Source organism: Streptomyces sp. NBC_00572 (assembly GCF_026341815.1).
Taxonomy (GTDB): domain Bacteria; phylum Actinomycetota; class Actinomycetes; order Streptomycetales; family Streptomycetaceae; genus Streptomyces.
The window spans coordinates 1,028,195-1,084,883 of the sequence record NZ_JAPENX010000001.1; the positions used below are offsets into that span (position 1 = coordinate 1,028,195).

General features: G+C 72.1%; 50 protein-coding genes (2 of these 50 cut by a window edge). 26 read left to right on the forward strand and 24 right to left on the reverse strand.

What is annotated here, in order from left to right; genetic code table 11:
* The 5 genes in view from OG514_RS04720 to OG514_RS04740 are tightly spaced (at most 47 nt apart) and all read right to left on the reverse strand, a layout consistent with a single transcriptional unit that may run on beyond the window.
* Positions 1-688 carry the 5' portion of a LacI family DNA-binding transcriptional regulator gene (locus OG514_RS04720; RefSeq protein WP_266891138.1) on the reverse strand. It extends 410 nt beyond the left edge of the window, so 688 of the gene's 1,098 nt are visible here — the first part of the coding sequence; its start codon is at positions 686-688; its stop codon lies off the left edge, out of view.
* A complete protein-coding gene (locus OG514_RS04725) occupies positions 676-2,343 on the reverse strand; it encodes a glycoside hydrolase family 13 protein (RefSeq protein ID WP_266891140.1) in 1,668 nt (555 codons plus the stop codon). The genes OG514_RS04720 and OG514_RS04725 overlap by 13 nt, the downstream gene beginning before the upstream one ends.
* A 47-nt stretch (positions 2,344-2,390) precedes the next feature.
* The gene (locus OG514_RS04730) at positions 2,391-3,266 is read right to left on the reverse strand and encodes a sugar ABC transporter permease (RefSeq protein ID WP_266900745.1); all 876 of its coding nucleotides are present in this window, start codon (positions 3,264-3,266) and stop codon (positions 2,391-2,393) included.
* A 26-nt stretch (positions 3,267-3,292) separates the two neighbouring features.
* On the reverse strand, positions 3,293-4,306 hold the full coding sequence (locus OG514_RS04735; RefSeq protein WP_266891142.1) for a carbohydrate ABC transporter permease: 1,014 nt from the start codon (positions 4,304-4,306) through the stop codon (positions 3,293-3,295).
* A gap of 19 nt (positions 4,307-4,325) precedes the next feature.
* Positions 4,326-5,600: an extracellular solute-binding protein gene (locus OG514_RS04740; RefSeq protein ID WP_266891144.1), complete on the reverse strand. Its 1,275-nt coding sequence runs from the start codon at positions 5,598-5,600 to the stop codon at positions 4,326-4,328.
* A gap of 358 nt (positions 5,601-5,958) precedes the next feature.
* Here OG514_RS04740 and OG514_RS04745 point away from each other — a divergent pair, with 358 nt between their 5' ends.
* Together OG514_RS04745 and OG514_RS04750 are read left to right on the forward strand one after the other, a co-directional pair.
* Entirely contained in the window at positions 5,959-6,987 is a 1,029-nt protein-coding gene (locus OG514_RS04745) for a LacI family DNA-binding transcriptional regulator (RefSeq protein WP_266891146.1), read from the forward strand.
* A 121-nt stretch (positions 6,988-7,108) separates the two neighbouring features.
* Positions 7,109-8,038, forward strand: a complete 930-nt coding sequence (locus tag OG514_RS04750) for a phosphatase PAP2 family protein (RefSeq protein WP_266891148.1) — start codon at positions 7,109-7,111, stop codon at positions 8,036-8,038.
* Here the strand turns inward: OG514_RS04750 and OG514_RS04755 are convergent.
* Complete coding sequence (locus OG514_RS04755) at positions 8,022-9,599, reverse strand: amidohydrolase (RefSeq protein WP_266891149.1); 1,578 nt, start codon at positions 9,597-9,599, stop codon at positions 8,022-8,024. The two genes, OG514_RS04750 and OG514_RS04755, sit on opposite strands and share 17 nt — an antisense overlap.
* Complete coding sequence (locus OG514_RS04760) at positions 9,500-11,146, reverse strand: amino acid permease (protein ID WP_266891151.1); 1,647 nt, start codon at positions 11,144-11,146, stop codon at positions 9,500-9,502. The genes OG514_RS04755 and OG514_RS04760 overlap by 100 nt, the downstream gene beginning before the upstream one ends.
* 100 nt (positions 11,147-11,246) lie before the next feature.
* On the opposite strand from OG514_RS04760, the gene OG514_RS04765 reads away from it, so the two are divergent.
* A complete protein-coding gene (locus OG514_RS04765) occupies positions 11,247-11,858 on the forward strand; it encodes a TetR/AcrR family transcriptional regulator (RefSeq protein WP_266891153.1) in 612 nt (203 codons plus the stop codon).
* A gap of 26 nt (positions 11,859-11,884) precedes the next feature.
* Here the strand turns inward: OG514_RS04765 and OG514_RS04770 are convergent, their stop codons facing one another.
* The gene (locus OG514_RS04770; protein ID WP_266891155.1) at positions 11,885-14,872 is read right to left on the reverse strand and encodes a bifunctional [glutamine synthetase] adenylyltransferase/[glutamine synthetase]-adenylyl-L-tyrosine phosphorylase; all 2,988 of its coding nucleotides are present in this window, start codon (positions 14,870-14,872) and stop codon (positions 11,885-11,887) included.
* Positions 14,873-15,138: 266 nt separating this feature from the next.
* Between OG514_RS04770 and OG514_RS04775 the strand changes: the two genes are divergently transcribed.
* The 3 genes from OG514_RS04775 to OG514_RS04785 all read left to right on the forward strand — a co-directional run bounded on the left by OG514_RS04775 (position 15,139) and on the right by OG514_RS04785 (position 18,332).
* Positions 15,139-17,298, forward strand: coding sequence for a PIG-L family deacetylase (locus tag OG514_RS04775; protein WP_266891157.1), 2,160 nt, complete (start codon positions 15,139-15,141; stop codon positions 17,296-17,298).
* Positions 17,299-17,367: 69 nt separating this feature from the next.
* Positions 17,368-17,886, forward strand: a complete 519-nt coding sequence (locus tag OG514_RS04780) for a pyridoxamine 5'-phosphate oxidase family protein (protein ID WP_266891159.1) — start codon at positions 17,368-17,370, stop codon at positions 17,884-17,886.
* 14 nt (positions 17,887-17,900) lie between these two features.
* Positions 17,901-18,332 (forward strand): VOC family protein, encoded by a 432-nt coding sequence (locus OG514_RS04785; RefSeq protein ID WP_266891161.1) that lies wholly within the window; start codon positions 17,901-17,903, stop codon positions 18,330-18,332.
* Here OG514_RS04785 and OG514_RS04790 read toward each other — a convergent pair.
* The 3 genes from OG514_RS04790 to OG514_RS04800 all read right to left on the reverse strand — a co-directional run bounded on the left by OG514_RS04790 (position 18,259) and on the right by OG514_RS04800 (position 21,284).
* Entirely contained in the window at positions 18,259-18,948 is a 690-nt protein-coding gene (locus OG514_RS04790) for a histone deacetylase (RefSeq protein WP_266891163.1), read from the reverse strand. The two genes, OG514_RS04785 and OG514_RS04790, sit on opposite strands and share 74 nt — an antisense overlap.
* A 34-nt stretch (positions 18,949-18,982) precedes the next feature.
* Positions 18,983-19,477 (reverse strand): GNAT family N-acetyltransferase, encoded by a 495-nt coding sequence (locus OG514_RS04795; RefSeq protein ID WP_266891165.1) that lies wholly within the window; start codon positions 19,475-19,477, stop codon positions 18,983-18,985.
* Between the two features lie 445 nt (positions 19,478-19,922).
* Positions 19,923-21,284, reverse strand: a complete 1,362-nt coding sequence (locus OG514_RS04800) for a glutamine synthetase family protein (protein WP_015033133.1) — start codon at positions 21,282-21,284, stop codon at positions 19,923-19,925.
* Between the two features lie 249 nt (positions 21,285-21,533).
* Between OG514_RS04800 and OG514_RS04805 the strand changes: the two genes are divergently transcribed.
* From OG514_RS04805 to OG514_RS04820, 4 genes are all read left to right on the forward strand, one after another.
* On the forward strand, positions 21,534-21,929 hold the full coding sequence (locus OG514_RS04805) for a hypothetical protein (protein ID WP_266891171.1): 396 nt from the start codon (positions 21,534-21,536) through the stop codon (positions 21,927-21,929).
* Positions 21,930-22,004: 75 nt separating this feature from the next.
* Positions 22,005-22,652, forward strand: coding sequence for a DUF3105 domain-containing protein (locus tag OG514_RS04810; RefSeq protein WP_266891173.1), 648 nt, complete (start codon positions 22,005-22,007; stop codon positions 22,650-22,652).
* Positions 22,649-23,311, forward strand: coding sequence for a DUF305 domain-containing protein (locus tag OG514_RS04815; protein ID WP_266891175.1), 663 nt, complete (start codon positions 22,649-22,651; stop codon positions 23,309-23,311). Before OG514_RS04810 ends, OG514_RS04815 begins: the two co-directional genes overlap by 4 nt.
* Before the next feature lie 154 nt (positions 23,312-23,465).
* Positions 23,466-23,885: a CBS domain-containing protein gene (locus OG514_RS04820; RefSeq protein ID WP_266891177.1), complete on the forward strand. Its 420-nt coding sequence runs from the start codon at positions 23,466-23,468 to the stop codon at positions 23,883-23,885.
* 47 nt (positions 23,886-23,932) lie between these two features.
* Here the strand turns inward: OG514_RS04820 and OG514_RS04825 are convergent, their stop codons facing one another.
* A complete protein-coding gene (locus tag OG514_RS04825) occupies positions 23,933-24,763 on the reverse strand; it encodes an alpha/beta fold hydrolase (protein WP_266891179.1) in 831 nt (276 codons plus the stop codon).
* Positions 24,760-25,593, reverse strand: a complete 834-nt coding sequence (locus OG514_RS04830; RefSeq protein WP_266891181.1) for a DUF998 domain-containing protein — start codon at positions 25,591-25,593, stop codon at positions 24,760-24,762. The genes OG514_RS04825 and OG514_RS04830 overlap by 4 nt, the downstream gene beginning before the upstream one ends.
* A gap of 229 nt (positions 25,594-25,822) precedes the next feature.
* On the opposite strand from OG514_RS04830, the gene OG514_RS04835 reads away from it, so the two are divergent.
* Positions 25,823-27,583 (forward strand): NAD+ synthase, encoded by a 1,761-nt coding sequence (locus tag OG514_RS04835; protein ID WP_266891183.1) that lies wholly within the window; start codon positions 25,823-25,825, stop codon positions 27,581-27,583.
* Here the strand turns inward: OG514_RS04835 and OG514_RS04840 are convergent.
* From OG514_RS04840 to OG514_RS04855, 4 genes are all read right to left on the reverse strand, one after another.
* Entirely contained in the window at positions 27,549-28,796 is a 1,248-nt protein-coding gene (locus tag OG514_RS04840; RefSeq protein WP_266891185.1) for an MFS transporter, read from the reverse strand. The genes OG514_RS04835 and OG514_RS04840 overlap by 35 nt on opposite strands.
* Positions 28,797-28,889: 93 nt before the next feature.
* Entirely contained in the window at positions 28,890-29,912 is a 1,023-nt protein-coding gene (locus tag OG514_RS04845; RefSeq protein ID WP_266891187.1) for an endonuclease/exonuclease/phosphatase family protein, read from the reverse strand.
* Between the two features lie 203 nt (positions 29,913-30,115).
* Positions 30,116-30,775, reverse strand: a complete 660-nt coding sequence (locus tag OG514_RS04850; protein WP_266891189.1) for a TetR/AcrR family transcriptional regulator — start codon at positions 30,773-30,775, stop codon at positions 30,116-30,118.
* A 59-nt stretch (positions 30,776-30,834) separates the two neighbouring features.
* Positions 30,835-32,535: an MFS transporter gene (locus OG514_RS04855; protein WP_266891191.1), complete on the reverse strand. Its 1,701-nt coding sequence runs from the start codon at positions 32,533-32,535 to the stop codon at positions 30,835-30,837.
* Between the two features lie 216 nt (positions 32,536-32,751).
* Here OG514_RS04855 and panB point away from each other — a divergent pair, with 216 nt between their 5' ends.
* From panB to OG514_RS04870, 3 genes are all read left to right on the forward strand, one after another.
* Positions 32,752-33,615 carry a 3-methyl-2-oxobutanoate hydroxymethyltransferase gene (panB, locus tag OG514_RS04860; protein ID WP_030314175.1) on the forward strand — a complete coding sequence of 288 codons (864 nt, stop codon included), beginning with the start codon at positions 32,752-32,754 and terminating at the stop codon, positions 33,613-33,615.
* 119 nt (positions 33,616-33,734) lie between these two features.
* Positions 33,735-34,727, forward strand: coding sequence for an ATP-binding cassette domain-containing protein (locus tag OG514_RS04865; RefSeq protein ID WP_266891196.1), 993 nt, complete (start codon positions 33,735-33,737; stop codon positions 34,725-34,727).
* The gene (locus OG514_RS04870; RefSeq protein WP_266891198.1) at positions 34,724-35,578 is read left to right on the forward strand and encodes an ABC transporter permease; all 855 of its coding nucleotides are present in this window, start codon (positions 34,724-34,726) and stop codon (positions 35,576-35,578) included. The genes OG514_RS04865 and OG514_RS04870 overlap by 4 nt, the downstream gene beginning before the upstream one ends.
* A 39-nt stretch (positions 35,579-35,617) precedes the next feature.
* Here OG514_RS04870 and OG514_RS04875 read toward each other — a convergent pair whose 3' ends face one another.
* Positions 35,618-38,959 (reverse strand): BTAD domain-containing putative transcriptional regulator, encoded by a 3,342-nt coding sequence (locus tag OG514_RS04875; RefSeq protein ID WP_266891200.1) that lies wholly within the window; start codon positions 38,957-38,959, stop codon positions 35,618-35,620.
* Between the two features lie 146 nt (positions 38,960-39,105).
* Between OG514_RS04875 and OG514_RS04880 the strand changes: the two genes are divergently transcribed.
* Positions 39,106-39,900, forward strand: coding sequence for a site-2 protease family protein (locus tag OG514_RS04880; protein ID WP_266891202.1), 795 nt, complete (start codon positions 39,106-39,108; stop codon positions 39,898-39,900).
* Positions 39,901-39,905: 5 nt separating this feature from the next.
* On the opposite strand, the gene OG514_RS04885 is transcribed toward OG514_RS04880, so the two are convergent.
* Together OG514_RS04885 and npdG are read right to left on the reverse strand one after the other, a co-directional pair.
* Positions 39,906-40,100 (reverse strand): hypothetical protein, encoded by a 195-nt coding sequence (locus OG514_RS04885; RefSeq protein WP_266891204.1) that lies wholly within the window; start codon positions 40,098-40,100, stop codon positions 39,906-39,908.
* A 125-nt stretch (positions 40,101-40,225) separates the two neighbouring features.
* The gene (gene npdG, locus OG514_RS04890; RefSeq protein WP_266891206.1) at positions 40,226-40,939 is read right to left on the reverse strand and encodes an NADPH-dependent F420 reductase; all 714 of its coding nucleotides are present in this window, start codon (positions 40,937-40,939) and stop codon (positions 40,226-40,228) included.
* A gap of 107 nt (positions 40,940-41,046) precedes the next feature.
* Here npdG and OG514_RS04895 point away from each other — a divergent pair, with 107 nt between their 5' ends.
* A complete protein-coding gene (locus tag OG514_RS04895; protein WP_266891208.1) occupies positions 41,047-41,649 on the forward strand; it encodes a hypothetical protein in 603 nt (200 codons plus the stop codon).
* A 148-nt stretch (positions 41,650-41,797) separates the two neighbouring features.
* Entirely contained in the window at positions 41,798-43,102 is a 1,305-nt protein-coding gene (locus OG514_RS04900; RefSeq protein ID WP_266891210.1) for an MFS transporter, read from the forward strand.
* Positions 43,103-43,209: 107 nt separating this feature from the next.
* Here the strand turns inward: OG514_RS04900 and OG514_RS04905 are convergent, their stop codons facing one another.
* A complete protein-coding gene (locus tag OG514_RS04905; protein ID WP_266891212.1) occupies positions 43,210-43,449 on the reverse strand; it encodes a hypothetical protein in 240 nt (79 codons plus the stop codon).
* Between the two features lie 61 nt (positions 43,450-43,510).
* On the opposite strand from OG514_RS04905, the gene map reads away from it, so the two are divergent.
* Both map and OG514_RS04915 read left to right on the forward strand, forming a co-directional pair.
* Complete coding sequence (gene map, locus OG514_RS04910; RefSeq protein WP_266891214.1) at positions 43,511-44,368, forward strand: type I methionyl aminopeptidase; 858 nt, start codon at positions 43,511-43,513, stop codon at positions 44,366-44,368.
* A 153-nt stretch (positions 44,369-44,521) separates the two neighbouring features.
* Positions 44,522-45,172, forward strand: coding sequence for a heme oxygenase (biliverdin-producing) (locus tag OG514_RS04915; protein ID WP_266891216.1), 651 nt, complete (start codon positions 44,522-44,524; stop codon positions 45,170-45,172).
* 56 nt (positions 45,173-45,228) lie between these two features.
* Here OG514_RS04915 and OG514_RS04920 read toward each other — a convergent pair whose 3' ends face one another.
* From OG514_RS04920 to OG514_RS04930, 3 genes are all read right to left on the reverse strand, one after another.
* Positions 45,229-45,909 (reverse strand): PhzF family phenazine biosynthesis protein, encoded by a 681-nt coding sequence (locus OG514_RS04920; RefSeq protein ID WP_266891218.1) that lies wholly within the window; start codon positions 45,907-45,909, stop codon positions 45,229-45,231.
* Between the two features lie 107 nt (positions 45,910-46,016).
* The gene (locus tag OG514_RS04925) at positions 46,017-47,681 is read right to left on the reverse strand and encodes an HtaA domain-containing protein (RefSeq protein ID WP_266891220.1); all 1,665 of its coding nucleotides are present in this window, start codon (positions 47,679-47,681) and stop codon (positions 46,017-46,019) included.
* 69 nt (positions 47,682-47,750) lie between these two features.
* Positions 47,751-49,202 (reverse strand): HtaA domain-containing protein, encoded by a 1,452-nt coding sequence (locus OG514_RS04930; protein ID WP_266891222.1) that lies wholly within the window; start codon positions 49,200-49,202, stop codon positions 47,751-47,753.
* A 192-nt stretch (positions 49,203-49,394) separates the two neighbouring features.
* Here OG514_RS04930 and OG514_RS04935 point away from each other — a divergent pair, with 192 nt between their 5' ends.
* The 7 genes from OG514_RS04935 to OG514_RS04965 all read left to right on the forward strand — a co-directional run.
* Positions 49,395-50,348, forward strand: a complete 954-nt coding sequence (locus tag OG514_RS04935) for a hemin ABC transporter substrate-binding protein (RefSeq protein WP_266900746.1) — start codon at positions 49,395-49,397, stop codon at positions 50,346-50,348.
* Positions 50,345-51,442, forward strand: coding sequence for an iron ABC transporter permease (locus OG514_RS04940; protein ID WP_266891224.1), 1,098 nt, complete (start codon positions 50,345-50,347; stop codon positions 51,440-51,442). Before OG514_RS04935 ends, OG514_RS04940 begins: the two co-directional genes overlap by 4 nt.
* Positions 51,439-52,299, forward strand: a complete 861-nt coding sequence (locus tag OG514_RS04945) for a heme ABC transporter ATP-binding protein (protein ID WP_266891226.1) — start codon at positions 51,439-51,441, stop codon at positions 52,297-52,299. Before OG514_RS04940 ends, OG514_RS04945 begins: the two co-directional genes overlap by 4 nt.
* A 195-nt stretch (positions 52,300-52,494) precedes the next feature.
* A complete protein-coding gene (gene efeO / locus OG514_RS04950) occupies positions 52,495-53,649 on the forward strand; it encodes an iron uptake system protein EfeO (protein WP_266891228.1) in 1,155 nt (384 codons plus the stop codon).
* A 27-nt stretch (positions 53,650-53,676) separates the two neighbouring features.
* Complete coding sequence (gene efeB, locus OG514_RS04955) at positions 53,677-54,960, forward strand: iron uptake transporter deferrochelatase/peroxidase subunit (RefSeq protein ID WP_266891230.1); 1,284 nt, start codon at positions 53,677-53,679, stop codon at positions 54,958-54,960.
* Between the two features lie 30 nt (positions 54,961-54,990).
* Positions 54,991-55,872 (forward strand): iron uptake transporter permease EfeU, encoded by an 882-nt coding sequence (gene efeU, locus OG514_RS04960; protein ID WP_266891232.1) that lies wholly within the window; start codon positions 54,991-54,993, stop codon positions 55,870-55,872.
* Positions 55,829-56,689, forward strand: the 5' portion of a protein-coding gene (locus OG514_RS04965) for a hypothetical protein (RefSeq protein WP_266891234.1). 198 nt of this gene lie beyond the right edge of the window; the window shows 861 of its 1,059 coding nt (coding positions 1-861); its start codon is at positions 55,829-55,831; its stop codon lies off the right edge, out of view. The genes efeU and OG514_RS04965 overlap by 44 nt, the downstream gene beginning before the upstream one ends.

Here is a 56,689-nt window from a genome sequence, read left to right on the forward strand (position 1 = left end):
CGTCGGCGCGTTCGACACCGAGGAGCTCGTACAGCTCGGCGGTGAAGCCCTCGGCCTTGCGGCGCGAGGGCACGTAGCGGGTGGGGCCGATGGCGAGGCCGATCCGCTCGTGGCCCAGCTCGACCAGGTGCCGTACGGCCATGCGGGCCGCCGCCCGGTCGTCCGGGGAGACGAAGTTGGCGTCGATGTTCTCGTTGTAGCCGTTGATGAGGACGTACGGCACGCCCCGGGCGGTCAGCCGGGCGTACCGCGCCGGGTCGGCGGAGGCGTCCGCGTGCAGCCCGGAGAGGAAGACGATGCCGGCCACCCCGCGCTCCACCAGCTGTTCGACGAGTTCGTCCTCGGTGGCGCCGCCGGGCATCTGGGTGCAGAGGACCGGGGTGTAGCCGTGCCCGGCGAGGACCTGTTCGACGACCTGCGCGAACGCCGGGAAGATCGGGTTGGTCAGCTCGGGGACGACGAGGCCGACGAGGCCCGCGCTGCGCCGTTTCAGCCGTACGGGACGCTCGTAGCCGAGCACGTCGAGCGCCGCGAGCACCTTGTGCCGGGTCGCGCCGGCCACCCCCGCCTTGCCGTTGAGGACCCGGCTGACGGTGGCCTCGCTGACCCCGGACTGGGCCGCGATGTCCGCGAGCCGCGGGGCGCCGTTCCCGGCGCCCCGCGGCAGGGGGATCGTCACACCGCCCACCAGGCGGTCGAGTCGGCGGGCAGGACCGCCTCGTCGTCGACGACGGTGATCTCCTCGTTCGAGAGAAGGAACCGGCCGGGCAGCGGGACGGAGATGGCCCGGCCGGTGGTGTTGGCGATGCAGGCGAAGCCGTCACGGCGGAAGGAGAGCACACCCTCGGGTGCCTCCAGCCACTCGACGGCCTCGCCCGCACCGAGTCCGGGCTGCGCCCGCCGCACGGCGAGGGCGCTGCGGTACAGCTCCAGGGTGGAGCCGGGGTCGCCGGTCTGCGCCTCGACGCTCAGACCGGCCCAGGTCGTGGGCTGCGGCAGCCAGGAGCCGCCGTCGCCGAAGCCGTACGAGCTGCCCTCGACGGTCCACGGGATCGGCACCCGGCAGCCGTCGCGGAAGCCGTCCTGGCCGGACGCCCGCCAGAACGACGGGTCCTGACGGACCTCGTCGGGCAGGTCGGTGACGTCGGGCAGGCCGAGCTCCTCGCCCTGGTAGACGTACGCCGAGCCGGGCAGCGCCAGCATCAGCAGGGTGGCGGCGCGGGCCCTGCGGAGGCCGAGTTCACGGTCGCCGGCCTCGCGCAGCTGGGTGCCGAGGCCCGCCGGGTTGGCGAAGCGGGTGGCGTGCCGGGTGACGTCGTGGTTGGAGAGCACCCAGGTGGTGGGGGCGCCGACCGGGCGCATCGCTTCGAGCGAGTCGTCGATGACGCGGCGCAGTTCGGCGGCGTCCCAGTGGGTGCCCAGGTACTGGAAGTTGAAGGCCTGGTGCATCTCGTCGGGGCGCACGTAGTTCGCGGTGCGGTCGACGGTGGGGGTCCAGGCCTCGGCGACGAGGACGCGCTCGCCGTCGTACTCGGAGAGGACCTTCCGCCAGGAGCGGTAGATCTCGTGGACGCCGTCCTGGTCGAAGAAGGGCATGACGTCGTTGCCGAGCAGCTTCAGCTGGTCGTGGGCGCCGAGGTCGGGCAGGCCCTCGGCCTTGACCAGTCCGTGGGCGACGTCGACGCGGAAGCCGTCGACGCCCATGTCGAGCCAGAAGCGGAGGATCGAGCGGAACTCGTCGCGTACGGCGGGGTGTTCCCAGTTGAAGTCGGGCTGCTCGGGGGCGAAGAGGTGGAGGTACCAGTCGCCGGGGGTGCCGTCCGGGTCCTCGGTGCGGGTCCAGGCGGGGCCGCCGAAGATGGACTCCCAGTCGTTGGGCGGCAGTTCGCCGTTCTCGCCCTTGCCGGGACGGAAGTGGTAGCGCTCGCGCAGGACCGACCCGGGGCCCTCGCGCAGCGCGCGCTGGAACCACTCGTGCTGGTCGGAGGAGTGGTTGGGGACCAGGTCGACGATGATGCGCAGGCCCAGCGCGTGGGCTTCGCGGATCACGGCGTCGGCGTCGAGGAGCGAGCCGAACATGGGGTCGATGGCCCGGTAGTCGGCGACGTCGTAGCCGGCGTCGGCCTGCGGCGAGGCGTAGAAGGGGGAGAGCCAGACGGCGTCGACGCCGAGTTCCTTGAGGTACGGCAGCCGGCTGCGGATGCCCTCCAGGTCGCCCATGCCGTCGCCGTTGCCGTCGGCGAAGCTGCGCGGGTAGACCTGGTAGATCACCGCGTCTCTCCACCAGCCCGTGTGCGTGCCGGTGGTCGGGGCGTCGGCCGGGGTGGCGAGATGCTGGGTCATGTCTTCCCTGGGAGGTAAGGAGAGGCGTACAAGAACGGTGATCGGGCTCAGCCCTTGACGGCGCCGGCGGACATGCCGGTCACGAGGTGCCGCTGGGCGAAGAGGAACACCAGTGCCGCGGGGATGGCGATCAGGACGGAGGCCGCGGACATCGGGCCCCACTGGGCGCCGTACTGGTTGACGAACTTCTGGAGTCCGCCGGCGAGCGTGAGGTTCTCGTCGCCGACCATGAAGGCGGAGGCGTAGGCGACCTCGCCCCAGGCGGTGATGAACGAGTAGAACGCGGTGACCGCGATGCCCGGCTTGGCGAGCGGCAGGATCAGCCGCCAGAACGTGCCGAACGGGGTGAGGCCGTCGACATAGCCGGACTCGTCGATCTCGCGCGGGATGGTGTCGAAGAAGCCCTTCATCATCCAGGCGCAGAACGGGACGGCGATGGTCAGGTACGTGATGACCAGGCCGGCCGGCTGGTTGAGCAGGCCCATCGACGCCATGATGTTGTAGATCGGCACGATCAGGACGGCGACCGGGAACATCTGGGTGATGAGCAGCGTCCACATCAGGCCGCGCTTGCCGGGGAAGCGGAAGCGGCTGACGGCGTAGCCGGTGGTGGCGGCGATGAAGACGCCGACGACGGTGGTGAGACCGGCGACGAGCAGCGAGTTGGCGAACCAGGTGAGGAACGGGGTGTCCTTCAGCAGGTTCGTGTAGTTCTCGATCGTCGTCTCTTTGACGAAGTCCGTGGTGGTCGCGTACTTCGCGGGCTTGAGCGAGGTCAGCAGGACCCACAGCACCGGGAAGACGGCGATCACGGAGGCCACGATCAGCGTGACGTGCAGCCCGACGGAGGCGAGCGGCGAACGCCGGTTGCGGATCGGGGTGTTCACGGCCCGGTGGGCGTTCACGGCCCGATGGGTGTTCACGGTACGGGGGGTGGGCGTCGTGGTGGTCACCAGACTTCTCCCTGCTTGCGGAGGACGCGCCGGTAGAACGCGGCGAAGACCATCAGGAGGATCAGGATGAGGACGCCCCACGTGGACGACTGGGCGAAGTCGCGCGGGCTGATCTCGAAGGAGAACTTGTACGCCTGGGTGACGAGGATCTGGGTGGCCTCGCCGGGCCCGCCCCGGGTGAGCAGGAAGATCACCGGGAACATGTTGAAGGTCCAGATGGTGCTCAGCAGGATCACCGTGGTGCTGACGGACCGCAGTCCGGGCATGGTGATGTGCCGGAAGCGCTGCCAGGCGCCGGCGCCGTCCATCTCGGCGGCCTCGTACAGCTCGCCGGGGATGGACTGGAGCCCGCCGAGGAGGGCGACCATCATGAACGGGATGCCGAGCCAGACGTTGACGGCGATGACCGAGAACTTGGCCCAGGTGGGGTCGTTCAGCCACGGGATGCCGTCCATGCCGACGCCCGAGAGGATCTGGTTGAGCATGCCGCGGCGCTCGTCGTAGAGGAAGCGCCAGGCGAAGACGGAGACGAAGCCGGGGACCGCCCAGGGCAGGACCAGCAGCATCCGGTAGAAGGAGCGGCCGGCGATCTTGCGGTTGAGGATGTTGGCGAGGGCGAGGCCGAGGCCGAAGGTGACGGCCACGCAGGAGACGGTCCACAGGACCGTCCACCCCAGGGTGGCGAGGAACTGGCTGCCGGTCACCGCGTCGACGTAGTTGTCCAGGCCGACGAACTCGTACGTCGCCGGGATCTCGTTGACGCCGATGCTGCGGGCGACGTTGCGCTCGGTGGCATCGGTGAACGACAGGTAGATGCCGCGGACCAGCGGGTAGCCGATGATCACGCCGAGGACGACGACCACCGGGGCGACCATGGCCCAGGCGTACCAGTGGGTGGAGAGGGATCGACGCACGGCGCCGCCGTTGTGACCAGTACCGCGGCTCCGGCCGCGGGTGACAGTGTCACCCGCGGCCTTCGCCACCGACTGGCTGGGAGTGTCCACAGCCATCAGTCGGCCTGCCTTCCTTCTACTTCCAGTCCTTCAGGAGCTTGCGGTAGGACTCGCCGATCGCCTTGGCGCCGGCGTCCGGGCTGGTCTGGCCGGTGAGCACCTTGGTGTACTCGACCTTGACCGGCTCGAAGAGGCTGCCGCCCTCGGGGATCCAGGGGCGCTCGACCGCCTTCTCGACGACGGGCTTGAAGAAGCCGATCATCTCGTTGGTGGCGACGTCCGGCTTGGTGTAGACGGACTGACGCGTCGGCAGGAGGCTGAGCTCCTTCGCGATCGTCGTCTGGCTCTCGACCGAGGTCATGTACTCGGCGAAGGCGTAGGACGCGTCGAGGTTCTTGGAGCCCGCGTAGACGGCGAGGTTGTGACCGCCCTGCGGGGCGCCCTGGCCGGCGGAACCGGCCGGGACCGGGGCGATGCCCAGGTTCGCCTTGTCGGCGAACTCCTTGCCGGCGAAGGTGTCGGCGACGGCCCACGGGCCGTTGATCATCATCGCGACCTTGCCGTCCTTGAAGGACGCCTGCATGTTGTCCCAGCCGTTGGTGGCGTCGGTGATCGCCGCCTTGGAGTCGACCAGGTCCTTCACCGTGGCGAGGGCCTTCACACCGGCGGGGTCGTCGATGGTGATCGACTTCTTCTCGGCGTCGACGAGGTTGCCGCCCTCGCCGTACAGGAAGGAGAGGAACCAGTACGGGTCGTCGCCGCGCAGGTACAGGCCGGTCTTGCCGGTCTTCTGCTTGATCTTGGCGGAGACGGTCTTGAGCTCGGCGATGGTCTTGGGGACCTCGACGCCGGCCTCCTTGAAGATCTTCTTGTTGTAGAAGATGCCCATGGAGTCGATGACCTGCGGGACCGCGTAGGTCTTGCCCTTGTACTGGGTGGAGGCGGAGGCCTGCTTCAGGAAGTCGTCCGCGCCCTTGAGGGCCGGGGTGCCGTCGAGCGGGGCGAGGTAGCCGAGGTCGGCGAACTCGGGGGTCCAGGCGACCTCGGAGCGGATGACGTCGGGGGCGCCGGAGCCGGACTGCGCGGCGTTCTTGAACTTGTTCTGCGCCTCACCGAACGGCACGTTCACGTACTTGACGGTGACCTTCGGGTGCTTCTTCTTGAAGTCCTCGGCGACCTTCTTGAAGACCTTGTCCTCGGAACCGACCGTGGAGGTGTCCCACCAGGTCACGGTGCCGGAGAGCTCACCCGAGCTCTTCGAGCCGCCGTCCGAACCGCCGTCACTACCGCACGCCGCCAGGGTCACGCCCAGGGCCGCGACCAGCGCGGTGGCCGCTATGCCACGCCGCATGTGAACTCCTTCGAAGATCCCGGGGGGACGAGGGGCTGGAACCTTCCTCATGCGACCGCTCCCTCGCGGCGCTCCGGGTTGCCAGGAACGTAACAGGGATGAAAACGAGCCGAAAGACCTTGCGGGAACTTTCTGCAAGGACCGGGGATCGTTACATCCACGTGTCCCTAAGGTTGCCGTCGAATCGCTTGACACCAGCTGACACACGCCCCTCACGCGCCGTACGGGCCCGCGCGCACGCCCCGATCACGCCACGCGCGCCCCGCAAAACCTGCAAGACCTTGCGGAGTGGCTTGCATCACCCGTACCTGACCCGTGCGGTGGGCAATACGCCCCGTGACCGGTACAGTCCATCCCCATGACCGCGCGGCTCTCCGACATCGCAGCCCAGGCGGGGGTCAGTGAGGCCACAGTCAGCCGCGTGCTCAACGGCAAGCCCGGTGTGGCCGGGGCCACCCGTGAATCCGTCCTTGCCGCGCTCGACGTGCTCGGCTACGAGCGGCCCGTACGACTGCGCCAGCGCAGCGCGGGACTCGTCGGCCTCATCACCCCCGAACTGGACAACCCGATCTTCCCCGCGCTCGCGCAGGTCATCGGACAGGCCCTGACCCGACAGGGGTACACCCCGGTACTCGCCACCCAGACCCCCGGCGGGTCCACCGAGGACGAGCTCACCGACATGCTGGTGGAGCGGGGCGTCGCCGGCATCATCTTCGTCTCCGGACTGCACGCCGACACCACCGCCGACATGACGCGCTACGACCAGCTGCGCGGCAAGGGTGTCCCGTACGTCCTCCTCAACGGTTTCTCCCCCAAGGTCCAGGCACCCTTCGTCTCCCCCGACGACCGGGCCGCCATGCGGCTCGCGGTGACGCACCTGGCCGCGCTGGGGCACACCAGGATCGGGCTGGCCGTCGGACCGAAGCGGTTCGTGCCGGTGCTCCGCAAGATAGAGGGCTTCCAGAAGGGCATGGAGGAGCGGCTCGGCCTCGGCTTCGAGGAGTCCGAGGCGCTGATCCAGCACTCCCTCTACACCCTGGAGGGCGGCCAGGCCGCCGCCGGGGCGCTGATCTCCCGCGGCTGCACCGCGGTGGTCTGCGCGAGCGACATGATGGCGCTCGGCGCGATCCGGGCCGCACGGCAGCAGGGACTCGACGTCCCCCGGGACGTCTCCGTCGTCGGTTTCGACGACTCTCCCCTCATAGCGTTCACCGATCCGCCGCTGACCACCATCCGGCAGCCCGTGCAGGCGATGGGGCAGGCGGCGGTCCGCGCCCTGCTCGAAGAGGTCGGGGGCACTCCCGCCCCGCACTCCGAGTTCGTCTTCATGCCCGAGCTGGTCGTCCGCGGTTCGACCGCCTCCGCTCCGTCCGCCGTACGAACCTGACCCCGCGCCGACCCCTGGGGCAACCCCCGTACGACCTCATTCCTGAGGTGGACCGGGTGCGCCCCGAACCCGTCCGAGGGATGATCGGTCGGGGGGAAGGGATCTGGCAGACTCTCCTCCTATGGGTGAAACGACCGTGAACAGTTTGGACAACCGGACGACCCCGTCGTCACCCACCATCGTGGCCGACGGCAGGTTCGCGCGCCTGCGTGCGCGCACGCCGCGGCGTCCCACGATCTGGTTCGAGATACTTCTCATCGCGGTGAGCTACTGGACGTACTCGCTCATCCGCAACGCGGTGCCGGAGCAGAAGACCCAGGCGCTCAAGAACGCCGACTGGATCTGGCGCGCGGAGGAGTCCCTCGGCCTGGCCTTCGAGCACGCCGTCAACCATGCCGTGAACTCGGTGACATGGCTGATCGTGTCGATGAACTACTACTACGCGACGTTGCACTTCGTCGTGACCATCGGTGTGCTCGTGTGGCTCTACCGATGGCACCCGGGCCGTTACGCGGCGTTCCGTACCGTTCTGTTCGCCACCACCGGTGTCGCCCTGGTCGGTTACTACCTGTACCCGCTCGCGCCGCCCCGGCTGATGAACGGCCAGGACTTCGTCGACACGGTGCTGGTCCACCACACCTGGGGCTCGATGGCCTCGGGCAACCTCAAGCACGTGTCGAACCAGTACGCGGCGATGCCGTCGATGCACATCGGCTGGTCCCTCTGGTGCGGTGTGACGATCTTCCTGCTCGCCAAGGCGCCCTGGGCGAAGATCCTGGGCCTGCTCTACCCGACGGCGACCCTCGTCGTGATCGTCGCCACCGCGAACCACTTCTGGCTGGACGCGGTCGGCGGCATGATCTGCCTCGCCTTCGGCTTCGCCGTCTCCTACTTCTGGTACGGCTCCCGCCCGCACCGCCTGCCCAAGCTGGTCGAGCCGATGCCCGGCGCGGTGACGCGGAGCGGTCCGCCCCCGAAGGCGGAGGCGGACCGTGAGGACGCCGTCGCGGAGAAGAGCGACTCCGGGCGGTCGGTCAGTTCCGGTAGGTGATCCGGCCGCCGGCGACGGTGAGGCGGATCGGGGCGTTCTCCGTCTCGTCCGCCGGGGCCTCCACCGGGTCCACCGTGAAGGCCGTGAGGTCGGCGCGGTAGCCGGGGGCGATCCGGCCCGCGAGCGCCTCCTCCCCCGCCGCGACCGCCGCGTGCGTGGTCATCCCCTCCAGGGCCATCAGGCCGGTGAGCCCGTGCCGGGCCGAGGCCGCGCCGCGCGGCGCCTGCGCGGTGGCGAGGACCTGGCGGGCGTCGTGGTGGGCGATGGGCCAGTCCGAGCCGAGTGCCAGGTGCGCCCCGGCGTCCCGCAGGTCACGCATGCGCCAGGCGCGGGCCGCCCGCTCCTCGCCGAGCCGCTTGGACCACTCGTCGGTGTGGTCGGCGCGGGTGTACGCGGTGTGCGGGGGCTGCATCGAGGCGACCACGCCGAGTGCGGCGAAGCGCCCCAGCTGGTCGTCGGGGACCGTCTCGATGTGCTCGACGCGATGGCGGGGACCGCCCGTACCCAGGGCTTCCACGGTGTCGAGGACGTGCCGTACGGCGGCGTCGCCGATGGCGTGGGTGGCGGTGCCGACCCCCGCGCGGTGGAGGTGGCGTACGGCGGCCGAGTACGCGGCCGGATCGGGCCAGAAGGCATCGGTGCCGCGGCCGTGGCAGTCGGCGTGTTCCAGCCAGGCGGTGCCGCCCTCGACGGTGCCGTCCATGAAGAACTTCACGCCGCCGATCGCCCACATCCGCCCGGCCCGCCCCTGGAGCCGTACGAGCCCGTCCAGCTCCTCCTCGGTGGCGCCCGGCATGCACCAGGGCGCGAGGCGGAGGCGCAGGGGCAGCTCGCCGTCCTCCTCCAGGGCGGCCAGGAGACCCGGTACGTCGGGTCCGCCGAGGTCCATGACGTGGGCGGAGGCGAGGCCGGTGGCGGCCATGCCGGTGAGCAGGTCGACGAGCCGGTCGCGGCGCTCCGCGTACGGCTGGGTGGGCAGGACCGGGGTCATCAGGTCCATGGCCGCGTGCTCGACGAGATGCCCGGTGGGGCGCCCGTCGGCGTCGCAGACGATCTCGGAGAGCTGGGCGAAGGCGCGGGGCCCTTCGATGCCCGCGGCCTTGAGGGCCGCCGCGCTGGCCAGGGCCGAGTGTCCGTCGTAGAGGCGCAGGTGGGCGGGGGCGCCGCCGAGGACGTCTTCGATCAGGTCGCGGTGGACGGGGCGGCCGCCGAAGACGTTGTGGTCGAGGCCGAAGCCGATGATCCAGCCGTCGTGGCGCTCGGCGTCGCGGAGGGCGGCCCGTAGTCCGTCCAGGTCCCTGACACCGGACAGGTCGGTGCCGGTGAACATCTCCAGGCCCCAGACGGGGTGGCTGTGGGCGTCGGTGAGGCCGGGGGTGAGGGTGGCGCCGCCGAGGTCGACGACCTGGGTGCCGGGGCCGCGCCAGGCGCGGGCGTCGGTGGCGTCGCCGAGGGCGGTGATCAGTCCGTCGCGGACGGCGACAGCGGTGTGGCCGCTCGGTTCGGGGGTACGGACGCGGGCGTCGACGAGGAGGAGGTCGGGGGCGGGGGCTGCGGACACGAGGGGTCGGCTCCTTCGGCGTGCGGCGCGGGGTGCAGGTCGGGGTGCAGGTCGGCGGGCAGGTCGGCGTGCGGCTCTGTGGGCAGGCCGGGGTGCGGCTCGGGGTGCGGGGCGGTGGGCGGTTCTTCGGCGAAGTGGGCGTAGACCTCGGGGCGCGTGCGGCGCAGCCGGTACGCGAGGAGGAGCCCCAGGACGAGGACGGTGGGGACGACCGCGACGAGGACCGTGTTGACGGTCGGGGAGGCGCCGGTGAAGAGCGCGACCTTGGAGGCGACCAGCCAGATCGCCACGGCGAGCAGGGCGGCGGCGGTGACGGGGGCGACGAGGGTGCGCAGGGCGCCCTCCTCGTGCGGGACGCGCCGGAAGTAGCGCACGACGGCGAGGGCGGCGAGCAGCATCAGCGCCATGAGCCCGAGCATCCCGGGGGTGTTCACCCAGAGGAGCAGCTGGGTGTACGGGTCGGCGCCGGCGGCCGCGAAGCCGAGGACGACGGCCGCGCCGAGCACGGTCTGGGCGAGGCCCGCGACGTACGGGGAGCGGTGGCGGGGGTGGATCCGGCCGAGGGCGGCGGGCAGGACGCCCTCCTCGGCGAGGGCGAGGCAGTAGCGGTTGATCGCGTTGTGGAAGGCGAGCAGCGAGGCGATGATGCTGGTCACGATGAACACGTGCATCAGGTCGGCGGCCCAGGGGCCCACGTAGGTGGTGATGGCGGCGAAGAACAGTCCGCCGGTGTCGCCCGCGGCGGCCGCGACGACCTGGTCGTCGCCGAAGGCCTGGATCACGGTCCAGACGACGAAGGCGTAGAACAGGCCGAGGAAGCCGACCGCGATGTAGGTGGCGCGGGGGATGGTGCGGGCGGGGTCGCGGGCCTCGCGGCGGTAGATCACGGTGGATTCGAAGCCGGTGAAGGCCGAGAAGGCGAAGGCCAGGACGGCCGCCGTGCCGGGTACGAGGACGTTGCCGGGGGCGAAGGAGGCGAGGGAGAGCCCCTTCGCGCCGCCCTTGAGGAGCACGCCGCCGGCGAGGAGGACGAGTATGCCGGTCTCGGCGACGAGCAGGACGCCGAGGACCTTGGCGCCGAAGTCGATGGAGCGGTAGCCGCCGTACCAGATGAGCAGCAGGCCGGCGAGGGCGATCGGGAGCCAGGGCAGGTCGACGCCCCACAGGGCGTGGGAGGTGTCGGCGGTGGCGGAGCCGAGGAGTCCGTAGACGCCGATCTCCATGCCGTTGTAGCCGACCATGGCGACCAGGGCGGCGGCGATGCCGAGCGGTTTGCCGAGCCCTTGGGCGATGTACGCGTAGAAGGCGCCGCCGCTGCGGACGTGGCGGCTCATGGTGGTGAAGCCGACGGCGAAGATCGCCAGGGTGATGCCGGCGAGGAGGTAGCCGGCCGGGGCGCCGATGCCGCCGAGGACGAGGGCGATGGGGGCGACACCGGCCATCACGGTGAGCGGTGCGGCGGCGGAGACGACGAAGAAGGAGATGTCCGCGGTGGTGAGGGTGCCGGCGCGCAGGCCTGGTGGCTTGTCGGTGGTGCTGGAGGACATGCGGGGAGAAGCCCTTCTCGTAAACCTAAAGGCTTTCGGTTGGCGCAATGTAGCCTCGTGTCCAACGATTCGGGAAGACCTGAACAGCGGGAGAACGTCCATGGGCCGGCCCCACAAGCCCCTCCTCGACCGTGCGCGCATCACCACCACGGCGCTCGAACTCGTCGACGAGCAGGGCGACTTCAGCGTCCCGCAGATCGCGCGACGGCTCGGGGTGCAGACGGCCTCGGTGTATCACCATGTGGACGGCAGGGACGGCATCGTGGAGCTGCTGCGAGAGCGGGTCTGCGCCGCCATCGACGGCGGCACGCTCGACGGGCAGCCCTGGGACACGGCCTTCGCCGCCTGGGCGCGCTCCTACCGGGCCGCCTTCGCCGCCCATCCGAAGGCGATCCCGCTGCTCACCGGCTCGCCGGTACGCGCCCCGAGGGTCCTTGAGCAGTACGAGCAGGCGGTCGCCCTCCTCCTCGACGCGGGCTTCGCCCTCCCGGACGTCATGCCGGTGATCATCGCCCTGGAGAACCTGGTCCTGGGCTCGGCCCTCGACATGGCCGCCCCGGAGGCGATGTGGGAGCTGGCCGACGACACGTCGACCCCACGCCTCGCCCGGGCCCTGGCCGCCTTCCCCGAGGGAGGCCGCACCGACACCGCCTTCGAACTGGCCCTGGCCGGCTATCTGGCCCACATACGGGGCCTGCCGGACGAGGAGTAGGCGCCGGACCGTCAGGGGTGTGGGGCCTACGCCCCGTAGAACAGCTCCTCGACGACGGCCCTGGCCCGGCGGGTGATCCGCCGGTAGTCGTCGACCATCTCGCCGACATGGCCGGACTCGTACCCCAAGTACCGTCCCACCGCCGCGAGTTCGCGCGGGTCCGAGGGGAAGGTGTCGCCGGGCCGGCCGCGGACCAGCATCACCGCGTTGCGGACGCGGGTGGCGAGGACCCACGCCTCGTCCAGGGTCTGCGCCTCCTCCGTCGGGATGAGGCCGGCCGCGTGGGCCGCGCCGAGCGCCTCGCGGGTACGGGTCGTCCGCAGCCCCGGCTCCACCCAGCCGTGCCGCATCTGGATCAGCTGGACCGTCCACTCCACGTCGCTCAGCCCGCCGCGCCCCAGCTTGGCGTGGAGCGTCGGGTCGGCGCCGCGCGGCAGCCGCTCGGACTCCATCCGGGCCTTGAGGCGGCGGATCTCACGGACCGCGTCCTCGCCGAGGCCCTCGGCGGGATAGCGCAGCGGGTCGACGAGTTCGATGAAGCGGTCCGCCAACTCGCGGTCGCCCGCCATGGGTTCGGCGCGGAGCAGCGCCTGGCTCTCCCAGACGAGGGACCAGCGGTGGTAGTAGGCGGCGTACGACTTCAGCGTTCGGACCAGGGGGCCGCTCTTGCCCTCCGGCCGCAGGTCGGCGTCGATCAGCAACGGCGGGTCGGTGGTGGGGAGTTGGAGGAGCCTCCGCATCTCGGCGACCACCCGGTTGGCGGCCCTGGTCGCCTCCTGCTCGTCGACTCCCTCACGCGGCTCGTGCACGAACAGGACGTCGGCGTCGGAGCCGTAGCCCAGCTCGTGGCCTCCGAAGCGGCCCATGCCGATGACCGCGAACCGGGTGGGCAGTTCGTCGCCCCACTCGGCGCGGACGGCGGCCCGCAGGGCGCCCGCGATCGTCGCCGCGTTGAGGTCGGTGACGGCCTCCCCCACCCGGTCGACGAGTGCGCCCGGGTCGGGTTCGCGGGGGCTGTCCTCGGTGCCGTACGAGCCGATGAGATCGGCCGCGGCAGTACGGAACAGCTCCCTGCGGCGCACCCCCCGGGCCGCCGCGACGGCCTGTTCGGCGTCGTCCGCGCGGCCCACCGCCGCCAGCACCTCCTGCTGCAGATGGTCCAGGCCGCGCGGCTTCAGGCCCTCCGGGTCGCCGAGCAGCGCGACCGCCTCGGGGGCGCGCAGCAGCAGGTCGGGGGTGAGGCGCCCGGCGGAGAGCACCCGGGCGAGGTTCTCGGCGGCGGCGCCCTCGTCGCGGAGCAGCCGCAGGTACCAGGGGGTCTTGCCGAGGGCGTCGGAGACCTTGCGGAAGCCGAGCAGGCCGGCGTCCGGATCGGCCGAGTCGGCGAACCAGCCGAGCAGCACCGGGAGCAGCGTCCGCTGGATCGCGGCCTTGCGGCTGACCCCGGAGGCCAGCGCCTCCAGGTGGCGCAGGGCGGCGGCGGGGTCCTCGTAACCGAGTGCTTCGAGCCGCTGTCCGGCGGCCTTCGGGCTGAGCCGGATCTCGCCGGGGGCCAGCTGGGCGACCGCGTCGAGCAGCGGCCGGTAGAAGAGCTTCTCGTGGAGGCGTCGAACGACGGCCGCGTGTCGCTTCCACTCCTTGTTCAGCTCGGCGACCGGGTCGGTGCGCAGTCCGAGCGAGCGGCCGAGGCGGCGCAGGTCGGCCTCGTCCTCGGGGACGAGGTGGGTGCGGCGCAGCCGGTACAGCTGGATGCGGTGCTCCATGGCCCGCAGGAAGCGGTAGGCCTCGTCGAGCTGGGCGGCGTCGGCGCGGCCGACGTAGCCGCCGGCGGCGAGGGCGGCGAGCGCGTCGAGGGTGGTGCCGCTGTGCAGTCCCGCGTCGCTGCGGCCGTGCACGAGCTGGAGGAGCTGGACGGCGAACTCGACGTCCCGGAGGCCGCCGGGGCCGAGCTTCAGCTCGCGTTCGACCTGGGCGGCCGGGATGTTGTCGACGACGCGGCGGCGCATCTTCTGCACGTCGGGGACGAAGTTCTCGCGCTCGGCGGCCTGCCAGACCAGCGGGGAGACGGCATCGATGTAGTGGGCGCCGAGCTCCGGGTCGCCGGCCACCGCGCGGGCCTTCAGCAGTGCCTGGAACTCCCAGGTCTTCGCCCAGCGCTGGTAGTACGCGAGGTGGGAGGAGAGCGTACGGACGAGGGGGCCGTTGCGGCCCTCGGGGCGCAGGTTGGCGTCGACCGGCCAGATCGTGCCCTCGACGGTGGTCTCCGAGCAGATCCGCATCAGGTGCGAGGCCAGCCGGGTCGCGGCCTGCAGGGCCTTCCCCTCGTCGGCGCCCTCGACCGGCTCCCCCACGAAGATCACGTCCACGTCGGAGACGTAGTTGAGCTCGTGGCCGCCGCACTTGCCCATCGCGATCACGGCGAGCCGGCACATGGCGGCGTCGACGGGCGCGGCGGTCCGGGCGATGGCGAGCGCGGCGCGCAGGGTCGCCGTCGCCAGGTCGGCGAGCTCGGCGGCGGTCTCGGCGACATCGGTCGTGCCGCACACGTCTCGGGCCGCTATGGCGAGCAGGCACCGGCGGTAGGCGACCCGCAGCGACACCGCATCGACGGCCTCGGCGAGCCCCTGCTCGAACTCGGCGACCCCCGGGTGCAGGTCGACCGCCTCGTAGGTGACGAGGGACTCCCAGTCGCGCGGGTGCTTGGCCAGGTGGTCGGCGAGTGCCTCGGAGGCGCCGAGCACCCCGAGGAGACGGTCCCGGAACGGCTTGGCGGCGAGGAGGGTGGCCGTGAACGTCTGCCGCTCGGTCTCGGGCTGCGCCTCGACCAGGCGGACGAGACCGCGCAGGGCGAGGTCGGGGTCGGCGGTGGCGCCGAGGGCGTCGAGGAGGACGGGGTCCCCGCGCAGGGCGGACAGCTCGGGCACGTCGAGCAGCCGCTCGGCCCCGGAGGGATCGGTGAATCCGTGCCGCAGCAGACGTGAGAACGTACTGCTCCTGCGTCCCGGAACCGTCATTCCGCCGCTCCCTCCGAGCAGGTCCGCCTCGGGGTCCGCCCCAGGGCTCGTCCCGGGGTCGAACCCGGGCGGATCGAGCCTATCCGCAGCGGTGGACGGGGGCGCTCAGGCCTTCGGTTCGAAGCGGATCAAACGTGACGTCCCGCACATCAATGGCTTTTCGGGCCCGATGAACCGTATTCCTTGAAAGTCCGTCTTGCTGGGGGCGGACCCCCTCCGCCTGCCCGAACCGTCGAACGACCTTGCCGAAAGCGCGCCTGCCGACCATGCCCGTACGCCTCCGCCGTCGCCTCACCCTGTCCCGCCGCAGGACCGCCTCCACGGCGGTCACGACCGTCCTGGTGGGCTGCACCTTCGCCGGACTCCTCTCGGTGACGGGGGTGTCCACGCCGTCGACGGCCCACGCGGCACCGGAGGCGAAGACTCCGGCGGCGACGCGGGGGACGAAGGCCCCGGCGGGGGCACCGGAGACGCAGACCCTCACGCCCATGGAGCAGGCGCCTCTCGGGACCGGGGCGCCCACGTCCGCTCAGGGCGCGGCGAAGCCCGACCGGGGCGCGAAGTCCGCCACCTCGGTCATGCAGATCGTGGCGCACCCGGACGACGACCTGTTCTTCATGAACCCGGACATCTCCCAGACCATCCGCTCCGCCACCCCCCTGACCGCGGTCTACCTGACGGCCGGCGAGTCGGACGGTGTCAACGCGCGCCCCCGCGACGCCGCCGCCGCCACGGCCGACAAGGCGGGCTACGCCGAGGCCCGGCAGAACGGCATACGCGCGGCGTACTCCGAGATGGCCACCGGCAGCCGGACCAGCCCCTGGGACCGCGTCGCGATACCCACGGCCGGCGGCGGCATGGCCGAGATGGACACGCTGCGCGCGCACCCGCAGGTCAAGCTGGTGTGGCTGCAGATACGCGAGGCGGGTTCGACCAACCAGTACCGCCCGCACAGCCTGAACGGCCTCTGGCACGGCCGGACAGCCGCGCTGGAGTCGCAGCGCTCGGCCGGCACCCCGGTCGCCGTCGACTTCAGGTACACCAAGGACGAGGTCGTGGCGACGATCGCGGGGCTGCTCGACCGGTTCCGGCCGACCTTCGTCCGGATGCAGGACCCGAGCCCGGGCACGGACCCGAAGACCGGGAAGATCCGCGACCACCAGGACCACCTGTACGGGGCGAGGTTCACCCAGGCCGCACTCGCCCGGTACACGGAGGTGCCCGGGCATCCGCACGTCGGCGTGCAGAACTACCTCGGCTACCCCACCAGCGTCCTGCCCCACACGCTCGACCCCGAGACGGCGGGCGCGAAGCTGAAGACCCTGAAGACCTACGCCTGGCTGGACGGGGTCAACGACTGCGGGACCGCGGCGGGCTGCGGTGATCTGAAGGTGGCCGCGCGGCCCGCCGGCCGCGGCTGGACCGCGACCGTGCGGTACGCCCGGGGCACCTCCACCTCCTGGGTGCAGCGCGACCGGGACGGCGGGCTGCACGCCTTCTCCGTACTCGACGGACAGCTCGCGGCCTGGCGGAAGCCGGCCGGCGGCGGCGCGTGGAGCGGCCCGACGCTGCTGCCCGGCGGTGGCATGGACACCGGGGTCACCTCGGTGACGCTGCCCGACGGCCGGATCGCGGTCTACGGCACCCGGACGGTGCTCGCGGGCGGCCCGGCCGGCTACCGCCGCGAGGTCGTGACCACCGAGCAGGCGGCGCCCGGCGGTGCCTTCGGCCTGTGGCGCTCCCTCGGAACCCCCGAGAGGAACGACGCGACCGGCACCTCGGACATCAGCGCTCCCGCGGTGACCGTGGGCGCCGACGGCCGGGCGACCCTGGTCCTGCGGGACAGCCTGCGCCGCCTGACCGCCCGCGACCAGGGCGCGAACGGCGGCTGGGGGCCGTGGCGGCTGCTCGGCGGCGCGGACGTGGTCGGCGATCCGGTCGCGGCGACGGACGGCCAGGGCCGGGGGTACGTCTTCGCGAGCACCGTGAAGACCGTCCTCGTCTGGGCGCAGCACCTCCCCGGCGGGCCGCTCACGGGTCCGGCCCTGACCGGACTCCCGCCGACGACGCTCGCCCTGAGCGCGAGCGCGGCGCCGAACGGCGACGGCGTACGGCTCTGGTTCCGCAAGCCGGCCTCCGGCGATCTGCGCAGCGCCGACTTCTCGGGCATGAGCCCGGTCTCCCCGGTCACGGAGCTGCCGGGCGGCGTGGCCGGCTTCGGCCCGGTGAGCGGCGGCGACGGGCTCCTCGCGGTCCGGTCCCGTACGGGCTTCCTGGCGACGGCACCGCACGGCAGGACCGGGGCGGCGGGGCCGGCGTGGAAGCTGGAGAAGTTCCTGTTCGCGGGGGCGCCGGACGCGGGAACGGACGGGGTGGCGGCGATCGGCCTGGACGGACGGCTGCACTGGACACCCGCGGGCCGATGAGTTCCGCGGGCCGGGCAGGTCGTTACCTGTGAACGCAGGCGACCGACGCAGGCGACGAAGGGAACGGCGATGACCCGGCACACCCCGCAGACCCCGCAGACCGCCCTCGATCCCCGGTACAGCGACGGCAAGGCGGGACCGGTGCCCTGGTCCGAGGCCGAGGCGCGGCTCACGGCGGCCGAGGTCTTCTGGCTGACGACCGTACGGCCCGACGGCCGCCCGCACGTGACCCCGCTGATCGCGGTCTGGGCGGAGGGCGCGCTCCACTTCTGCACGGGCCCGGACGAGCGCAAGGCCCGCAATCTGACGGAGAACCGGTCGGTGGTCCTGACGACGGGCACGCCCACGCTCGGCGAGGGGTTCGACGTGGTCGTCGAGGGAGACGCGGCCCCGGTGACGGACGAGGACCGGCTGCAGGCGCTGGCGGAGGCGTACGTGAAGAAGTACGGCGAGGACTGGCGTTTCGAGGTGCGCGACGGAGCGTTCCGGGGCGACGGTGGTACGGCCCTGGTGTTCGCGGTCGCGCCTCGCACGGCCTTCGGCTTCGCCAAGGGCGAGCCCTTCGGTCAGACCCGCTGGCGTTTCTGAGGAGACCCGAACCCATGAACTGGACACTGGAAGTCGTGCCGGTCCCTGTCACCGACATGGACCGGGCGAAGGAGTTCTACGCCGAGAAGTGCGGCTTCACCGTCGACCTGGACGACGAGATGGCGCCGGGCACGCGCATCGTCCAGCTGACGCCGCCGGGCTCGCGCTGTTCGCTCGCCCTGCTGAGCGGGATGCCGCCGATGCCGGGTACGAAGGAGATGGCGCCCGGCACCCTCCAGGGCCTCCAGTTCTGCGTGACGGACATCGAGGCGGCCCGTGCGGAGTTCATCGGGCGCGGAGTGGAGGTCTCGGCGATCCAGCACGTCGGCGAGAAGGGCTGGGAGGCCGGCAAGGGCGGCACGTGGAACGCCTTCATGACCTTCGAGGACCCGGACGGCAACGGCTGGATGGTCCAGGAGGCACCGTCGGAGCTCTCGGAACGCTGACGGCCGCCACGTCCTCCGGCGTCCAGTGCCCCGCCGCGCCGGGCCGGGAAGCGAGATAGTCGGCCACCTCGGCGGGCCGCCACGCCCCGGCCTCGTGGAGCCCTGCCGCGAGGTGCCGCAGATAGGCGGCGGAGGGCGGGCGGAGTCCGTCTTCCGTCGGCATCGGCCAGGGCGAGGTGAAGGTGAGCACGGGGACGCCGTCGATGTGCCCCGGGCAGACGAGGGTCTCGTACCGTCCCTGGCCGAGCGTGCAGCGGCCGGTGGCGAGGACCTCGGCGAGATCGAGGTCGGCACCCGGCTCGCGGTACATCTCCTGTGCGGCGATGTCGGAGAACTGTCCGGCGGTCAGCAGGTGCGCGACACCCCACGCGGTGCCGTCCGCATCCGGGTCGTAGAACGCCAGGCCCCCGGTCCACACGGCCGACTCGGTCGCGAAGTACACCTGGCCGTCCAGCTCGACGGCCACGGACCGGTCGGGGCCCCGCGGGTCCCGGCACCCGGGCAACTCCCGCGCACCCCCGGCCGGCCGGCCTCCGGCGAGATACCAACCGAGTCGTTCGGCATGCATGTTGGACCCGTAGGCGGCGTACCAGACACGGGGACGGGGTTCCGGCATGGAACCCGACGCTAGCGCGGACGGACCGTCACTCCTAGAACCCCAGATAGAAGTGCCGGAGCTGCTCGTCCTCCGCCACGCACGGCATCCCGGCGGCCTCCATCACCCGATGGGACGCCGGATTGTCCAGGTCGGCGTCGCCCTTCACGCCGGACACACCGGCCCGCCGGGCGATCTCGATGAGCGCGCGGAGCGCCTCGGAGGCGTACCGATTGCCCCGCGCGGCAGGCACGAGCCCGTACCCCACGGTGACGACCCCGCTCTCGTCGGGCGGCCCGTGGAACCCGATCCCCCCGACGGTGACCCCGCTCTCCGCGAGCCGTATCGCGTACGGCCGGAACACCCCCGGGTCGCCGCGCTCGGCGACTCCCCGCAGAAACCCGGTGGCCGAGCGGACGTCCCCGTCACCGGGATACCCCTCGCCCCACAGCTCCCCCGCCCCGGACTCCCGGGCGACGATGCCCTCGGCGTCGGCAACGGTCAACGGCTGGAGCAGGAGCCGCTCGGTGGCGACGGATTCGATCTTCACCGGGGCAGTCTGAACGGACCGACCGCCCCGGGCAACGGATTATCCGCGCGTGAACGGGCAGGCACCAGGCGGCTGCCCGGTGCCCGCCCAAGGGCTCACACGCTCCAGGTCCCCAGAAGCAGGCCGTGCCCGGCACGGGCAAACGCGGTGAACTTCATGGTCCTCTGCAATCGATAAGGGAGAATCCGGCGTTGGCCGGAAATCGCCGCTCATGATCGCATACGTTTCCGACCCAACTGATCTTCTGCAGCGCCCACTTGGGCCGTGACGCAGCACGCGGGACCACCACGTCGACGGAACCAATTCCTCCGCTTTTCTCCCGAGCGGGCCCTCGTGAGCACGACCCCATCCGAAGCCCTCGTCCGCGCGACACGACTCAGGGCCGACGGTTCACCACCGTCGGCCCTGATCGTCAGCTCTGAGCTGTACCCGTCCCGCCTTTCGGCTACAGCACCGGGAGGTTCTTACGGAGCTCGAAGGCCGTGACCTCGCTCCGGTACTCCTCCCACTCCTGCTTCTTGTTGCGGAGGAAGAAGTCGAAGACGTGCTCGCCCAGGGTCTCCGCGACCAGTTCGCTCTTCTCCATCAGGGCGATCGCCTCTCCCAGGTTCTGCGGGAGCGGTTCGATGCCCATCGCGCGGCGCTCCGCGTCGGAGAGGGCCCAGACGTCGTCGTCGGCGCCGGCCGGGAGTTCGTAGCCCTCTTCGATGCCCTTGAGGCCGGCGGCGAGGAGGACCGCGTACGTCAGGTACGGGTTGGCGCCCGAGTCGATGGAGCGGACCTCGACGCGGGAGGAGCCCGTCTTGCCCGGCTTGTACATGGGGACGCGGATAAGGGCGGAGCGGTTGTTGTGACCCCAGCAGATGTACGAAGGGGCCTCGCCGCCCGAGCCGGCGGTGCGGGACGAGCCGCCCCAGATGCGCTTGTACGAGTTGACCCACTGGTTGGTCACCGCGGAGATCTCGCCCGCGTGCTTCAGCAGGCCCGCGATGAAGGAGCGGCCGACCTTCGACAGCTGGTACTCGGCGCCCGACTCGTAGAACGCGTTCCGGTCGCCCTCGAAGAGCGACAGGTGGGTGTGCATGCCCGAGCCCGGGTAGTCCGAGAACGGCTTCGGCATGAACGTCGCCTGGACGCCCTGCTCCAGCGCCACCTGCTTCATCACCAGACGGAAGGTCATGATGTTGTCCGCCGTGGAGAGGGCGTCGGCGTAGCGGAGGTCGATCTCCTGCTGGCCCGGTGCGCCCTCGTGGTGGCTGAACTCCACCGAGATGCCCATCGATTCGAGCATCGTGATCGCCTGGCGGCGGAAGTCCATCCCCACGTTCTGCGGGGTGTGGTCGAAGTAGCCCGAGTTGTCCGCCGGGGTCGGGCGGGTGCCGTCGAGCGGCTTGTCCTTGAGGAGGAAGAACTCGATCTCGGGGTGGGTGTAGAAGGTGAAGCCCAGGTCCGAGGTCTTGGCCAGCGCCCGCTTCAGGACGTAGCGCGGGTCCGCGAACGACGGCGAACCGTCGGGCATGAGGATGTCGCAGAACATCCGGGCCGTGCCCGGCGCCTCGGCACGCCACGGCAGGATCTGGAAGGTCCCCGGGTCCGGTTTGGCGATCATGTCCGACTCGTACACGCGGGCGAAGCCCTCGATCGCGGAGCCGTCGAAACCGATGCCCTCGTCAAAGGCCTGCTCGAGCTCGGCGGGCGCCACGGCCACCGACTTGAGGAAGCCGAGCACGTCGGTGAACCACAGACGTACGAAGCGGATGTCGCGCTCCTCAAGCGTACGGAGCACAAATTCCTGCTGCTTGTCCATTTCCACACCCATCCTCGCTGGTCAGGCCGCCTGCTCCCACCGCCTTGGGCAACATCGGGGGGCACCTGAGCATCCCACCACATGGTTTCGCGCACGTTGCACACCCATACTGCCTGCTCCGGTGTGACTCAGGTAACGCGGGAAGGGCGGCGTCCGGGTGGCCGTTCGCCCCTCCGCTGCCCGCCCGCCGGTACCGAGTGGTACCCCGTTCGGCCCACAGAGGCCCCGCGCCCACTACGATCTGCGCCCATGGGGGCCACACGGCTCGTACGCCCGTCCCAGCACGCGCGTCCCATGGCACTGGTGAGTGCCGTGGCGACGCTCCTCGGCGCGCTCTTCTTCTGTCTGGGGGCCGGGCCCGACGGTCATCACGAGGCCGGTCCGCCCTCCGGCTCGCGGGCGACCGCCACGGGAACGACCAGCACCGTCGTCGTCGAGTACATCTGCCCGTACGACCGCGGCGGCTGCTCCCTCTTCCCCTCCCTCTCCCCGGCGGTGCTCAGCGCGCCCCCGCTCGACCCGCCGCTGCAGGTGGCCGACGGCCTTCCGCGTCTCGACCCGCCGTCCGGTGACGGCCCCGCGCGCCGCTCCGGCGCCGGGCCGCGCGCGCCGGATCTGCACGTCCTTCAAGTTCTTCGGACATAGCGGCGGCGGGCGTCCCCCGCCCCCGCTTGTCCACCCCCGAACTCCACCCCATCCCTGAAGAAGGACGACATCACCATGGCCGCCAAGACCTCCTCCAACGCCGACCGCCGCGCCCGAATAGAGGAGATGCGCCGCGCCGAGCAGGCCCGTGAGCGCCGCAGCCGCCTCATCACGATCGGCGTCTCGGGCGTCGTCGTCCTCGGCCTCGTCGGCTTCGGCACCTTCGTGCTGATGAAGAAGTCCGACGAGCAGGACAAGAAGGACGCCGCCGCGAAGGCCCCCATCGCCGCCGAGAAGTCCTGGGACGCCAAGAAGCTCGGCCGCAACCACGTCGAGACGGCCGTGAAGTACGACATGAAGCCGCCGGTGGGCGGTGACCACAACCCGGTCTGGATGAACTGCGACGGCGTGGTCTACAAGAAGGCCCTCGCCGAGGTGAACGCCGTGCACTCGTTGGAGCACGGCGCCGTCTGGGTGACGTACAACAAGAAGGCCGCCGCCGACGACGTCAAGAAGCTCGAGGCCAAGGTCGGCAAGACCAAGTACACGCTGATGAGCCCCGTGGACGACCAGGCCGGTGCCATCATGCTGTCCGCCTGGGGCAAGCAGGTCACCGTGGACAACGCGAGCGACCCCCGCATCGACGCCTTCTTCACCAAGTACGTCCAGGGTCCGCAGACCCCCGAGCCCGGTGCGGCCTGCACCGGCGGCCTCGCCCAGTGACCGGCGACGAGGACCTGCTGCCGGCCCCGGCGCGGCGCCCGAACCGGACGCAGTGGGCGGCGATCACCGCCGTCGCGCTCGCGCTGCTGTTCGCCGGGGGCGCCCTCACCGTCGCCTCCGCCGAGCGCGAGGAGGCGCCGCGTACGCCGTCCTCGCTCTCCGCGGACGCCGGTTTCGCCCGGGACATGGCCGTCCACCACCAGCAGGCCGTCGAGATGTCGTTCATCGTCCGGGACCGCACCCAGGACGAGGAGGTGCGCCGTCTCGCGTACGACATCGCCAACACCCAGGCCAACCAGCGGGGCATGATGCTCGGCTGGCTCGACCTGTGGGGACTGCCCAAGATCGAGTCCGGCGTCGAGCCGATGACCTGGATGGGCATGGGTTCCGGTGACAGCGGCCCGCTCGACGGGGCGCTCATGCCGGGCATGGCGACCAACGCCCAGCTGGACGAGTTGCGCAAGGCCGACGGCCGCGAGGCCGAGGTCCTGTACCTGAAGCTCATGACCGAGCACCACAGGGGCGGGGTCCACATGGCCGAGGGCTGTGTCCAGAAGTGCTCGGTGGACATCGAGCGCAATCTCGCGCAGGGCATGGTCGACGCCCAGAAGTCCGAGATGCTGCTGATGGCGGACATGCTCAAGAAGCGTGGCGCCTGACGACTCCGGTCGGTGACCTGTCGGCCCCCGTGACCCGCCGCGGTCGCGGGGGCCGTGTCGTGCGCCGACAAGTCGCGGCGGTCGGCCCGTGAGCCGACAATGGGTGGGCTCGGGGACGTACGTGTGACCACGTTCGACGAAAGGTACGCACCCCATGACCACGGCGAAGGACATCATGCACCCCGGGGCCCAGTGGATCCCGGCACACGAGACGCTCGACCGCGCCGCGCAGATGATGCGCAACCTGAACGTGGGCGCGCTGCCCATCGCCGACGAGAACGAGCGGCTCTGCGGCATCATCACGGACCGCGACATCGTGGTCGGCTGTGTGGCCATGGGCCACGACCCCTCGAAGATCACGTGCGGTGAGATGTCCAAGGGCACCCCGCGCTGGGTCGAGTCGGGTGCCGACGTGGGCGCCGTCCTGGAGGAGATGCAGGGCCATCAGATACGGCGGCTGCCCGTCATCGAGGAGAAGCGGCTCGTGGGCATGATCAGCGAGGCCGATCTGGCCCAGCATCTGTCGGACGAGCAGCTCAAGGGATTCTGCGAGAGCGTCTACGCGCCTTCCTGACCGGAACGACCGGAGCGACCGGAACGGCCTGATCGACCGGAGCGACGTTACGGACCCGGAAGGCCGGACCGGCCCGGACCCAGGATCGCGGTCACCACCGCCTCCGGGCGGTCCTTCATGACCAGATGGCCCGACGGCACGGCCGCCTCGTAGGGGGCGCCGAGCCGTCGGGCCAGCGCGCGTTGGCGCCGTTCCCAGCGGGCGGAGCCGTCGGGGGCGGCGAGGACGGTGACGGGGAGGCGCGGCGGAAGCGGGTGCGTGTCGCGCAGGGCGAGGAGTTCGGCGGCGACGGCCCCGTAGTGGGCGTTCTCCAGGAGCGTGCCGCGCAGCACGCGTGAGGTGCGGTAGACGCGGCGCACGAGGGCGGTGGGCGCCGGGTCGCGGCGCACGGCCGCGCGGCGGACCGCGGGGCCGAGGGCCGCCGGGATCCCGGCGGCGGAGAGGACGGCGCCGAGGACGCGGGCGACGGCCCCCGGGCACACGGGCGTACGGGGGTGCTCCTCCACCGACGAGTCCACGAGCACGAGCGCGGCGGTCCGGTCCGGGTGGAGCCGGGCGAAGGCCTCCGCGTGGAACCCGGCGATCGAGTGCCCCACGACGGTGACGGGGCCCGGGAGCCCGAGCGCGTCGAGCAGGGCGGCGATCCGGTGGGCCTCGCCTGCGGCGGTGGGCGGGACGGCGGCGGGCTGGGAGAGGCCGTGTCCGGGGCGGTCGAAGCGGACGACCGTACGGTGCGGGGCGAGGAGCGGGACGACCGGGTCCCAGTCGAACCAGCTCATTCCGAGCCCCGCGCTCAGGACGCAGACGGGTCCCGAGCCCTCGACGACGACGTGATGGGCGACGCCGCCGATCCGTACGAACGTCGGCCTTCCGGTCATCGCTCCTCCCCGGAAGCGGAGGCGGACGCGGAAGCGGAAGCGGAGGCGGAGGCGGACGCGGAGGCGGACGCGGAGGCGGACGCGGAGGTCGCCAGGGAGTACGCGAGCACCGCGAGCCACACCGCCACCAGGAGCACCTGGAGTCGCTGGCCGGCGCCGAGCGCCCAGGTGCCCTTCCCGGCCTCGAAGGCGGCGACGGCGGCGAGGGTCCAGACGGTGGCGGCGAGTTCGACGGCGACGAAGACCGGTCCCGTACGGGCGAGGGGTCGCCGGCGGCCGTGGCGGCGGGCGGCCATGGTCAGGGCGACCAGGGCGACGACCGCGCCGGTCATGGCGAGACCCGAACTGACGGCGTGGGCCGTATGGGTGGCGGGCACGAGCCCGGCGGTCTCGCGGGCCGCGCACTCGGGGTCGGCGGTCGCGGCGCAGCTGAGCGGGAGGCGCGAGTCGGCGACGGTGGCGGCCCCGAAGAGGGCGAGTGCGGCCCAGCCGACGAGCGCCCAGGGCTCACGGATCCGGCGCGTCCGGCCGGCCGGCGGGGTCGCCAGGTGGCCGGGCCCCGGTGTCGCCGCGTGACCGGAGCCCCTCGTCCCCGAGCGTCCCGTCCCGGCCCATCCCAGCACCGCCCCCGCCAGGACCAGCATGCCCGACACCAGATCGGTCGCCCGGAAGAAGGTGCCGAACGGCTGGTCCGACGCCGCCAGTTCGGAGACGTACGTCCGGACCGGGTCGAGCCCGGTCCGGAGGGGGACTTCGAGGACCCAGGCGGTGTACGTGAGCGCGCCGAGGGCCAGCAGGGCGGCGGAGGCTCGCGTCACGTTTCCGGGCATAGTGGGTCTGACGCTACGGCGTGCCGGAGGGTTGCCGGTGGTCGGGGTGGGTCCGGCCCGGTTCCGCCGGATCGTGAGCGGTCGTCATGGGGGCCATGATCAATCGGGTGGGGCGGGGCCGCACGTCGAGCGGGAGGGGCGGGCGCGGGCTGGCGCGCCGGGCCGCGCGCGACGGGTTCCGGACCTGTTTTCCAGGACATCGCGTCGGTTTGACGATTACACTGGTCGGGTGCCTCAACTACGCCTCGCCCTGAATCAGATCGACTCGACCGTCGGAGACATCGCCGGGAACGCCGAGGCGATCGTGCACTGGACCCGGCACGCCGCCGGACAGGGTGCGCATCTCGTCGCGTTCCCCGAGATGGCGCTGACCGGATACCCCGTCGAGGACCTCGCACTGCGCTCCTCGTTCGTCGAGGCGTCGCGGGTGGCCCTGCGCGGTCTCGCCCGCCGCCTCGCGGACGAGGGCTTCGGCGAGCTGCCGGTCGTCGTCGGCTACCTGGACCGCTCCGAGCGGGCGGAGCCGAAGCTCGGCCGGCCCGCCGGTTCGCCGGAGAACGCCGCCGCCGTGCTGCACCGCGGCGAGGTGGTGCTGCGCTTCGCCAAGCACCACCTCCCGAACTACGGCGTCTTCGACGAGTACCGCTACTTCGTCCAGGGCGACACCCTGCCGGTCGTCCGGGTCCACGGGGTCGACGTGGCCCTGGCGATCTGCGAGGACCTGTGGCAGGAGGGCGGCCGGGTCCCGGCGGCGCGCAGCGCGCGGGCGGGGCTGCTGCTGTCGGTGAACGCCTCGCCGTACGAGCGGAACAAGGACGACACGCGCCTCGACCTGGTCCGCAAGCGGGCCCAGGAGGCCGGGTGCGTGACCGCGTATCTGGCGAGCACGGGCGGTCAGGACGAGCTGGTCTTCGACGGCGACTCGATCGTGGTGGGCGCGGACGGCGAAGTGATCGCGCGTGCCCCGCAGTTCGTCGAGGGCAGCGTGATCCTGGACCTGGAGCTGCCGGCGGCCGAGGCCGAGGCTCCGGAAGGTCTGGTGAACGACGGGCTGACGATCGACCGCGTGGTGGTCTCGGAGGAGCCGCTGCCGGCGTACGAGCCGGAGCTGACGGGTGGGTACGCGCACCGGCTCGACGACGACGAGGAGGTGTACTCGGCGCTGGTCATCGGCGTCCGCGCGTATGTCGCGAAGAACGGTTTCCGCTCGGTGCTCGTCGGCCTCTCCGGCGGCATCGACTCGGCGCTCGTCGCGGCCATCGCCTGCGACGCGCTCGGCGCGGAGAACGTGTACGGGGTGTCGATGCCCTCGAAGTACTCCTCCGACCACTCGCGCGGCGACGCGGCCGAGCTGGCCCGCCGCACCGGGCTCCACTACCGCACGGTGTCGATCGAGCCGATGTTCGACGCGTACATGGGCGCGCTCGGCCTCACCGGCCTCGCCGAGGAGAACCTCCAGTCGCGGCTGCGCGGTACGACGCTGATGGCGCTCTCCAACCAGGAGGGCCACATCGTCCTCGCGCCGGGCAACAAGTCCGAGCTGGCGGTGGGCTATTCGACCCTGTACGGCGACTCCGTCGGCGCGTTCGGGCCCATCAAGGACGTCTACAAGTCGACCGTGTTCCGGCTGGCGCGCTGGCGCAACCGGGCGGCGGAGGAGCGCGGCCAGACCCCGCCGATCCCGGAGAGCTCGATCAGCAAGCCGCCCAGCGCCGAGCTGCGCCCCGGCCAGGTCGACACGGACTCGCTGCCGGACTACGACACCCTGGACGCGGTCCTGGCCCTGTACGTGGACCAGGACCGGGGCCGGGACGAGATCGTGGCCGCGGGCTTCGACGAGGAGCTGGTCACGCGGACGCTGCGGATGGTGGACACGGCGGAGTACAAGCGGCGCCAGTACCCGCCGGGCACCAAGATCTCGGCGAAGGGCTTCGGCAAGGACCGCCGCCTCCCGGTCACGAACCGCTGGCGCGAGACGCCGGCCGGCTGACCGGCGGTTCGACCGCCGTGCGGGGGCTTTTCGCGACCACGCGGGAGGCCCCCTCCCCCGTTCTCCCGCTCCGGTCACGGTCGAGCAGTCCCGCCACCGCGGCGACCGCGAGTCCCACCACCGTGAGGCCCGCGCCGACGAGGGCCGGCGAGGTCCAGCCCCAGCCGGCGGCGACGGCCGCGCCGCCCGCCCAGGCGCCGCCGGCGTTGGCGAGGTTGAAGGCGGAGTGGTTGGAGGCGGAGGCCAGCGTGGGGGCGTCCTTGGCCTTGTTCATGACCAGCATCTGGAGCGGCGTGGTGGTCATGAAGCCGACCGCACCGAGCACCACGACCGTGACCAGGGCCAGCCAGGGCACGTGGACCGTGAAGCGGAAGGCGACCAGGGTGAGGACGAGGGCGGCGAGCGAGCCGTACAGCGTCGGGCGGAGCGCCCGGTCGGTCAGCGGGCCCGCGGCGAGCGCCCCGCCGGTCATGCCGAGGCCGAAGAGGGCGAGGACGACGGTGACCGTGGAGTCGCCGAAGCCCATCACCTCGGTGGTCATCGAGGCCAGGTACGAGTAGACGGCGAAGACGCCCGCGAAGCCGAAGACGGCGGTGAGCAGGCCCAGCAGCACCTGCGGGCGACCGAGGGCGCGCACCTCGCGGCCCAGGCTCTGCCGCTCGTCCACCGGGACGTGCGGCACGAGGCGGGCGAGCGCGGCCATGGCGAGCAGGCCGATGACGGAGACCACGAGGAAGGTGGCCCGCCAGCCGAGGTGCTGTCCGAGCAGGGTCGCCGCCGGTACGCCGAGGATGTTGGCGACGGTCAGGCCCAGGAACATCGTGGCCACCGCCCGCGCCTGCCGGCCCTCGCGCACGAGCCGGGCGGCGACGACCGCGCCGAGGCCGAAGAACGCGCCGTGCGGAAGCCCGGCGAGGACCCGGCCGGCGATCAGCCAGCCGAAGCCGGGAGCGAGCGCGGAGGCCAGGTTGCCGACCGTGAAGAGGGCCATGAGCAGGAGCAGCATCCGCTTGCGCGGGACGCGCGAGCCGAGGGCGGTGAGCAGCGGGGCGCCGACGACGACGCCGATCGCGTACGCCGAGACGAGGTACCCGGCGGTGGGGACGGAGGTGCCCAGGTCGTCGGCGACCTGCGGGAGCAGGCCCATCATCACGAATTCGGTCGTGCCGATACCGAAGGCGGAGACGGCGAGCGCGAGCAGCGCCAGGGGCATGGGAAGGGCCTTTCCGGAAGATAGTTCTTCAACGGAACAAAGCCTCTCAGATGTTTTCTTCCCGTCTTCCCCGAGTGACCTCGGAACCGGGTCTCAGAGCTTCACGCGGGCCGCGACCGGGAGGTGGTCGCTCTTCGTCTCCGGAAGGGCCCAGGACGACATCGGCTCGACTCCCCTGACCAGGATCTGGTCGATGCGGGCCATCGGGAACGAGGCCGGCCAGCTGAAGCCGAAGCCGTCGCCGGCCGCGCCCTGGGTGGAGCGGAGCTGCGAGGTGATGCCGTTGAGCGCCCGGTCGTTCATGGTGCCGTTGAGGTCGCCGAGGAGGATGATCCGCTCGTGCTTGTCGTCGGAGATGGCCTCGCCGAGGGCGTTCGCGCTGATGTCGCGCTGGTTGGCGGTGAATCCGGCGTTGAGCTTGACCCGGACGGACGGCAGGTGGGCGACGTACACGGCCACCTCGCCCTTCGGGGTGACGATGTCGGCGCGCATCGCGCGGGTCCAGCCCATCCGGATGTCGACCGGCTGCGCGGCGCGCAGCGGCAGCTTGCTCCACAGCCCGACCGTGCCCTGGACGGAGTGGTACGGGTACGCCTCCGCCAGGCCCTTCTCGTACGCCGGGACCATGTCGCCCTTCAGTTCCTCCAGGGCCAGGACGTCGGCGCCGGACGCGGCGAGCTGCTCGGCCGTGCCCGCGGGGTCCTGGTTGTCGGCGTTCACGTTGTGGGTGGCGACGGTCAGGTCACCGCCGGCCGCCGACTTGTCGGCGACGAGCCCGCCGAAGAGGTTCAGCCACACCACGGCCGGCAGCAGCAGGGCGATCAGCGCGGTGGCGGAGCGTCGCAGCAGGGCGACGACGAGGAGGACGGGGACGAAGAGGCCGAGCCAGGGCAGGAAGGTCTCGGTCAGGCTGCCGAGGTTGCCGACCCGGTTGGGGATGTCGGAGTGGAAGACCATCAGCAGGGTGAGGGCCACCGCGCACAGCGCGAGCAGGATGCCCCGGCGCCAGATCCCCCGGTCGTGGCGGAGCCCCCCGAGGGCGGTCCGGAAGCGGGAGGTGGGGGGCTCGTTCCCCGCGCCGCCCTGCTCGGTCTCCGTCATGTCCACCCGCGCCATCGCCCGTCCTCACTGCCTTGCTGCCGTGCTGTCTTGCTGCCTTGCTCCGTGACCCGACATCGACACTAGGGGATGACGGGTCCGGCGTACCCCCCGGAGGACGACAGCTACGGCGTGGCGGGTTCCTGCAGGTGGCGCGCCCGGGCGGGCTGTGACAGAACGCGCACATTTGGCCGGGTCCGGTCTTGTCGTACGGACAGCGGTCAGTCTCGGGGCCGGAGGCCCTCCATCACGGTGTCGACGACCCGCTCGGCGAGGCCGGGCTCCAGGGAGGCGCCGGGGCGGATGACGGTGCGCAGGAGCAGCGGGCCCACGAGGAGGTCGTTGACGAACTCGATGTCGAGGTCGTCGCGGATCTCCCCCTGTTCCATCCCGCGCCGCACGGTGTCCAGGCCGAGGAGGCGGCGCGGTTCGATGACGGTGTGGTGGTAGACCTCCCACAGCCGGGGATACAGCTGCATCTGCGCGAACACGTTGTGGAGCAGGCTGGAGGTCCGCTTGGCGACGCCGCGTTCGCGCAGCGACTCCAGGAGGACGACGAGGTCGCCCCGGACCGAGGTGCCGGAGAGCACCGGGTCCGGGGGTTCCACCGAGCGGAGCAGGTCGACGAAGAGCTCCTCCTTGCCGGTCCAGCGGCGGTAGATGGTGGCCTTGCCGACGCCGGCGGTGCGGGCGATCCGCTCGATGGACAGCTCGGCGAGCGGGACGCCCTCGTCCAGGAGCCCGACGACCGCGTCGAAGACGGCCCGCTCGACGCCCTCGCTCCGGGGCCGGCCCCGCCGGGCGCCGGTCGCGGCGCCGGTCGCGGCCCCGTCGTCGTGGGTTTCCGGGGTTCCGGGGGTCCCGCCGTCCTGCCGCGACACGTGCGCTCCACCTCTCGTTCGGCCCTCGGACACCACCGGCGCCTTCGGCGCCTCGTGTCCTACCGTCGGGCCGATTCTCCCGCCTCGGAGGCCGGGCCCGGCACCGAGCCCCGCCGGGCGTCACCGTCCGGGACGGTTCCGGGTGCCGCGGCGCCCGGTCCGGCACCGCCCGGTTCCGCCGCGCCCGTCGGCGTACGGCCCGGGAGGAAGACCGCGACGACCACCGCGCCGATCAGGCCGATCACCGCCGAGGCCAGCGCCGTGACGTGCATGGCGTCCAGGAAGGCGTCGTACGCCGGGGCCACCAGGTCCCGGCCCGCCGGGCCGAGCTTCTCCGCGACCGCGAGCGTCGCCTCGACGGACTCGCCCGCCGTGGCGCGCAGGGCTTCCGGGACCCCGCCGAGGTGCCCATCGATCTCCCCGCGGTACGTGGAGGAGAGCAGCGAGCCGAGGACGGCGACGCCGAGCGCGCCGCCGACCTGCCGGAAGGTGTTGTTGATCGCCGAGCCGGAACCCGCCTTCTCGCGGGGCAGCGCCTGCATGATCGCGACCGTGACCGGCGGCATGATGTGCGCCATTCCCGCGCCCTGGACGAAGAAGACGACCTCCATGACCCAGACCGGGGTCGAGGCGTCGAAGAAGGCGAAGGCCGCGAGGCCCAGGGCGACGAGCAGCATGCCGGCGGTGCAGACGGCCTTGGCGCCGAAGCGTTCGACGACGAGCCGCGCGCGGGGCGCGAACACCATCTGCGCGACGGCCAGCGGCAGGATGAGCAGCCCGGACTGCAGGGCGCTGTAGCCGCGGACGCTCTGCAGGTAGAAGGCGGAGAAGAAGGTCACGCCCATGAGCGCGAAGAAGACGAGCGCGATGGCGGCGACGGCCGCCGAGAACGCGGGCCTCTTGAAGTACGTCATGTCGATCGCCGGGTGGTCGCTGCGCCGCTCGTGGAGGACGAAGAGGACCAGGACGGCGAGGCCGCCGAGGACCGGGGCGAGGACGGTGGCGTCGGTGAAGTCGGCCAGTTCGCCGCCGCGGATGATCCCGTAGACGAGGAGAACGAGTCCGACGACGGAGAGCAGCACGCCGGGGATGTCGATGCGGCCGGGCTTGGGGTCACGGGAGTCGGGGACCAGCCACATCATCAGGGCGAGGGCGATCAGCACGACCGGCACGTTGATGAGGAAGATCGATCCCCACCAGAAGTGTTCGAGCAGGATGCCGCCGGTGATCGGGCCGATCGCGATGGCGAGGCCGACGCTGCCGGCCCAGATGCCGATGGCCTTGGGCTGCTCGTCGCGCTCGAAGACGTTCATGAGGACGGCGAGCGTGGCGGGCATGACGAAGGCGGCGCCGAGGCCCATGACGGCCCGGAAGGCGATGAGCTCGCCCGGGGAGCCGGAGAGCGCGGCGAGGGCGGAGCCGATGCCGAAGACGGTGATGCCGAAGAGCAGCACCTTCTTGCGGCCGAGGCGGTCGCCGAGCAGGCCGGAGGTGAAGAGGAGGCCGGCGAAGACGAGCGTGTAGGAGTTGATCGCCCACTCCAGCTCGCTCTGGGTGGCGCCGATGCCGGTGGGCGCGGGGGCGGCGATCGTCTTGACGGCGACGTTCAGGATCGAGTTGTCGAGGACGACGATCAGCAGGCTGAGCATCAGGACGCCGAGGACGGCCCAGCGGCGCCGGTGGACGGCCTCGGGGACCCGGAGTCCGGGGGGCACGGCGGATGCGGAGGATGCGGAGGATGCAGAGGACGGCTGTGACATGCCCATCACCCTAGAGGTATTTCGATACGAGACCGTCTCGTATCGAAATTCCTGACCGAGCCTTTACGTTTGCGGGCATGTGAACGAGTCATCGCCACGCCGGTGTGAACAGCGCCACTCCGGCCCACTTCCCCGCCCGCCCGGCGAAGTGCCACCATGGATGTGGTCCGGGGACGCCGTCAGGGCGCCTCGAGATGACACAAGGAGCCGTGCACCATGACGCTTCAGGCTGCCCAGAAACCGCCCGCCGACAGCAGCAAGGCGCTGTACGGCGGCAAGGGCACGCGCCGCATCACCGTCCACGACATCGCCGCCGCCAAGACCCGCGGCGAGAAGTGGCCCATGCTCACCGCCTACGACGCGATGACCGCCTCCGTCTTCGACGAGGCCGGCATCCCGGTGATCCTCGTCGGCGACTCGATGGGCAACTGTCACCTCGGCTACGACACCACCGTGCCCGTCACGATGGACGAGATGACCCTGCTCTCCGCCGCCGTCGTCCGGGGCACCAAGCGCGCCCTCGTCGTCGGCGACCTCCCCTTCGGTTCGTACCAGGAAGGGCCCGTCCAGGCCCTGCGCAACGCCACCCGGCTGGTCAAGGACGCGGGCGTCGGCGCGATCAAGCTGGAGGGCGGCGAGCGCTCGCTGCCGCAGACGGAACTGCTCGTCCAGGCCGGCATCCCCGTCATGTCCCACCTGGGCCTCACCCCGCAGTCCGTGAACACCATGGGCTACCGGGTGCAGGGCCGCTCCGACGAGGCCGCGCACAAGCTGCTCCGCGACGCGAAGGCGGCGCAGGACGCGGGCGCGTTCGCGGTCGTCCTGGAGCTCGTACCGGCCGAGCTGGCCGCCGAGGTCACCCGCTCGCTGCACATCCCGACCATCGGGATCGGCGCCGGCGCCGGCACCGACGCCCAGGTGCTCGTCTGGACCGACATGGCCGGTCTGACCGGCGGCAAGGTCCCGCGCTTCACCAAGCAGTACGCCAACCTCCGCGAGACGCTCGGCGACGCCGCGCGCGCCTTCGCCGAGGACGTCAGCGGCGGGGCGTTCCCCGCCGAGGAGCACACCTTCCACTAGGCGTCACAGGTACGCGCAGACCACTGCGGCACCACCCGACAGCCCGCCGACATCCCCCATCGGCGGGCTGTCGGTCGTCTGTAGGAGGATTGTCGGTGGCGGCTGGTCTAGTGGTGGCCATGACGCGATCACACACCAACGCCGTCGAGGTCCGGGGCCTCGTGAAGCACTTCGGCGCCACCAAGGCCCTCGACGGGGTCGACCTGGACGTACGGGAGGGCACCGTCCTCGGCGTGCTCGGTCCGAACGGCGCCGGGAAGACCACCCTCGTCCGCTGCCTCTCCACCCTCCTCGTCCCGGACGCCGGGACCGCCACCGTCGCCGGGTACGACGTGGTGAAGCACCCCCGCCAGCTGCGCCGCACCATAGGGCTCACCGGTCAGTACGCCTCGGTCGACGAGAAGCTGTCCGGCTGGGAGAACCTGTACATGATCGGGCGGCTGCTCGACCTCTCCCGCGCCGACGCCCGCCGCCGGTCCGACGAGATGCTGGAGCGCTTCTCCCTCACCGACGCCGCCAAGCGGCCCGCCATGACCTACTCCGGCGGCATGCGGCGCCGGCTCGACCTGGCCGCCTCGATGATCGGCCAGCCGGCCGTCCTCTACCTGGACGAGCCGACGACCGGCCTCGACCCCCGCACCCGCAACGAGGTGTGGGACGAGGTCCAGCGGATGGTCTCGGAGGGCGTCACCGTCCTCCTGACCACCCAGTACATGGAGGAGGCGGAGCAGCTCGCGAGCGAGCTGACCGTCATCGACAAGGGCAAGGTCATCGCCAAGGGCGGGGTCGACGAGCTCAAGGCCAAGGTCGGCGGCCGGACCCTGAAGGTCCGCCCGGTGGACCCGGACCAGCTGCCGGCGATGGCCGCCGCGCTCCGCGAGACCGGTCTCGACGGTGTCGCCGGCTCGACCGTCGTCCCCGACGACGGCGCGCTGTACGTGCCGATCCTCACCGACCAGCAGCTGACCGCCGTCGTGGCCCTGCTCGGCGCACGCGGCTTCGGCATCGCCCACATCGGCACCCATCTGCCCAGCCTGGACGAGGTGTTCCTGGCGATCACGGGCGAGAAGACCGCCGTTTCCGACGAGATCAACGAGGAGGTCGCCGCGTGAGCACGACCACGGTCACCAAGTCCCCCGTCGGCGCGCCGAGTCCGGCTGCGGCGCGGCGCGCGCCCATCGCCGAGGGCCGGATCGGCCTGCGGGCCAACCTGCGCCACATCGGCGCCCTCTCCCGTCGCAACGCGCTGCAGATCAAGCAGGACCCGGAGTCGATGTTCGACGCCGTCCTGATGCCGATCATCTTCATCCTGCTCTTCGTGTACGTCTTCGGCGGCGCCATCTCGGGCAAGGGCAACAACGAGGTCTACGTGAACTACGTGACCCCGGGCCTGATGGCGATGATGGGCATGAACATCTCGATGGCCGTCGGCGTCGGCATCAACGACGACTTCAAGAAGGGGGTCATGGACCGGTTCCGGACGATGCCGATCGCCCGGTCCTCCGTCCTGATCGCGAAGATCGTCGTCGAGGTCGGCCGGATGCTGATCGCCACCTCGATCCTCCTCGGCATGGGCTTCCTGCTCGGCCTGGAGATCCACACCTCGTTCTTCCACCTGCTCGCCGCCATCGGTCTCTCGATGGTCTTCGGAGCGTCGCTGATGTGGATCTTCATCCTGCTGGGTCTCACCCTGAAGACCGCGCAGGCGGTCCAGGGCATGGCCATGCTGGTCCTGATGCCGCTGCAGTTCGGTTCCTCGATCTTCGCCCCGCCGACGTCGATGCCCGACTGGCTGAAGGCCTTCACCGACTACAACCCGCTGTCGAACCTCGCCGACGCCGCCCGGAACCTGATCAACGGCGGCCCGGTCGCCCACTCCGTGTGGATGACCCTCGGCTGGGCGCTGGCGATCACGGTCATCACGGCCCCTCTGGCGGTGGCCAAGTTCCGCAAGAAGACCTGAGTCCGCCACAGGGGTCCCCGCGGGGATTCCCACGGGGGTTCAGGACTCGGCGCGCTCACTGATCGCGTCGGCGGCGCGACCGAGCAGGGCGGCGGCCTCCTCCAGGGAGAGGCCGCCGCCTTCGGCATGTGCCGCCTCGAACGCGTCCTCACCGAGCACGGACCGGGTCAGCTCCGTCGCCCGCGTCAGGTTCTCCGCTTCGAGCGGCGACAGCAGGTGTCCTGGCGGGGCCAGGCCCTCCCGGGCCCCGAGCAGCACCGCGCCGGTCCGCGCCCCCGGCCCGCCGAGACCGGCGAGCGCCCAGGCGGCCCCGGCCAGATGGACCGAGGGCATCTGCGGGGCGACCATCATCGAAAGGGCGCCCAGGGAGCGTTCGTACGCCTCCCTGTTGAGGGCGAGCGCGGAGGCGTACCTCTTGTCCACGTTGTCCAGCCAGCCCAGGCTGCCGAGGGTGAAGCCCTCGAAGATCGAGAGGGTCTCGGAACTGAACTCCTGTCGCAGCGTCTGCAGATGCTCCCGGGCCTCGGCGGTGCGCCCGCTGCGGCCCAGTGCCAGGCCGAGGAACAGCCGGGCGCCCAGCAGCGGTTCATGCCCCAGGTTGGTTCCGCCGTCGACGATCTCGCGGAGGATCGCCTCGCCCTCCTCGATCCGCCCGGTCTCGACGAGCACGCTCGCGTAGCGGGCCCGCAGCAGGGCCATCTGCGACTGGGCGCCGATCCGTTCCGCGTAGCCGATGGCGGCGGCGTAGTCCTCGGCCGCGCCTCCGAATTCGAGCCGACGCTCACGGGCCTCCGCGCGGGCGGACAGCGCCTCGGCCGCACCCCAGGCGTCACCGAGGCGTTCGAAGATCTCCAGACTCTCGTCGGCGTCGTTGCCGGCCTGGTCGGCCCAGTCGGCCCGGTTGGCGAGCATGTTGGCGCGCAGCTGGAGGGCGTTGCCGAGTTCCCAGTCGTAGCCGTGGTGGCGGCAGGCTTCGACGGTCGTGTCGAGCAGTTCGCGCAGCCGGCCCGCCTCGCCGATGAGGAGGACCGCGAAGACGGCGAAGGAGCCGGGCAGCCGGCAGGTCTGGGGCAGGCCGGGGGTGTAGACGGCGGTCATCTCACGAAGACGGCGCACGCCCTCCGGACTGGTCCACCGTCCGGTCTCGTGGTCCATGTTGAGCAGCTCGACGAGCCGCACCCCGCGCCGGGCCTCCCAGCGCTGCTCCTCGGAGAACGGTGGCGGCGTGGCCGTACACGGCTCGTGCAGCGGTACGACGGGGGCGGCGGGCGCCGCGAACGGGTCGGGCCCGAGGGCGGCGGCGGCCCGCGCCCAGTGCAGGGCGTCGGTTCTCAGGTCGCGCATCTGCCAGTACCAGAGCAGGGAGTGGACGAGGACGAGCGTCTCGTCCTCGTCGTGGGCGGCGACAGCCCGGCGCAGGGCGGTGCGGAGGTTGCCGTACTCGGCTCCGAGACGCGCCATCGCGGCGACCTGCCCGGCCCCGCGCAGTTCGGGGTCGGTGGTGCGGGCGAGTTCCCGGTAGTACGTGAGATGACGCCGCTCCGTCGCGGCCCGCTCCCCGGACTCCTCAAGACGCTCCCCCGCGTACTCCGCCACCGTCTCCAGCAACCGGAACCGCATCCCCTCACCGTCCCGCCCCGGCCCCGCCACCACCAACGACTTGTCCACCAGAGCACCCAGCAGGTCCAGCACCTCCGGACCACCACCGTCCGCACACACCGCCTCCGCCGCCGACAGATCCGCCCCGCCCGTGAACACCGCCAGCCGCCGCAGCACCGCCCGCTCCGGCCCCTCCAGCAAATCCCACGACCAGTCCACCACCGCCCGCAGAGTCTGCTGACGCGGCAACACCGTCCGCGCCCCCGACGTCAACAACCGGAACCGGTCGTCAAGACGCTCCGCGATCTGCCCCACCGACAACAACCGCAACCGCGCCGCCGCCAACTCGATCGCCAACGGCAACCCGTCCAGACGACGACACACCTCCTCCGCCGCCCCCACATCCTCCGCCACCACAAAACCCGGACGCGCCGCCCCACCCCGCTCCCCCAACAACCGCAACGCCATCCCCATCGACAACGGCCCCAACGGCCGCACCACCTCCCCCGGCACCCCCAACGGCTCCCGACTCGTCGCGAGAACCCGCAGGTCCGGGCAGCGGGTGAGCAGGGTCTCGGCGAGCTCGGCGGCGGCCGCCACGAGGTGCTCGCAGTTGTCGAGGAGCAGCAGCATCCGCCGCCCCGCGCAGTGCTCGACGAGCCGGGCGAGCGGATCGTCCCCGGCCCGCAGTTCCTCGGCTCCGGCGCCGCGCAGCACCGTTTCCCGGGCGCCGACGGCCGCGAGGACGGCCTCGACGACCGCCTCCGGGTCGGTGACGGCCGCGAGTTCGGCGACCCAGACGCCGTCCGGCCAGGCCCCGTCGGCGGCGCCGCGTTCGGCCGCCTCCTGGGAGAGCCGGGTCTTCCCGGCGCCCCCGGGCCCGAGCAGGGTGACGAGCCGGGCCGTGCGCAGGTCGTCCCGGAGGGCGGCGATCTCCTCGCCGCGCCCGACGAAGCTGGTGAGCCGCGCGCGCAGGTTGCCGCGGACGGGGGCCGTCCCGCCCTTCGCCGGAGCCTCCTCCTTCGCGTGCTTCGGGGCGGGAGTGCGCTCGGGCGTCCTCGGGCCCGCGAGCAGCTCCGCGTGGAGGGTGCGCAGGGCGGGCGACGGGTCCGTACCGAGGCGGTTGGCGAGCGCACGCCGGACGACCTCGTACGCGGCGAGGGCCTCGGCGGCGCGCCCGGTGTCCCGCAGGGCGCGGATCCGCAGCGCCTGGAGGGTCTCGTCCAGGGGGTGTGCGGCGCAGAGGGCGGTCAGTTCGGGGAGGGCCGTGGGTGCCTCGCCGAGTCCGAGGGCCGCGTCGAGCCTGGCCCGGCGGACGTCGAGACGGCGGGCCTCCCAACGGGGGGCCTCCGTGTCCCGGTCCGGCAGGTCGGCGAGGGCGGGCCCGCGCCAGAGCCCGAGAGCCTCGTCGAGGAGGGCGGCGGCACGCGCAGGGTCCCCGGCGCCGAGCGCGGCGACGCCTTCGGCGGCGAGCCGCTCGAAGCGGCGGGCGTCCACGTCCTCGGGCCGGGCGTCGAGCCGGTAGCCGCCCTCCGCGGAGACGATCCGGTCCCGGCCGAGGGCCTTGCGGAGCCGTCCGACGAGGGCCTGGAGCGCGGCGACCGCGTCGGCGGGCGGCTCGTCGCCGTGCCACACCTCGCCGACGAGATCCGGTACGGGCACGGTCCGGCCGGCCCGCAGGGCGAGGACGGTGAGCAGTGCGCGGACCCGCGGACCGCCGACGGCCACGTCGGAGCCGTCGGGCGTGCGGGCGAGGGTCGGGCCGAGGACGGAATAGTGCACGGGCCCATTCTCCGTGAGTGGGTCCCCGACTCCGGAACTCCCCCCGCCGCCCGGTACGTTTCCCGCACATCAGGCTCGCGCACCGGGCCCGTACGCCGGGCCCTGTCCGGACCCCGACAGTCCTCCGTCCTTTGGGAGCATCCGCGATGACCACGGCCACCACCCGGCGCCACGAGCGGCGGATCAGCCCCGTCTTCCTGGCGATCCTCGCCGTCATGGCCGTCACCGGCTGGGCGGTGTGGACGGACTTCGCCGCCTCGCCCGGCCTGGCGATCTTCCTCTTCGTGACCTCGGCGTGGGTGGTGTCGCTCTGTCTGCACGAGTACGCGCACGCCCGTACGGCGCTGCACGGCGGTGACATCACGGTCGGTGCGAAGGGCTATCTGACCCTGAACCCGCTCGCGTACACCCATGCCGTCCTCAGCATCATCCTGCCGGTGCTGTTCGTGATCATGGGCGGGATCGGTCTGCCGGGCGGCGCGGTCTTCATCGAGCAGGGCCGGATCAAGGGCCGCTGGAAGCACAGCCTGATCTCGGCGGCGGGCCCCCTGGCGAACGTGCTGTTCGCGCTCGTCTGCACGGCCCCGTTCTGGCTGGACGCGCTCGACGGCGTACCGCTCGCGTTCCAGTTCGCGCTGGCCTTCCTGGCGTTCCTCCAGGTGACCGCGGCGCTCCTGAACTTCCTGCCGGTGCCGGGCCTGGACGGGTACGGCGTGGTGGAGCCCTGGCTGTCGTACAAGGTGAAGCGGCAGATCGAGCCGTACGCGCCGTACGGCTTCTTCATCGTGATCGCGCTGCTGTTCGTGCCGGCGATCAACAACGGCTTCTTCGACGCGATCGACGCGCTGATGCGGTCGCTCGGGGTGCCGGAGCTCTCGCGCTACTGCGGCTCGCAGCTCTTCCGCTTCTGGCAGGACGCGCCCGAGTTCTGCCAGGTCTGAGCCCCCTAGGCCTCGACGGCGTCCGCCGCGGCGGCCTTGTCGAACTTCGCGCGGCGGATGTAGTACCAGGCCATGTTGGAGGACAGGCCGGCGAGCAGGACCCAGACGACGCCGAGGAAGCTGCCCTCGACGAAGGAGACGACGGCCGCGGCGACGGCGAGGGCGCAGACCACGAGGGCGTAGAGGGCGAGGCGGGGCATGGGGGTCGGCTCCTGTCCGGTTACGGCTGCTGTGCCCGTCCAGTGTCCCCCATGCGCACCGCCCTGCCGGGACCGGCTCGGACGTCCTGTCCCGAACCGGCCCGGACGTCCTGCCGGGGACCGGCTCAGACGTCGGTGACGCGGAGCCCGGCGTGGGCCTTGTAGCGGCGGTTGACCGAGATCAGGTTGGCGACGAGCGACTCGACCTGGTGGGCGTTGCGCAGCCGGCCGGCGAAGACACCGCGCATGCCGGGGATGCGGCCGGCGAGGGCCTGGACGAGCTCGACGTCGGCGCGCTCCTCGCCGAGGACCATCACGTCCGTGTCGATCTCCTCCAGGGAGGTGTCCTGGAGGAGGACGGCGGAGAGGTGGTGGAAGGCGGCGGCGACCCGGGAGTCCGGGAGGAGCGCGGCGGCCTGCTCGGCGGCGGAGCCCTCCTCGGGCTTGAGGGCGTAGGCGCCCTGCTTGTCGAAGCCGAGCGGGTTGACGCAGTCCACGACGAGCTTGCCGGCCAGGTCGTCACGCAGGGACTCCAGGGTCTTGGCGTGGCCGTCCCACGGCACGGCGACGATCACGATGTCGCTGCGGCGGGCGCACTCGGCGTTGTCGGCGCCCTCGACGCCGTGGCCGATCTCCTCGGCGGCCGCCTGGGCCCGGTCGGCGGCGCGCGAGCCGATGATCACCTTCTGGCCGGCCTTGGCGAGCCGGTAGGCGAGGCCGCGGCCCTGGTCGCCGGTACCGCCGAGGACACCGACGACGAGGCCGGAGACGTCGGGAAGGTCCCACGGATCCTTGGGCGCGGCCTTGGGGGCGGGGGTGCTGGGAGTCGAGGAAGTCATGGCCCCGACATTACCGACCGGTCGGGGCCGCCGGGGCCGCTCCCGTACGGGTGGATCCCCCGCAACCGGCCGCGCGCGGGCCGTGGTCTGGTGCAGGATGCGGGCCCATGGATGCCGTACGGGTCGCGTTGCTGCGGGAAGTGCTCGCCGGGACGGAGTGGCCGCGGGCGGCCCGCCGGTTCGCGGGCGCGCTCCGGTCCTCGGTCGTTCCGCACCGGGGCGGGCTGCTGCTGGTCGGCACGGAGGAATACGAGCCCTGGCACCTGGCGGCGCATCTGGTCGACGAGTCGGCCTGGTCGGGGATCCCGGAGCTGGCGCCGACGCTGGTACGGCACCGGGTGCGGCCGGGCGATCCGGCCCACCTGGCGGTCGGGCTGGGCCGGCTGGAGGTGGCGGGGCGGGGGGCGACGCTGCTGATGGTGGCACCGGAGCGGCCGGACGCGGGCGTGCTCCAGCGGGTCCACGACGCCCGGCGGGCGGGGGCGACGGTGCTGTCGCTCGACGGGGGCGACGAGGAGGTGCGGGGGCTCGCGCACGAGACGCTCACGGTGGCGGAGGGGGCGGAGGTGGACCTGGACACGATGCAGCACCTGGTGAGCGCGGCGGCCGGCGAGAACAGCCTGCCGTCACCGCGCGGAACCCGCCGCTTCCGCGACCGCCTCTCGGACCTCGCGGACCGCCTGACGGCACCGCCCCCGGCACGCTGGTAGCGAGGACGCCCCGGCGGGAGCCGACGGGCCCCGGCAGATGGGGGCAGGTCCTGGCACGGCAGGTCCTGGGCGCCCCCGGCCCCGCCCCGCCCCGCCCCGGCGGTAAATCGTTTGCCTCCGGCGGTGGGCCGCCGGAGCATGGCCCCTCGTGTCTCCTGCCCTCGCGAAGCTTTCCGCGCTCCTGCCCGATCCGGCGCCGTGGCGTGCCTCCCGTGACTTCCGGCTCCTGTGGATCCAGGGGCTCGTCACGTACTTCAGCAGCGCGATGGCGATGATCGCCCTGCCGCTGCAGATCAAGGACCTGACGGGTTCGCCGCTCGCCGTCGGCGCGATGGGCGCGGTCGAGCTGGTGCCGCTCGTGGTGTTCGGCCTGTACGGCGGGGCGCTCGCCGACGCGGTCGACCGGCGGAAGGTGATCCTCCTGACCGAGGCGGGTCTGGGTCTGTTCGCCGGGATCCTGCTGGTCAACGCACTGCTCCCGGACCCGATGCTCTGGCCGCTGTACGTGGTCGCGGCCGGTGTCTCGGCGCTCGCGGGGCTCCAGCGTCCGGCCCTGGACTCGCTCCTGGCCCGGATCGTGCCGCACGAGCACCAGACGGCGGCGGCCGCGCTGAACTCGCTGCGCTGGCAGATGGGCTCGATCGCGGGTCCGGCGCTCGCGGGCCTGGTTGTGGCGTTCGCGGGCCACGCTCCCGCGTACGGGGTGACGATCGTCGGCTTCGCCGCCTCGGTGCTGCTGTGCCGCCGGCTCTCCCCCGCGCCGCCCGCGCACGACGCGGAGAAGCCCTCGCTGCGGGGCATCGCGGAGGGCGCGCGGTACGCCTGGTCGCGGCCGGTGCTGCTCGGCACGTACGCGATCGACCTCGCGGCGATGTTCTTCGCCTTCCCGAACACGATCTTCCCGTTCCTCGCGGACGAGCTGGACGCGGACTGGTCGCTGGGCCTGATGTACGCGGCGGGTTCGGTCGGCTCCCTGGTGCTCGGGCTGACCAGCGGCTGGACGTCGAAGGTGCGCCGGCACGGGCTGCTCGTGGTCGGGGGCGCCGCGGGCTGGGGTCTGGCGATCGCGGCGGCCGGCTGGTTCGGGAACATCTGGCTGGTCCTGCTCTGTCTGGCCTTCGCCGGGGCCGGGGACATGCTGAGCGGTCTGGGCCGGGCGACCATCTGGAACCAGACGATCCCTGAGGAGCTGCGCGGCCGGCTGGCCGGCATCGAGGTGCTCTCCTACAGCGTCGGCCCGCAGCTGGGCCAGGTCAGGGCGGGCGCGATGGCGGGCTGGACCGGGACCCGGTCGGCCGTCTGGACGGGTGGTGTGGCCTGCGTCGCCTCGGTGGGCCTGCTCTGCCTCGCGCTGCCGAAGCTCCTCACGTACGACTCCGAGACCGACGAGGACTCGCTGCGCCGCAAGGCCCAGCAGGAGGCGGCACAGAAGGAGGCGGCCGGGACCGTGTGAGCGGTCCCGGCCGGGTCCCCGTGTCCAGGGCCGCTGGACAGGCCCCCGTCGGTTTCGGCCGTGCGGCAGCGTGCGTGCCGGCCCCGACGGGATTGGTCGGACCGGCCCTAGTCCGGGGGCTCCTGCGCCTCCGGCTTCCCCGCCTTGTCGTGCCAGCGCGGGTCGGTCTCCCACTCCAGGTTCCGCTCGCGGGCGGTCTCCATCGCGTGGGAGGCCTCCTCGCGGGTGGCGTACGGGCCGAAGCGGTTCTTGGCCGGGCACTCGGGGCCCTCTTCGACCTTCTTGTGCTCCAGGCAGTAGTACCACTCGCCCGGTTTGCCCACGGTGCGCTTCTTGAACAAAGCCATCGTCGTCGGCTCCTTCCTCCGAGACCATGCTGCCCCAGACCCGGTCGTTAGACTCGCTGGCATGTCTGGCCAGTCGCTTCTCGTACCGGGGGAGCTCTCCCCCCATCGTTCCGTTCCGGGCTCCATCCGCCGTCCCGAGTACGTCGGGAAGCCCGCCCCGACCCCGTACAGCGGGCCCGAGGTGCAGGACTCCGACACCGTCGAACGGATGCGGATCGCCGGCCGCATCGCCGCTCAGGCGATGGAGGAGGCCGCCAAGCACATCGCCCCGGGTGTCACCACCGACGAGCTCGACCGGGTCGCGCACGAGTTCATGTGCGACCACGGCGCCTACCCCTCGACCCTCGGCTACCGCGGGTTCCCGAAGTCGCTGTGCGCCTCGATCAACGAGGTCATCTGTCACGGCATCCCGGACTCCACCGTCCTGCGGGACGGCGACATCGTGAACCTCGACGTCACGGCGTACATCAACGGCGTCCACGGAGACAACAACGCCACCTACCTCTGCGGTGACGTCGACGAGGAGTCGCGACTCCTCGTCGAGCGGACCCGGGAGTCCCTGAACCGGGCCATCAAGGCGGTGAAGCCGGGCCGCCAGATCAACATCATCGGGCGGGTCATCGAGTCGTACGCCAAGCGCTTCGGCTACGGAGTCGTCCGCGACTTCACCGGGCACGGCATCAACTCGTCCTTCCACTCCGGCCTGATCGTCCCGCACTACGACTCGCCCCACCACACCACCGAGATCAAGACCGGCATGACCTTCACCATCGAGCCGATGCTGACGCTCGGCACCCACGACTACGACATGTGGGACGACGGCTGGACGGTCGTGACCAAGGACCGGAAGCGGACGGCGCAGTTCGAGCACACGCTCGTGGTGACGGAGACCGGGGCGGAAATCCTCACGCTCCCCTGACTCCCGCCGAATCCCACTGATCTCCCACGTTGGCCCGCGTGCTCAAGTGGGTAGCTCTTTTACCGACAGGACGTCGGGAACCAGTTGACTTAGGCAAGCCTAACTTGGCAGGATCGTCACTGGTTCCCGTCCCATCGGTCACGGAGGCACGCCTTGGACACGCCCTTCTCCACGCTCATCCGTACGGCTTCGCACGAGCAGCACACGGAGGCGGAGACGTCGTCCTTCATGGGCGACCTCCTGGGCGGACGCCTGGCAGTCGACGCCTACGCCCGCTACACCGAGCAGCTCTGGTTCGTGTACCGGGCCCTGGAGGACGGCGCGGAGGCGCTGCGCGAGGACCCGGTCGCCGGGCCCTTCATACAGACCGAGCTGTTCCGCACGACCGCCCTGGAGCAGGACCTCGCCCATCTGCGGGGCCCCGACTGGCGCGCCCGGGTCTCCCCGCTGCCCGCGACCGTCGCGTACGCCGAGCGGGTCGCCGAGTGCGCCCGTGACTGGCCCGCGGGGTACGTGGCCCACCACTACACGCGCTACCTGGGCGATCTGTCGGGCGGCCAGATCATCCGCGACAAGGCGGAGCGCACCTGGGGCTTCGCGCGCAAGGGCGACGGCGTCCGCTTCTACGTGTTCGACGCGATCTCCAACCCGGCCGCGTTCAAGCGGGGGTACCGGGAGCTGCTCGACGGGGTGAACGCCGACGACCTGGAGAAGCAGCGGATCGTCGACGAGTGCAAGCGCGCGTTCGCCTTCAACAGCGCGGTCTTCCACCAGCTGGGCGGGGAGTTCCCGCTGACCGCGTGAGACCTCCCGAAGGGGACCTCGGCGCGTGAGCCTTCCCGAAGGGGACCGTCACGCGCTCAGCGCGGGAGCGTTCCCTCCAGGCGGACCCGTCCGCCGAGTTCCACGATGCCGTCAGGGCCGGGGGCAGTGAGCAGCTGCGAACCCCGGCCCTGTGTGATGTTCAGGGCCCGTCCCAGCTCCGCCGTGAGCAGCAGGGCCGCCGCGCCGGTCGCCTCGTCCTCGTCGATGCCGTCGCCGCGACCCGGGAACGCCCGTGCCCTGACACGGCCCGCGGCCTCCTCCTCCCAGGCCCAGGCGTAGATCCACTCCCCCGGCTCGGGCACCTCCAGGGCGTCCACCTCGGCGGCGGAGCCGTACTGGCGCAGGGTCCGCGGCGGCGCCCACTCGGCGCGCGCCTCGATCCAGGTGAACTCCCCGTCGCCGCGCACCCACACCTCGCCCGCGGGCGGACAGATGACCTCCAGGTCGAGCAGCCAGGCGACGCCGACCAGCGGGTGTCCGGCGAACGGCAGCCGCAGCCCGGGGGTGTAGATGTCGACGATCCCGCGCTCCGGGTCGTCCACGAACACCGTCTCGCTGAAGCCGAGCTCCTTGGCGAGTGCCTGTCGGGAGGCCTCGTCGGGGTGGTCACGGGTGTCCCGTACGACTCCGAGGGCGTTGCCGTGCCGGCCGTCGCCCGCGCAGAAGACCCGGAGGACGTCGATATCGGGGCCGCCGCTGTGCTCGGTCGTGTTCATGGCGGAAATTGAACCATTTCACGATGCGCCGGCAGGGCCGCACCCGCGAATCGGGTGCGGCCCTGCCTTCTTTCGGGGGGGGTGGTGCGGGACGGTTCAGGACCTGTTCAGGACTCCATGGCCCGGCGGCGCACGGCGACGACGACGGCCGCGCCCGCGGCGGCGAGGGCGCCCGAGGCGCCGAGCAGGAGGCCGGTCGGGGCGCCCGGTCCGGTCGCGGCGAGCGCGCCGGAGCCGCCCACGGAGCCGCCGCCTCCGACCGTGCCGCCGCCTCCGACGGTTCCGCCGCCGCCCGTGGCGGACGAGCCGCCGGCCTCGCCGCCACCGGTGGAGCCGGAGCCGCCCGAGCCGCCGGTGGTCGAGGGGAGCGTGGCGTCCTCGTCGAGCGAGAGGGTCAGGGTCAGCGGGTCCATGGCGGTGCCGGTCGGGTAGCCGCCCTGGCCGCCGGGGGCGGAGAAGGTGGCGGAGCCGGCCGCCGTCAGCTTCGCCGGGACGTTCGCGAGGGTGACGACGCCGTCGTTCGCCGTCCAGTCGGACGTGGACAGGTCGAGGTCGGCGAAGGCCACGTCGTTCTCGGTGCCCCGGGCGCTGGTGACGTCGGCGGACAGGGTGCCGGTGGAGCCGGTCGCCTTCACCTTCACGTCGCCGATGGTCCAGTCGATGCCGTGCGCGGCGCAGACGAAGGCGAGCTTGCCGGAGAAGGCCGCCTCGGCCTTGCGGGCGTCGGCGTCGAGGTCGGCCTTGACGAAGCCGAACTCGTAGGCCGATCCCTGCTTCTTCGCCTCGCCGGAGGGGGTGACGGAGCCGCCGCACATCTCGCCGACGTACTTCTGCCAGCTCTGCTTCACACCCCACGTCAGTGTGCCGTTCACGACCCCGGACGGGGCGCCGGTCGGCGCCGTGGCGGTCGGGTCGGTCGTGGCGGGGGCGGTGGTGGCGGGGTCGGTGGGCTGCGTGCCGGTCGCGGTCGGGGCCGGGCTGGTGGGCGCGGTGACGGTCGGGGCGGGGCTGGTGGGCGCCGTGGTGGTCGGGGCGGTCGTCGGTGCCGTGGTGGTCGGGGCCGTGGTCGGCGGAGTGGTGGGGGGCGTGGTCGGCGGCGCCGTGGTCGGGGGCGCGGTGGTCGGCATGCCGCCCGCCTTCACCGTGAGGGTGGCGGCGTCGAGGTCGTCGCCCTCCTTGTAGAAGCCTGCGAACGCCGCCGCGCCGTCCTTCGTCAGCTTCGCCGGTATGTCCTTGAACGTCATGACGCCGCCCGCGCCCTGGCTCGGCCGGACGCCGGTCATGTCGAGCGCGGCGATGGCGATGTCCGAGCGGGTGGAGACGGAGCCGTCCTTCTCCTTGGTGACGACGTCGGCGGTGATCTCGCCGGTCGGCGCGGCCGTGCCCTTCGTCGACAGCCTGACGTCCGAGAACCGGATGTCGAGCGCGCCCTGGTGGGCCTCGAAGCGGACGCCGCCCTTGAAGGAGTTGGCGGTGGCGTGGGTGCCCGTGTCGTACGTGCCGGTGCCGTCCACGAAGGTGAAGACGCCGTTGTTCGCCGCCTGCTTGGCGCCTCCCTCAAGGGTGGTCTTCCCGTGGGCGAACCCTCCGGCCAGATAAGTGCGGAAGGACTGCTTGATGCCCCAGTCCAGCGTGCCGTCGCTCAGCGTCATCGAGGGCGCGGCATCGGCCGCGGCGGGCAGGGCGAGGGCGACGGCGCCCGTGCCGAGGGCGGCTGCCGTGGCGACGGCGGCGGCCAGGGTGACGGAACGGTGGCGCGAGGGGGTGGCCATGACGGGGTTCTCCTAGAGGGACTTGGGGCGCAAGGGGGGGCGAGACGCAAGGGGTGCGCACGGGGGGTTTCAGGCCGAGGGGGTACGGGTGGGAGTACTGCCGCTACGGCCACGGCGTACGGCGACGAAGACCGCGAGTGCGGCGGCGAGCAGCACGCCCGCCCCGATCGCGACGTACAGCCCGGTGGGGGACGAGGAGGGTTCGGAGGCCGCCGCGGGTGCGGGTGCGGCGGACGCGGAAGGAGTCGTGGGCGCCGCGGGGGTGGGCTTCGCGTCGCTGCCGAGATCAGGGAGCGCGGGCAGTTGGGCCTTGGTGCCGACGGCGACGGCCAGGGACACCGGGTCCATCGCGGTCCCGGCCTTGTACATCCCGCCGAAGGCCTTGGCGCCGCCCTCGGTGAGGGTGGCGGGGGCCTCGATGACGGCGGCGAGGCCGTTCTTCGGGGTGAGGTCGCGGGCGGTGAAGGTGACGAGGGGGACGGCCTTCTCGGTCCGGCCCGCGCTGGTGACATCGGCGCCGAGGGTGCCGGTTCCGCCGCTCACCTTCACGGTGACCTTTCCGAGGGTGAGGTCGAGGTGGGCGCCGGTGAAGCGGACGCTGCCCGCGAAGGCGGCGTCGAGGGTGCCGTTCCTCGGGTCGTACGTGCCCTTGCCGTCGGGGAAGCGGAAGAGCGCGCCGCCGTCCTGGGCGCCGTCGGCGAGGGTCCACTCGCCCTGGGAGACGGCTCCGGTGACGTACTCGCGGAAGGTGCGGCGCACGCCCCAGTCGACGGCGGCGGCGCGGAGGTTTCCGGCGGCCGGGGCCGACGGTGACGAACTCGCGGTGGCGGAAGGCGTCTTGGAAGGGCCGCCGGTGGGCTCGGTGGTGGGCGTGGCGCTCGGTGTGGCCTTCCGCGGCGAGCGGACGTCGACGGTGAGGCTGACGGGGTCGAGCGAGGTACCGGCCGGGTAGTAGCCGGCGAAGGCGGTGGCGCCCTGGGCGGTGAGCCTGGCGGGCACGCCGGCGAGCGAGACGGGGCTGCCTCCGCCGCGCATGTCGATCCCGCCGACGTCGAGCGTGGCGAGCGGCACCCGGGAGGAGACGGTCGTCCGGCCGCTGCCCTTGGCCTTGCTCGCCATGTCGGCGTAGAGGGTTCCCCTTCCGCCGTGGATCCGGATCCGGGGGCGGCTGATGGTGAGGTCCAGCTCGTTGCTGCCGTCCGCCTTGCGGTGGCCGGTGAAGTGGACGCCGCCGGAGAAGGCGGCTTCGAAGGCGCCGGTCTCCGGGTCGTACGAGCCCTGCGCGGAGTGGAACCGGAACTGGCTGCCGCCGACCGTGGCGGCTCCGCCGGTGAGGCCCCAATCGCCTTGGGCGATGGGACCGGTGACATAGCTCTGGAAGGAGGACTTGATGCCCCAGTCGAGCCGTCCGCCCTGCACCGTGCGGCTCTCCGCGTGGGCGGCGCCGGCCGGGACGAGGGCGGCGAGCAGGGCCGCGAACAGGGTCACGGCGAGCGCGCGGGCGGGTCTGGACAGCAGCATGGAACCCCTCCGAGGGCTAGCAAGTGAGGTAAGGCTAACCTAAGCTACATCCAGCCTCGGCCGGAATCCTCCCGGCGCGAAGCCGATGGACCAGAACCACGGCAGTACGAAGCGGAACGAACGACAGGACGGTGTCCGGTGCGCAGAACTCGCCTCGCGGGAGCGCTGACAGCAGTGCTCGCCCTCGCCCTCATGGCGACCGGCTGCGGTGACGGAGGCGGAAGCGGAACCGGGGTCGGCCCGGCGAGCGCGTCCACCGCAACCCCCGACCGGGTCGAGCCGCTCGCCGACCCGGTCGGGCCCCGGCTCCCCGTCACCGTCCCCTCCGCCGACGGCCGCACGGTCACCGTCACCTCCACCGACCGGATCGTGCCGCTCAGCGGCTCCCTCAGCGAGATCGTCTTCACCCTCGGCCTCGGCACGAAGGTCGTCGCCCGGGACATCACCGCCACCTTCGAACAGGCCGGGAAACTCCCGGTGGTGACCCGCGCCCACGACGTCTCCGCCGAGAGCGTGCTCTCCCTCAGGCCCACCCTCGTCCTCGCCGAGGGCACCACAGGACCGGCCGAGGCCATCGCCCAGATCCGGGACGCGGGCATCCCGCTCGTCGTCGTGAAGCCCGCGAAGGCACTCGCCGACGTCGGCACCCGCATCGACGCGGTCGCCGCGGCCCTCGGCGTACGGAAGTCCGGGGCCGCGCTCAGGAAGCGCACCCAGGAGCGGATCGACACCGCGCGGAAGGAGATTCCGGCCCGCGAGGAGAAGCCGCGGGTGGCCTTCCTGTACGTGCGCGGCACGGCCGCCGTCTATCTGCTCGGCGGGGCCGAGTCGGGCGCGAGCTCGCTCCTCGAAGCCGCCGGGGCGATCGACGCGGGCAAGGAGTCCGGCCTGACCAAGGACTTCACCCCGATCACCAGCGAGGCCCTGGCGAAGGCCGCACCCGACGCGATCCTCGTCATGAGCAAGGGACTCGACTCGGTCGGCGGGATCGACGGCCTGGTGAAGATCCCCGGCGTCGCCGAGACCCCGGCCGGCGCCGACCGCCGGGTCGTCACCGTCGACGACGGCGTCCTCCTCAACTACGGCCCGCGCACCGACCGGGTACTGAAGTCCCTGGTCGGCCAGTTGTACGGGGAGAACCAGTGACGGCGCTCCAGGAGACCCCGCCGGCCCTCGGCAAGGACCCTTCGCCGCAGGCACCTCCCGTCGCACGGCCTCGTACCGCCGCCCTCCTCACCGCCGGCCTCCTCGGCGTCCTGCTCCTCCTCGCCCTGCTCTCCGCCGGGATCGGGGCGTACGAGATCCCGCTCGGTGACGTCCTCGCCTCCGTGCAGCACCGGATCGGGCTCGGCGGGCACGCCCTCGACCGCACGGCCGAGAGCGTCCTGTGGAACATCCGGCTCCCCCGGGTCGTCCTCGCCGTCCTCGTCGGCGCCTCGCTCGGCTGCGCGGGCGCCCTCATGCAGGGCGTGTTCGGCAATCCGCTCGCGGAGCCGGGCGTCATCGGCATCTCGGCGGGCGCGGCCGTCGGCGCGGTCGGCGCGATCGCGCTCGGGCTCACCTTCCTCGGCAACTGGACGGTGACGGTCTGCGCGTTCGCCGCCGGGCTCGCGACCGTGCTCCTCGTGTACGCGATGTCCCGCTCCGGCGGCCGTACGGAGGTGGTGACCCTGATCCTCACCGGTATCGCGGTGAACGCCTTCGCGGGCGCGCTCATCGGCCTCTTCATCTTCTTCGCCGACAACGCGCAGGTCACCCAGATCACCTTCTGGCAGCTCGGCTCGCTCGCCCAGGCCACCTGGCCCAAGGTCCTCGCCGTACTGCCGTGCGCGCTCCTCGGCCTCGCCGTCGCCCCCTTCTACGCCCGCCGGCTCGACCTGCTCGCCCTCGGCGAGCGGCCCGCCCGCCATCTGGGCGTGGACGTGGAGCGGCTGCGGGTCGCCCTGATCCTGGTGGTGGCACTGCTCACGGCGGCGGCGGTCGCGGTGGCCGGGATCATCACCTTCGTCGGTCTGCTCGTCCCGCATCTGCTGCGAATGGCGAACGGTCCCGGCCACCGCTTCCTGGTGCCGGGCAGCGCGCTCGGCGGCGCGGTCGTCCTCACGGCCGGCGACCTCGCGGCCCGTACGGTCGCGGCCCCGGCCGAACTTCCCCTGGGCGTCCTCACCGCCCTCCTCGGCAGCCCGTTCTTCTTCTGGCTGCTGCGCAGGACCCGTCGCAGGCAAGGTGGTTGGGCATGACATCCGTACGCCTCCGGGGACTGCTCCCCGCACTCGCACACCGGCGCACGCGCGCAATGCCCTCCCCCGCCGCGCCCGGCGATCCGGTCGCCGAGGCCGTCGGCGTGCGGGTCGAGCGCGGCGGCCGGGCCGTGCTCGACGGGGTCGGAATCGAGGTGCGGGCCGGAGAGGTGCTCGCCCTGGTGGGGCCCAACGGGGCCGGCAAGTCGACGCTGCTCGCCGCGCTCGCCGCCGATCTCGCGCCGAGCGCCGGAGAGGTACGGATCGGGGGTCGGCCGGCGGCCGGCTGGACGCCCGGTGAACTGGCCCTGCGGCGGGCGGTGCTGCCGCAGGACGCGGCCCTCTCCTTCCCCTTCGCCGTCGCCGACGTGGTGCGGATGGGCCGGGCCCCGTGGGCGGGGACCGAGCGGGAGGAGGAGGACGAGGCGGCCGTCGCCGGGGCGATGGCGGTCACGGAGGTCGGGGCCTTCGCCGAGCGCCCGTTCTCCGCGCTGTCGGGAGGCGAGCGGGCCCGGGTCGCGCTGGCCCGGGTCCTGGCCCAGCGAACCGGTCTCCTGCTGCTCGACGAACCGACGGCCGCCCTCGACCTGCGCCACCAGGAACTGGTCCTGCGGGTCTGCCGGGAGCGCGCGGCGGCCGGGGACGCGGTGGTGGTCGTCCTGCACGACCTCGGGCTCGCGGCGGCCCACGCGGACCGGGTCGGGGTGCTGCACGAGGGCCGGATCGCGGTGGCGGGGCCGCCTTCGGACGTCCTCGAAGCGGAATTGCTGAGCCGGGTCTACCGGCAGCCGGTGGAGGTGTTCCCGCACCCGCGGACCGGCGTCCCCCTGGTCGTACCCAGGCGTACTTACGAGTAAGGGGAATGCGGACAATTCCCCCTCCTTGACCCGCCCTTGACCATCCCATGAGAACCCCATGGAGCCCCTGTGATCCCGCCGTGTCCGGTCCGCCGGACCTGAGAGCTGAATCACTGGACGGCCGGGCATGGCTGAGGTAAGCCTCGGTTAAGTTAGGTCCGCCTCAGTCCCCGTCCCCGCGTTTCTGGAGTCCCCATGCGAGCCGTTCGCCTCTCCGTCGTCACCGCCGCAGCGACCGCTGCGGCCCTGGCCGCCGTCACGGGCTGCACCGAGAAGAGCGACGCCAAGGCGGACGACGGCACGGTCACCGTCGTTGCCAAGGACGACTCCTGCGAGGTCTCGAAGAAGGCGTTCCCGGCCGGTCACCTGAAGCTGGCCGTCGAGAACCGCGGCTCCAAGGTCACCGAGGTCTACGTCCTCTACCCGGACGACCGCATCGTCACCGAGCGCGAGAACATCGGCCCCGGCACCAAGGCCACCATCACCGCCGAGATCAAGGCCGGCGACTACGCCATCGCCTGCAAGCCCGGCATGGTCGGCGACGGCATCCGCCAGGAGGTCAAGGCCACCGGCGGCGCCGCGGGCGCCAAGCGCTCCCCCGAGATGGACGCGGCCGTCGCCGCCTACCGCCAGTACGTCCAGGCGCAGGCCGACGCGACCCTCCCCAAGGTGAAGGTCTTCACCGACGCCGTCCGCGCCGGTGACATCGAGGCCGCCAAGAAGGCCTACGCCGAGTCCCGCATCGGCTGGGAGCGCACCGAGCCGGTCGCCGAGTCCTTCGGCGACCTCGACCCCAAGGTCGACGTACGCGAGGACGGCCTGGAGGCCGGCCAGGACCCGGCGAAGGACTGGACCGGCTGGCACCGCCTGGAGAAGGCCCTCTGGAAGGACAAGAAGCTCGGAGCCGCCGAGAAGACCCTCGCCGACACCCTCGACAAGGACCTCGCGGACTGGGTGAAGCGGGTCGGCAAGGCCGAGATCACCCCGACCTCGATGGCCAACGGCGCCAAGGAGCTCCTCGACGAGGTCGCCACCGGCAAGGTCACCGGCGAGGAGGAGCGTTACTCCCACACCGACCTCGTCGACTTCAAGGCCAACGTCGAGGGCGCGCAGAAGTCCTTCGACCTGCTCCGGCCGGTCGCCACGAAGAACGACCCGAAGCTCGTCGCCGAACTGGACAAGCAGTTCGCCGCGCTGAACGCGCTGCTCGACAAGTACCGCACGGACAAGAGCAGCTACGTCTTCACCTCGTACGACAAGGTCACCCCGGCCCAGCGCAAGGAGCTGTCGGACGGCGTCAACGCGCTGGCCGAGCCGCTCTCCAAGCTCGCTGCCGCCGTCGTCAAGTAACCAGTAGCGAGAGACGGGGACGCGAAGATGTCCGAGGAGATCCAGGAGACCCAGGGAACGACGTCGGCGGACGAGACCGCCGCGCCGTCCCGCCGCAAGGTCATCGGCTGGGGCGGTGCCGGGCTCGCGCTCGGTGCCGCCACCGTCGGCGGCGGCGTCGCGCTGAGCCGGGACGGGGACACCCCCGTGCCGGTCGCCGACAGCGGCTCGGCCGTGCCGTTCCACGGCCCGCACCAGGCCGGTATCGCCACCGCGGTCCAGGACCGGCTGCACTTCGCCGCCTTCGACGTGAAGACGAAGGACCGCGCCGAGCTGGTCCAGCTGCTCAAGGACTGGACGCGGGCCGCCGAGCGCATGACGGCCGGCGCCGAGGTCGGCGAGGGCGCGTACGGTGGCCTTCCGGAGGCCCCGCCGGACGACACCGGCGAGGCCCTCGGCCTCAAGCCCTCCCGTCTCACCCTCACGATCGGCTTCGGCCCCTCGCTCTTCGACGGGCGTTTCGGGCTGAAGGACAAGCGGCCCGGGGCCTTGGTGGAGCTGCCCAAGTTCCCGGGCGACAACCTGGATCCGGTGTGCAGCGGCGGCGACCTGTGCGTGCAGGCGTGCGCGGACGACCCGCAGGTCGCCGTGCACGCCATCCGGAACCTGGCGCGGATCGGCTTCGGCAAGGTCGCGGTGCGCTGGTCGCAGCTGGGCTTCGGCAAGACGTCCTCGACGACCCCCGACGCCCAGACCCCCCGTAACCTCTTCGGCTTCAAGGACGGCACCCGCAACATCGCGGGCACCGAGACCGAGCGGCTCGCGAAGCACGTGTGGGTCTCCGGCAAGGACGCCGAGGGCGCCGCGGCCTGGCTGGACGGCGGCTCGTACCTCGTCGCCCGCCGCATCCGGATGAACGTCGAGACCTGGGACCGCACCCCGCTCGCCGAGCAGGAGGACATCTTCGGCCGCGACAAGCGCGAGGGTGCGCCCGCCGGCAAGGCCAAGGAGCACGACGAGCCGTTCCTGAAGGCGATGAAGCCGGACTCGCACGTCCGGCTCGCCCACCCGGACAGCAACGCCGGGGCGACGATCCTGCGGCGCGGCTACTCCTTCACCGACGGCACGGACGGACTCGGGCGCCTGGAGGCGGGCCTGTTCTTCCTGGCGTACCAGAAGGACGTCCGGACCGGCTTCATCCCGGTGCAGACCTCCCTGTCGCGGGCCGACGTCCTCAACGAGTACATCCAGCACGTGGGTTCGGCGCTGTTCGCGATCCCGCCGGGCGTCCGGGACAAGGACGACTGGTGGGGCCGGGCGCTGTTCGCGTGACGCTCCACGTAACCCCGGGAGGGAACCGGCGTGTTCGGTAACTATCTGATCGGCCTGCGCGAGGGCCTTGAGGCCAGCCTGGTCGTCTGCATCCTCATCGCCTATCTGGTGAAGACCGGCCGGCGGGACGCGCTGAAGCCGATCTGGATCGGCATCGGCGTGGCCGTCGGCGTGGCCCTCGCCTTCGGCGCCGGTCTCGAATTCGGCTCCCAGGAGCTGACCTTCGAGGCACAGGAACTGCTCGGCGGCTCGCTGTCGATCGTCGCGGTCGTCCTGGTGACCTGGATGGTCTTCTGGATGCGGCGCACGGCCCGGCACCTCAAGGCCGAGCTGCACGGCAAGCTGGACGCGGCCCTTCAGATGGGCACCGGCGCGCTGGTCGCCACCGCCTTCCTGGCGGTGGGCCGCGAGGGCCTGGAGACGGCGCTGTTCGTGTGGGCGTCGGTCCGGGCCTCCTCGGACGGCACGTTCGCGCCGCTGGCCGGTGTCCTCCTCGGGCTGCTCACCGCCGTGCTCCTCGGCTGGCTGTTCTACCGGGGCGCGCTGAGGATCAACCTGGCGAAGTTCTTCACCTGGACCGGCGGGATGCTGGTCGTGGTGGCGGCGGGCGTCCTCGCGTACGGCGTGCACGACCTCCAGGAGGCCCGCTTCCTCGACGGCCTCGCGAACAAGGCCTTCGACATCTCGGCGACGATCCCGCCGGACAGCTGGTACGGCACGCTCCTCAAGGGCGTCTTCAACTTCCAGCCGAACCCGACGGTCCTTCAGGTCACGGTGTGGGCGCTGTATCTGGTCCCGACGCTCGCGCTGTTCCTGGCCCCGATAGGGTCGGGTCCGTCCGTGCGGGTGAAGAAGCAGAAGGCGACCGATGAGAAGGCTGACGCTGAGGCGAGCGCCGAGACGACCGCTTGAGCGGCTGTCGGCACGACGGTCCACCAGACCCGCGCGACCCGCGCGGCTCCTCGCCGCGACGGCGGCGGCGACCGTCCTGGCACTGACGGCGAGCGGCTGCGTGACGGTGCACGGCGAACTCGCGCTGATGCCGCCGGCCACGCAGGCCGAGGCGGCGCAGGCCCTCGCCGATTTCACGAGCGCCTACAACAAGGCCGACAAGGCCCACGACCCGGCCCTGGACGCGGGCCGGGTCACCGGCCCGCTCGGGGAGATCAACCAGGCGGGTCTGCGCGCGCGTGCGGTCACCGCCCCCGGCGGCAACCCGAACCACCAGCCCCTCGAACTGACGGACGCGCGCTTCGTGCTGCCCCGCAAGGCGGGCTGGCCGCGCTGGTTCCTCGCGGACACGGACTCCAACCGGGACACCGACGAGGGCCGCGGCGACCAGCGCTGGCTCCTGGTCTTCGTGCGCAACGGGCCCCAGCAGCTGTGGGAGGTGGCCCACCTGGTGGTCACCAGCCCGTCCGCGGTGCCCGAGTTCGCCGAGGAGGACGGGTACGCGGTGCCGGTCGCCGCGGACACCGACGCGCTCGCGGTCGCGCCCGAGGACCTCGGCAAGGAGTACGTCTCGTTCCTGAAGGACGGGCAGCCGGGGCCGTACACGACGGGGGCGCACACGACGCTCCTGCGGGAGGAGCGGCAGAAGGGCGCCAAGCGGCCGGGGCTCGCCACCCAGTACCTCGACCGGGTCACGGACCAGGGCGACTTCGCTCCCCTCGGGCTGCGGACGAAGGACGGCGGCGCGTTCGTCTTCTTCGCGACGCGGTTCTTCGAA

Excerpts from the sequence above, each read along its gene's own strand:
- OG514_RS04880 (WP_266891202.1), top strand. The coding sequence starts at position 39,106 with ATGACCACGGCCACCACCCGGCGCCACGAGCGGCGGATCAGCCCCGTC.
- OG514_RS04925 (WP_266891220.1), bottom strand. The coding sequence starts at position 47,681 with ATGGCCACCCCCTCGCGCCACCGTTCCGTCACCCTGGCCGCCGCCGTC.
- OG514_RS04930 (WP_266891222.1), bottom strand. The coding sequence starts at position 49,202 with ATGCTGCTGTCCAGACCCGCCCGCGCGCTCGCCGTGACCCTGTTCGCG.
- OG514_RS04775 (WP_266891157.1), top strand. The coding sequence starts at position 15,139 with ATGCCCGTACGCCTCCGCCGTCGCCTCACCCTGTCCCGCCGCAGGACC.
- OG514_RS04855 (WP_266891191.1), bottom strand. The coding sequence starts at position 32,535 with ATGTCACAGCCGTCCTCTGCATCCTCCGCATCCTCCGCATCCGCCGTG.
- OG514_RS04895 (WP_266891208.1), top strand. The coding sequence starts at position 41,047 with ATGGATGCCGTACGGGTCGCGTTGCTGCGGGAAGTGCTCGCCGGGACG.
- OG514_RS04805 (WP_266891171.1), top strand. The coding sequence starts at position 21,534 with ATGGGGGCCACACGGCTCGTACGCCCGTCCCAGCACGCGCGTCCCATG.
- OG514_RS04935 (WP_266900746.1), top strand. The coding sequence starts at position 49,395 with ATGGCGACCGGCTGCGGTGACGGAGGCGGAAGCGGAACCGGGGTCGGC.
- efeO (WP_266891228.1), top strand. The coding sequence starts at position 52,495 with ATGCGAGCCGTTCGCCTCTCCGTCGTCACCGCCGCAGCGACCGCTGCG.
- OG514_RS04750 (WP_266891148.1), top strand. The coding sequence starts at position 7,109 with ATGGGTGAAACGACCGTGAACAGTTTGGACAACCGGACGACCCCGTCG.
- OG514_RS04770 (WP_266891155.1), bottom strand. The coding sequence starts at position 14,872 with ATGACGGTTCCGGGACGCAGGAGCAGTACGTTCTCACGTCTGCTGCGG.
- OG514_RS04725 (WP_266891140.1), bottom strand. The coding sequence starts at position 2,343 with ATGACCCAGCATCTCGCCACCCCGGCCGACGCCCCGACCACCGGCACG.
- OG514_RS04865 (WP_266891196.1), top strand. The coding sequence starts at position 33,735 with ATGACGCGATCACACACCAACGCCGTCGAGGTCCGGGGCCTCGTGAAG.
- OG514_RS04905 (WP_266891212.1), bottom strand. The coding sequence starts at position 43,449 with ATGGCTTTGTTCAAGAAGCGCACCGTGGGCAAACCGGGCGAGTGGTAC.
- map (WP_266891214.1), top strand. The coding sequence starts at position 43,511 with ATGTCTGGCCAGTCGCTTCTCGTACCGGGGGAGCTCTCCCCCCATCGT.
- OG514_RS04790 (WP_266891163.1), bottom strand. The coding sequence starts at position 18,948 with ATGCCGGAACCCCGTCCCCGTGTCTGGTACGCCGCCTACGGGTCCAAC.
- OG514_RS04735 (WP_266891142.1), bottom strand. The coding sequence starts at position 4,306 with ATGGCTGTGGACACTCCCAGCCAGTCGGTGGCGAAGGCCGCGGGTGAC.
- OG514_RS04740 (WP_266891144.1), bottom strand. The coding sequence starts at position 5,600 with ATGCGGCGTGGCATAGCGGCCACCGCGCTGGTCGCGGCCCTGGGCGTG.
- OG514_RS04840 (WP_266891185.1), bottom strand. The coding sequence starts at position 28,796 with ATGCCCCTGGCGCTGCTCGCGCTCGCCGTCTCCGCCTTCGGTATCGGC.
- OG514_RS04820 (WP_266891177.1), top strand. The coding sequence starts at position 23,466 with ATGACCACGGCGAAGGACATCATGCACCCCGGGGCCCAGTGGATCCCG.
- OG514_RS04830 (WP_266891181.1), bottom strand. The coding sequence starts at position 25,593 with ATGCCCGGAAACGTGACGCGAGCCTCCGCCGCCCTGCTGGCCCTCGGC.
- OG514_RS04845 (WP_266891187.1), bottom strand. The coding sequence starts at position 29,912 with ATGGCGCGGGTGGACATGACGGAGACCGAGCAGGGCGGCGCGGGGAAC.
- efeB (WP_266891230.1), top strand. The coding sequence starts at position 53,677 with ATGTCCGAGGAGATCCAGGAGACCCAGGGAACGACGTCGGCGGACGAG.
- OG514_RS04810 (WP_266891173.1), top strand. The coding sequence starts at position 22,005 with ATGGCCGCCAAGACCTCCTCCAACGCCGACCGCCGCGCCCGAATAGAG.
- OG514_RS04885 (WP_266891204.1), bottom strand. The coding sequence starts at position 40,100 with ATGCCCCGCCTCGCCCTCTACGCCCTCGTGGTCTGCGCCCTCGCCGTC.
- OG514_RS04920 (WP_266891218.1), bottom strand. The coding sequence starts at position 45,909 with ATGAACACGACCGAGCACAGCGGCGGCCCCGATATCGACGTCCTCCGG.
- OG514_RS04800 (WP_015033133.1), bottom strand. The coding sequence starts at position 21,284 with ATGGACAAGCAGCAGGAATTTGTGCTCCGTACGCTTGAGGAGCGCGAC.
- OG514_RS04785 (WP_266891161.1), top strand. The coding sequence starts at position 17,901 with ATGAACTGGACACTGGAAGTCGTGCCGGTCCCTGTCACCGACATGGAC.
- panB (WP_030314175.1), top strand. The coding sequence starts at position 32,752 with ATGACGCTTCAGGCTGCCCAGAAACCGCCCGCCGACAGCAGCAAGGCG.
- OG514_RS04780 (WP_266891159.1), top strand. The coding sequence starts at position 17,368 with ATGACCCGGCACACCCCGCAGACCCCGCAGACCGCCCTCGATCCCCGG.
- OG514_RS04765 (WP_266891153.1), top strand. The coding sequence starts at position 11,247 with ATGGGCCGGCCCCACAAGCCCCTCCTCGACCGTGCGCGCATCACCACC.
- npdG (WP_266891206.1), bottom strand. The coding sequence starts at position 40,939 with ATGACTTCCTCGACTCCCAGCACCCCCGCCCCCAAGGCCGCGCCCAAG.
- OG514_RS04760 (WP_266891151.1), bottom strand. The coding sequence starts at position 11,146 with ATGTCCTCCAGCACCACCGACAAGCCACCAGGCCTGCGCGCCGGCACC.
- OG514_RS04945 (WP_266891226.1), top strand. The coding sequence starts at position 51,439 with ATGACATCCGTACGCCTCCGGGGACTGCTCCCCGCACTCGCACACCGG.
- OG514_RS04745 (WP_266891146.1), top strand. The coding sequence starts at position 5,959 with ATGACCGCGCGGCTCTCCGACATCGCAGCCCAGGCGGGGGTCAGTGAG.
- OG514_RS04825 (WP_266891179.1), bottom strand. The coding sequence starts at position 24,763 with ATGACCGGAAGGCCGACGTTCGTACGGATCGGCGGCGTCGCCCATCAC.